54 protein-coding genes (1 of these 54 cut by a window edge) are annotated in these 56,111 nt (G+C 71.0%); 13 read left to right on the top strand and 41 right to left on the bottom strand.

The genetic code is table 11. The annotated features are described in order from the left end of the window. From ACV7NM_RS34240 to ACV7NM_RS34190, 11 genes are all read right to left on the bottom strand, one after another. Positions 1-120 carry the start of an SDR family oxidoreductase gene (locus tag ACV7NM_RS34240; protein ID WP_463414305.1) on the bottom strand. 2,247 nt of this gene lie to the left of the window's left edge, so the window shows 120 of its 2,367 coding nt (coding positions 1-120); its start codon is at positions 118-120; its stop codon lies off the left edge, out of view. A 2-nt stretch (positions 121-122) separates the two neighbouring features. Further along, positions 123-1,139 (bottom strand): aromatase/cyclase, encoded by a 1,017-nt coding sequence (locus ACV7NM_RS34235; protein ID WP_463414304.1) that lies wholly within the window; start codon positions 1,137-1,139, stop codon positions 123-125. 50 nt (positions 1,140-1,189) lie between these two features. Beyond that, positions 1,190-1,975, bottom strand: a complete 786-nt coding sequence (fabG, locus tag ACV7NM_RS34230) for a 3-oxoacyl-ACP reductase FabG (RefSeq protein ID WP_463414303.1) — start codon at positions 1,973-1,975, stop codon at positions 1,190-1,192. Between the two features lie 91 nt (positions 1,976-2,066). Further along, positions 2,067-2,342, bottom strand: coding sequence for an acyl carrier protein (locus ACV7NM_RS34225; protein WP_463414302.1), 276 nt, complete (start codon positions 2,340-2,342; stop codon positions 2,067-2,069). Positions 2,343-2,495: 153 nt separating this feature from the next. Next, a complete protein-coding gene (locus ACV7NM_RS34220) occupies positions 2,496-3,713 on the bottom strand; it encodes a ketosynthase chain-length factor (protein WP_463414301.1) in 1,218 nt (405 codons plus the stop codon). Next, the gene (locus tag ACV7NM_RS34215; protein WP_463414300.1) at positions 3,710-4,978 is read right to left on the bottom strand and encodes a beta-ketoacyl-[acyl-carrier-protein] synthase family protein; all 1,269 of its coding nucleotides are present in this window, start codon (positions 4,976-4,978) and stop codon (positions 3,710-3,712) included. Before ACV7NM_RS34215 ends, ACV7NM_RS34220 begins: the two co-directional genes overlap by 4 nt. A 37-nt stretch (positions 4,979-5,015) precedes the next feature. Then, positions 5,016-5,348 (bottom strand): TcmI family type II polyketide cyclase, encoded by a 333-nt coding sequence (locus ACV7NM_RS34210; protein ID WP_463414299.1) that lies wholly within the window; start codon positions 5,346-5,348, stop codon positions 5,016-5,018. A gap of 33 nt (positions 5,349-5,381) precedes the next feature. Beyond that, positions 5,382-6,038 (bottom strand): TetR/AcrR family transcriptional regulator C-terminal domain-containing protein, encoded by a 657-nt coding sequence (locus ACV7NM_RS34205; RefSeq protein WP_463414298.1) that lies wholly within the window; start codon positions 6,036-6,038, stop codon positions 5,382-5,384. 69 nt (positions 6,039-6,107) lie between these two features. Next, entirely contained in the window at positions 6,108-7,577 is a 1,470-nt protein-coding gene (locus ACV7NM_RS34200; protein ID WP_463414297.1) for an FAD-dependent monooxygenase, read from the bottom strand. A 153-nt stretch (positions 7,578-7,730) separates the two neighbouring features. Continuing rightward, positions 7,731-8,591, bottom strand: a complete 861-nt coding sequence (locus tag ACV7NM_RS34195) for a hypothetical protein (RefSeq protein ID WP_463414296.1) — start codon at positions 8,589-8,591, stop codon at positions 7,731-7,733. 51 nt (positions 8,592-8,642) lie between these two features. After that, a complete protein-coding gene (locus tag ACV7NM_RS34190; RefSeq protein WP_463414295.1) occupies positions 8,643-9,413 on the bottom strand; it encodes a response regulator transcription factor in 771 nt (256 codons plus the stop codon). Positions 9,414-9,663: 250 nt separating this feature from the next. On the opposite strand from ACV7NM_RS34190, the gene ACV7NM_RS34185 reads away from it, so the two are divergent. Further along, positions 9,664-10,263: a ScbR family autoregulator-binding transcription factor gene (locus ACV7NM_RS34185; RefSeq protein WP_463414294.1), complete on the top strand. Its 600-nt coding sequence runs from the start codon at positions 9,664-9,666 to the stop codon at positions 10,261-10,263. Between the two features lie 54 nt (positions 10,264-10,317). Here ACV7NM_RS34185 and ACV7NM_RS34180 read toward each other — a convergent pair whose 3' ends face one another. The 6 genes from ACV7NM_RS34180 to ACV7NM_RS34155 form a co-directional block, all read right to left on the bottom strand. Beyond that, positions 10,318-11,289, bottom strand: coding sequence for an SRPBCC family protein (locus ACV7NM_RS34180; protein WP_463414293.1), 972 nt, complete (start codon positions 11,287-11,289; stop codon positions 10,318-10,320). 95 nt (positions 11,290-11,384) lie between these two features. Continuing rightward, positions 11,385-11,648 (bottom strand): acyl carrier protein, encoded by a 264-nt coding sequence (locus tag ACV7NM_RS34175; RefSeq protein WP_463414292.1) that lies wholly within the window; start codon positions 11,646-11,648, stop codon positions 11,385-11,387. 214 nt (positions 11,649-11,862) lie between these two features. After that, positions 11,863-12,684 (bottom strand): AfsR/SARP family transcriptional regulator, encoded by an 822-nt coding sequence (locus tag ACV7NM_RS34170; RefSeq protein ID WP_463414291.1) that lies wholly within the window; start codon positions 12,682-12,684, stop codon positions 11,863-11,865. 222 nt (positions 12,685-12,906) lie between these two features. After that, positions 12,907-13,743 (bottom strand): AfsR/SARP family transcriptional regulator, encoded by an 837-nt coding sequence (locus ACV7NM_RS34165; protein ID WP_463414290.1) that lies wholly within the window; start codon positions 13,741-13,743, stop codon positions 12,907-12,909. A gap of 341 nt (positions 13,744-14,084) precedes the next feature. Then, entirely contained in the window at positions 14,085-14,777 is a 693-nt protein-coding gene (locus ACV7NM_RS34160) for a ScbR family autoregulator-binding transcription factor (protein WP_463414289.1), read from the bottom strand. A 101-nt stretch (positions 14,778-14,878) separates the two neighbouring features. Further along, on the bottom strand, positions 14,879-15,580 hold the full coding sequence (locus ACV7NM_RS34155; protein WP_463414288.1) for a ScbR family autoregulator-binding transcription factor: 702 nt from the start codon (positions 15,578-15,580) through the stop codon (positions 14,879-14,881). A 606-nt stretch (positions 15,581-16,186) separates the two neighbouring features. Here ACV7NM_RS34155 and ACV7NM_RS34150 point away from each other — a divergent pair. Then, a complete protein-coding gene (locus tag ACV7NM_RS34150; RefSeq protein ID WP_463414287.1) occupies positions 16,187-17,203 on the top strand; it encodes a ScbA/BarX family gamma-butyrolactone biosynthesis protein in 1,017 nt (338 codons plus the stop codon). On the opposite strand, the gene ACV7NM_RS34145 is transcribed toward ACV7NM_RS34150, so the two are convergent. Beyond that, positions 17,107-18,141, bottom strand: coding sequence for an NAD-dependent epimerase/dehydratase family protein (locus tag ACV7NM_RS34145; RefSeq protein WP_463414286.1), 1,035 nt, complete (start codon positions 18,139-18,141; stop codon positions 17,107-17,109). The genes ACV7NM_RS34150 and ACV7NM_RS34145 overlap by 97 nt on opposite strands. Positions 18,142-18,323: 182 nt before the next feature. Between ACV7NM_RS34145 and ACV7NM_RS34140 the strand changes: the two genes are divergently transcribed. Continuing rightward, entirely contained in the window at positions 18,324-18,800 is a 477-nt protein-coding gene (locus ACV7NM_RS34140) for a GNAT family N-acetyltransferase (protein ID WP_463414285.1), read from the top strand. Positions 18,801-18,859: 59 nt separating this feature from the next. Here ACV7NM_RS34140 and ACV7NM_RS34135 read toward each other — a convergent pair whose 3' ends face one another. Next, complete coding sequence (locus ACV7NM_RS34135) at positions 18,860-19,327, bottom strand: dihydrofolate reductase family protein (protein WP_463414284.1); 468 nt, start codon at positions 19,325-19,327, stop codon at positions 18,860-18,862. Positions 19,328-19,505: 178 nt separating this feature from the next. Here ACV7NM_RS34135 and ACV7NM_RS34130 point away from each other — a divergent pair, with 178 nt between their 5' ends. Then, complete coding sequence (locus tag ACV7NM_RS34130) at positions 19,506-20,054, top strand: flavoprotein (RefSeq protein ID WP_463414283.1); 549 nt, start codon at positions 19,506-19,508, stop codon at positions 20,052-20,054. A gap of 27 nt (positions 20,055-20,081) precedes the next feature. On the opposite strand, the gene ACV7NM_RS34125 is transcribed toward ACV7NM_RS34130, so the two are convergent. The 4 genes from ACV7NM_RS34125 to ACV7NM_RS34110 form a co-directional block, all read right to left on the bottom strand. Then, the gene (locus ACV7NM_RS34125; protein WP_463414282.1) at positions 20,082-20,600 is read right to left on the bottom strand and encodes a DinB family protein; all 519 of its coding nucleotides are present in this window, start codon (positions 20,598-20,600) and stop codon (positions 20,082-20,084) included. 71 nt (positions 20,601-20,671) lie between these two features. Then, the gene (locus ACV7NM_RS34120) at positions 20,672-21,403 is read right to left on the bottom strand and encodes a ScbR family autoregulator-binding transcription factor (protein WP_463414281.1); all 732 of its coding nucleotides are present in this window, start codon (positions 21,401-21,403) and stop codon (positions 20,672-20,674) included. An 84-nt stretch (positions 21,404-21,487) separates the two neighbouring features. Next, on the bottom strand, positions 21,488-22,354 hold the full coding sequence (locus tag ACV7NM_RS34115; RefSeq protein WP_463414280.1) for an AfsR/SARP family transcriptional regulator: 867 nt from the start codon (positions 22,352-22,354) through the stop codon (positions 21,488-21,490). 221 nt (positions 22,355-22,575) lie between these two features. Next, positions 22,576-23,163, bottom strand: coding sequence for a ScbR family autoregulator-binding transcription factor (locus ACV7NM_RS34110; protein ID WP_463414279.1), 588 nt, complete (start codon positions 23,161-23,163; stop codon positions 22,576-22,578). Positions 23,164-23,483: 320 nt separating this feature from the next. Between ACV7NM_RS34110 and ACV7NM_RS34105 the strand changes: the two genes are divergently transcribed. Continuing rightward, positions 23,484-24,254, top strand: coding sequence for a glucose 1-dehydrogenase (locus ACV7NM_RS34105; RefSeq protein WP_463414278.1), 771 nt, complete (start codon positions 23,484-23,486; stop codon positions 24,252-24,254). Between the two features lie 22 nt (positions 24,255-24,276). Here the strand turns inward: ACV7NM_RS34105 and ACV7NM_RS34100 are convergent, their stop codons facing one another. The 3 genes from ACV7NM_RS34100 to ACV7NM_RS34090 form a co-directional block, all read right to left on the bottom strand. Next, complete coding sequence (locus ACV7NM_RS34100; protein ID WP_463414277.1) at positions 24,277-25,578, bottom strand: cation:proton antiporter domain-containing protein; 1,302 nt, start codon at positions 25,576-25,578, stop codon at positions 24,277-24,279. Positions 25,579-25,836: 258 nt separating this feature from the next. Then, positions 25,837-27,282 carry an argininosuccinate synthase gene (gene argG, locus ACV7NM_RS34095; RefSeq protein ID WP_463414276.1) on the bottom strand — a complete coding sequence of 482 codons (1,446 nt, stop codon included), beginning with the start codon at positions 27,280-27,282 and terminating at the stop codon, positions 25,837-25,839. Between the two features lie 85 nt (positions 27,283-27,367). Further along, positions 27,368-28,129 (bottom strand): GNAT family N-acetyltransferase, encoded by a 762-nt coding sequence (locus tag ACV7NM_RS34090; protein WP_463414275.1) that lies wholly within the window; start codon positions 28,127-28,129, stop codon positions 27,368-27,370. Positions 28,130-28,299: 170 nt separating this feature from the next. Between ACV7NM_RS34090 and ACV7NM_RS34085 the strand changes: the two genes are divergently transcribed. The 4 genes from ACV7NM_RS34085 to tpg all read left to right on the top strand — a co-directional run bounded on the left by ACV7NM_RS34085 (position 28,300) and on the right by tpg (position 33,418). Next, complete coding sequence (locus tag ACV7NM_RS34085; protein ID WP_463414274.1) at positions 28,300-29,607, top strand: ParA family protein; 1,308 nt, start codon at positions 28,300-28,302, stop codon at positions 29,605-29,607. Continuing rightward, positions 29,604-30,539, top strand: a complete 936-nt coding sequence (locus ACV7NM_RS34080) for a ParB/RepB/Spo0J family partition protein (RefSeq protein ID WP_463414273.1) — start codon at positions 29,604-29,606, stop codon at positions 30,537-30,539. Before ACV7NM_RS34085 ends, ACV7NM_RS34080 begins: the two co-directional genes overlap by 4 nt. Positions 30,540-30,682: 143 nt before the next feature. After that, positions 30,683-32,851, top strand: a complete 2,169-nt coding sequence (gene tap / locus ACV7NM_RS34075) for a telomere-associated protein Tap (protein ID WP_463414272.1) — start codon at positions 30,683-30,685, stop codon at positions 32,849-32,851. 6 nt (positions 32,852-32,857) lie between these two features. Next, positions 32,858-33,418: a telomere-protecting terminal protein Tpg gene (tpg, locus tag ACV7NM_RS34070; RefSeq protein ID WP_463414271.1), complete on the top strand. Its 561-nt coding sequence runs from the start codon at positions 32,858-32,860 to the stop codon at positions 33,416-33,418. A gap of 75 nt (positions 33,419-33,493) precedes the next feature. On the opposite strand, the gene ACV7NM_RS34065 is transcribed toward tpg, so the two are convergent. The 7 genes from ACV7NM_RS34065 to ACV7NM_RS34035 all read right to left on the bottom strand — a co-directional run bounded on the left by ACV7NM_RS34065 (position 33,494) and on the right by ACV7NM_RS34035 (position 42,472). Next, a complete protein-coding gene (locus ACV7NM_RS34065) occupies positions 33,494-33,871 on the bottom strand; it encodes a DUF6009 family protein (protein WP_136214053.1) in 378 nt (125 codons plus the stop codon). 180 nt (positions 33,872-34,051) lie between these two features. After that, complete coding sequence (locus ACV7NM_RS34060; protein ID WP_463414270.1) at positions 34,052-35,629, bottom strand: DNA primase family protein; 1,578 nt, start codon at positions 35,627-35,629, stop codon at positions 34,052-34,054. After that, positions 35,626-36,657, bottom strand: a complete 1,032-nt coding sequence (locus tag ACV7NM_RS34055) for a bifunctional DNA primase/polymerase (RefSeq protein WP_463414480.1) — start codon at positions 36,655-36,657, stop codon at positions 35,626-35,628. Before ACV7NM_RS34055 ends, ACV7NM_RS34060 begins: the two co-directional genes overlap by 4 nt. A gap of 981 nt (positions 36,658-37,638) precedes the next feature. Beyond that, positions 37,639-38,094: a GNAT family N-acetyltransferase gene (locus ACV7NM_RS34050; protein ID WP_463414479.1), complete on the bottom strand. Its 456-nt coding sequence runs from the start codon at positions 38,092-38,094 to the stop codon at positions 37,639-37,641. Between the two features lie 324 nt (positions 38,095-38,418). After that, entirely contained in the window at positions 38,419-39,252 is an 834-nt protein-coding gene (locus ACV7NM_RS34045; protein ID WP_463414269.1) for a PIG-L family deacetylase, read from the bottom strand. Positions 39,253-39,953: 701 nt separating this feature from the next. Further along, a complete protein-coding gene (locus ACV7NM_RS34040) occupies positions 39,954-41,315 on the bottom strand; it encodes a ParB/RepB/Spo0J family partition protein (protein ID WP_463414268.1) in 1,362 nt (453 codons plus the stop codon). Next, the gene (locus ACV7NM_RS34035) at positions 41,312-42,472 is read right to left on the bottom strand and encodes a ParA family protein (protein ID WP_463414267.1); all 1,161 of its coding nucleotides are present in this window, start codon (positions 42,470-42,472) and stop codon (positions 41,312-41,314) included. Before ACV7NM_RS34035 ends, ACV7NM_RS34040 begins: the two co-directional genes overlap by 4 nt. A 1,448-nt stretch (positions 42,473-43,920) precedes the next feature. Between ACV7NM_RS34035 and ACV7NM_RS34030 the strand changes: the two genes are divergently transcribed. Both ACV7NM_RS34030 and ACV7NM_RS34025 read left to right on the top strand, forming a co-directional pair. Next, the gene (locus ACV7NM_RS34030; protein ID WP_463414266.1) at positions 43,921-44,625 is read left to right on the top strand and encodes a hypothetical protein; all 705 of its coding nucleotides are present in this window, start codon (positions 43,921-43,923) and stop codon (positions 44,623-44,625) included. A gap of 51 nt (positions 44,626-44,676) precedes the next feature. Then, entirely contained in the window at positions 44,677-45,093 is a 417-nt protein-coding gene (locus ACV7NM_RS34025) for a hypothetical protein (RefSeq protein ID WP_136214044.1), read from the top strand. A 243-nt stretch (positions 45,094-45,336) separates the two neighbouring features. On the opposite strand, the gene ACV7NM_RS34020 is transcribed toward ACV7NM_RS34025, so the two are convergent. The 8 genes from ACV7NM_RS34020 to ACV7NM_RS33985 all read right to left on the bottom strand — a co-directional run bounded on the left by ACV7NM_RS34020 (position 45,337) and on the right by ACV7NM_RS33985 (position 54,230). Beyond that, the gene (locus tag ACV7NM_RS34020; RefSeq protein ID WP_463414265.1) at positions 45,337-46,599 is read right to left on the bottom strand and encodes an oxidoreductase; all 1,263 of its coding nucleotides are present in this window, start codon (positions 46,597-46,599) and stop codon (positions 45,337-45,339) included. Between the two features lie 225 nt (positions 46,600-46,824). Next, positions 46,825-48,006, bottom strand: coding sequence for an MAB_1171c family putative transporter (locus ACV7NM_RS34015; RefSeq protein WP_463414264.1), 1,182 nt, complete (start codon positions 48,004-48,006; stop codon positions 46,825-46,827). A 97-nt stretch (positions 48,007-48,103) separates the two neighbouring features. Further along, positions 48,104-49,321 carry an MAB_1171c family putative transporter gene (locus ACV7NM_RS34010; RefSeq protein WP_463414263.1) on the bottom strand — a complete coding sequence of 406 codons (1,218 nt, stop codon included), beginning with the start codon at positions 49,319-49,321 and terminating at the stop codon, positions 48,104-48,106. Positions 49,322-49,323: 2 nt separating this feature from the next. Then, positions 49,324-49,884, bottom strand: a complete 561-nt coding sequence (locus ACV7NM_RS34005) for a toxin-antitoxin system, toxin component (protein ID WP_463414262.1) — start codon at positions 49,882-49,884, stop codon at positions 49,324-49,326. Between the two features lie 27 nt (positions 49,885-49,911). Further along, the gene (locus tag ACV7NM_RS34000; protein ID WP_463414261.1) at positions 49,912-50,607 is read right to left on the bottom strand and encodes a hypothetical protein; all 696 of its coding nucleotides are present in this window, start codon (positions 50,605-50,607) and stop codon (positions 49,912-49,914) included. Positions 50,608-50,771: 164 nt separating this feature from the next. Then, complete coding sequence (locus ACV7NM_RS33995) at positions 50,772-52,202, bottom strand: FAD-dependent monooxygenase (RefSeq protein WP_463414260.1); 1,431 nt, start codon at positions 52,200-52,202, stop codon at positions 50,772-50,774. Further along, positions 52,199-53,401: an MAB_1171c family putative transporter gene (locus ACV7NM_RS33990; RefSeq protein ID WP_463414259.1), complete on the bottom strand. Its 1,203-nt coding sequence runs from the start codon at positions 53,399-53,401 to the stop codon at positions 52,199-52,201. The genes ACV7NM_RS33995 and ACV7NM_RS33990 overlap by 4 nt, the downstream gene beginning before the upstream one ends. A gap of 256 nt (positions 53,402-53,657) precedes the next feature. Continuing rightward, positions 53,658-54,230, bottom strand: coding sequence for a toxin-antitoxin system, toxin component (locus ACV7NM_RS33985; RefSeq protein ID WP_463414258.1), 573 nt, complete (start codon positions 54,228-54,230; stop codon positions 53,658-53,660). A 347-nt stretch (positions 54,231-54,577) separates the two neighbouring features. Between ACV7NM_RS33985 and ACV7NM_RS33980 the strand changes: the two genes are divergently transcribed. Next, on the top strand, positions 54,578-55,243 hold the full coding sequence (locus ACV7NM_RS33980; RefSeq protein WP_463414257.1) for a class I SAM-dependent methyltransferase: 666 nt from the start codon (positions 54,578-54,580) through the stop codon (positions 55,241-55,243). Positions 55,244-55,345: 102 nt separating this feature from the next. Next, positions 55,346-55,726 carry a hypothetical protein gene (locus tag ACV7NM_RS33975; RefSeq protein WP_463414256.1) on the top strand — a complete coding sequence of 127 codons (381 nt, stop codon included), beginning with the start codon at positions 55,346-55,348 and terminating at the stop codon, positions 55,724-55,726. Positions 55,727-56,111: the final 385 nt, after the last annotated feature.

Below are 56,111 nucleotides of genomic sequence, written 5' to 3'. Positions count from 1 at the left end.
GGTGAGCTTTTCGAGGACCACCACGTCCGCGCCGGCCAGCCGCAGCTCCCCGGCGAGCAGCAGTCCCACCGGTCCCGCGCCCACCACGATCACCTGGGTGTCGGTGTAGTCCCCAGCCATGATCAGTCCTTGGTCTCGGTGTGTTCGGTGTGTTCGGTGTGTTCGGCTCGTGCGGTGCCGTTGCCGCTGCCGTTCCCGGCGCGGTTCTCGGCGTGGGCCTTCGCGTGGCCGAGCGTGGCCAGGCTGTTGGTGCCGAGGGCGGTGCGCACGTACTGCCGGGCGTCTTCGACGCTCGCCCCCTCGCCGAGCACCGCGGCGATGTTCGCGGTGTTCAGGGTCACCGTGTGCTGCGAGGACGCGGTCACGCCCCCGTCGTCCTCGGTGAAGGTCCAGTACCCGGTGTGCAGGGTCATCAGGGCCGGGAGGGTGGTCTGCTTGTAGGCGATCCGGGTGTGCGGGAACGTGACCCGGTACGACTTGGTGGTGTGGAGCGAACCGTCCTTGGCGCGGGTGTCCATCTCCAGTTCCTGGAGTCCGGGGGTGTCCTCGGTCAGCCGTACGGTCGCCACGTGCGGCAGCCTCTCGGGCCACAGCCCGGCCTCGTTGACGAAGTCGTAGACGTCCTTGGCGGAGCCGTCGACCCGGACGCTGTCCTCGAAGGAGAACGTCAGGTCCTCGGCGGCGTGTGCCAGCTCCAGGTTGGTCTTCAGCGCGGCCAGTTCGGAGCGGGAGTTGCGGTCGACGGCCTTGTCGATCCACGCGAGACCCGCCGGATCGTCGTCCACGGCACGGTAGTCGTGCAACAGCCTGACCCGCGAGGTGTCGGCGGAGAGCGCCTCGACGACCCATGCCCCGCCCATCGCGGCGACCGGTGGGGCCGGGAGTTCCTGGCGGAAGGTGACGCGCAGGGCCTGCGGGTCCAGGGTGCGGCGGGAGGTCCAGTTCTTGGCCTCGCCGTTGGCGGTGGCCCAGATGCGGATGTGCTCCTCCCCGGCGCCTTCGGCGATGTGGTCGACGTAGATGGTGGGAGGGAAGATCCGGGGCCAGTTCCGGACCTCGGCGATCAACCGGTAGACGGCGGTGGCCGGGGCCGAGACGGTGATCTCGTGCTCGACTTCGCGCAGGCCGGGCTGCGACATGCTGATGGCTCCTTGAGGCTGGGGCTCGGGAGGGTCGGGGCGGTTCGGAGTCAGAAGTTGCCGAGGCCGCCGCAGACGTTGAGGGCCTGGGAGGTGATGGAGGCGGCGCTGTCGGAGGCCAGGTAGCCGACGAGGCCGGCGACCTCCTCGGGGGTGGAGTACCGGCCGAGGGGGATCTTGGCCTGGAACTTCTCCAGGATGGCGTCCTCGCTGGAGTTGTAGGCGGCGGCGTACCCCTGGCGCACGCGCTGGGCCATGGGCGTCTCCACGTACCCCGGGCACACGGCGTTGACGGTGATCCCGGTGGGGGCGAGTTCGTTGCCGAGCGCCTTGGTGAAGCCGACCACGCCGTGTTTGGAGGCGGAGTAGGGGGCGCCGAGGACGACGCCCTGCTTGCCGGCGGTGGAGGCGATGTTGATGATCCGGCCGCGCTTCTTCTCGCGCAGGCCGCCGGTGGTCAGCGCCTCGCGGGTGACGCGGAAGACGCTGTTGAGGTTGGTGTCGATGACGTCGTGCCACAGCTCGTCGTCGATGTCGGCGGTGACCCCGCCGCCGGAGCGGCCCGCGTTGTTGACGACGACGTCGATGGGGCCGAAGCGGTCGACGGCGGCCTGGATCCAGGCGCGGACCTCGTCGGTGGAGCGGACGTCGACCACGGCCCCGGAGACTTCGAGGCCCTCGTCCTGGAGCAGCTTTACGGTCGCGGCGACGTTGTCGGCGCTGCGGGCACCGATGAACACCCGGTGGTCCTGGGCGCCCAGCAGTCGGGCGACGGCCAGGCCGATCCCACTGGTGGCACCGGTGACGACGGCGACCTTCCGGTCCTGATCCGACATGTGTGTGTTCTCCAAGGGAAGCTGGGGGAATCCGGGGGGGGCGGCGGCCGCCGCCCCGACGGGTGCGGTCGGCCGCCGTGGAAGAGGCGCCCTACGCGTCGACGAGGGCGGCGGCCCGCAGGGTCGCGTTGACGGCCGCGATCAGCGCGCGGGGCGTGCAGTTGTCGGCGAAGATGTCGTCGTCCAGGGTGATCGCGAACTCGCGCTCGATCCGGCCGCCGGTCTCCAGCAGCGCCAGCGACTCGTAGCCCAGGGACTCGAAGTCGGTGTCGAGGATGTCTCCGTCGAGGTCGACCTCCTCGTCGGCGCCGGCGCCGTCCAGGAGGATGCGCTTGAGGTCGTCGAAGGTGAATTCGGTGGTGGACAAGGTGGGTCCCTTCGTGGGTGGCCGCGCCCGGGAGGACACGGCGGGGGGCGTTGTCGGGGTGGCGGTTCAGGGGCCCGCTGGCGGGGTCCGGGCGGGTCCGGGCAGCGGGTGACTACGGCGGTCGGCCGTCAGCGAGCGGCGGTCGGCGGCCCGTCAGTCGACGGCGCGGAGGATCACCGCGGAGTTGAAACCGCCGCGGCCTCGGGCGAGGACCACGGCGGTGCGCACCGAGGCGGTCCTCGGGCGCACGGCGACCAGGTCGAGGTCGTAGGCGGGCGACAGTTCCACGTTGGTGGTCGGCGGGATGAGGCCCTCGTGCATGGAGAGCACCGCCGAGACGACGTCCACGGGAGCCGCGCCCGCGCCCAGCCGTCCGGTCGTCGTCTTGGGGGCGGTGACGGGAACCCCGCGCGGACCGAACACGCTGGTGATGGCCTCGGCCTCCTCGCGGTCGAGCCGTTTGGTCCCCGCGGCGTCGGCGAAGACCACGTCGACCTCGGCGGGATGACAACCCGCGTCGGCGAGCGCCGTGTCGATGGCGCGGCGCAGGCCCGGCTCGCGCCCGCTGCCGGGCCGGGGGTCGAAGGTCGCCCCGTATCCGGCGAGTTCGCCGTAGACGGTGCGGGCGCCGCGGGCCAGGGCACTGTCCTCGTCCTCCAGGACGAGCAGGGCGCCGCCCTCCCCCGGTACGTAGCCGGACGCGTCCTCGTCGAAGGGCAGGTATGCGCGCTCGGGTTCGGTGCGGGTCGACATCAGGCCGCCGGCGAGCTGGGCCGCCCAGCCCCAGGAGGAGATCGGGGCGTCGAAGCCGCCGGTGGCGGCCAGTTTGCCGCCGGCGCGGATCTGGCGCCGGGCCTGCGCGAGGGCGTCGAGGCCGCCGGCGTGGTCGCTGACGACGACCCCGGAGGGCCCGTACAGGCCGTGGCGGATGGAGACCTGCCCGCTGTTGACGGCGTAGAACCAGGCGAAGGACTGGTAGGCGCTGACGTGGTTGGCGCCCCGGCCCCAGAGCTTGCGCAGCTCGTTCCCGCCGAACTCGACGCCGCCGGACCCGGCCGCGGTGACCACGCCCATGCGGTACGGGTCGATGTCCCCCGGCGCCACGCCCGCGTCGGCGAAGGCGTGGTCGGCGGCGGCCAGCGCGAGCTGGGTGACCCGGTCGGTCTGCGGTACGAGCCGTCCCGGCAGTTGTTCCTTGGCGTCGAAGCCGTGGATCTCGCCCGCCAGGCGGGAGGGGTAGGAGGAGGCGTCGAAGCGGGTGACCGGGCCGATCGCGTTCTTGCCGATCCGGGTCGCCGCCCAGAAGTCCTCCACGCCGAGCCCGCTGGGGGCGGCCACCCCGATGCCGGTGACCAGGGTCCTGGCACTCATGCGGTCCTCCTGTCGGGGCGGGTCAGCACCATCGCGCTGTGGAACCCGCCGAATCCGCTGCCCACGGTGAGGACGGCGTCGGTGCGGTGTTCCCGCGCGCGCAGCGGTACGTAGTCGAGGTCGCACTCGGGGTCGGGAGTGCGCAGGTTGGCGGTGGGCGGCACCACGTGGTGCCGCATCGCCAGGACGGAGGCGGCGATCTCCATCGAGCCGACCGACCCGAGCGAGTGCCCGATCATCGACTTGATGGAGCTCATCGGGATCCGGTAGGCGTGGTCGCCGAGGGCCAGCTTGTACGCGGCCGTCTCGTGCAGGTCGTTCTGCCGGGTGCCCGAGCCGTGCGCGCTGACGTAGTCGACGTCCGCGGGGCGCAGGTGCGCCGCGTCCAGGGCGACCGTGACGGCCTCCGCCAGTTCGCGCCCGTCGGGGCGCAGGCCGGTCATGTGGAAGGCGCTGGAGCGCGCCGCGTGTCCGGCGATCTCCGCGTAGACGTGCGCGCCGCGCCGGCGTGCGGCCGCCAGCTCCTCCAGGACGAACACCGCGGCGCCCTCGCCCAGGACGAAGCCCTTGCGGGAGGCGTCGAAGGGGCGGGAGGCGGTGCCCGGCGCGTCGTTGTACGGGGTCGTCGCCTTGATGGCGTCGAAGCAGGCCAGGGTGATCGGCGTGATCGGGGCGTCGGTGGCTCCGGTGACCATGACGTCGGCGCTGCCGTCGCGGATCAGGTCCGCGGCGTGCGCTACCGAGTCGATCCCCGAGGTGCAGCCAGTGGAGACCGTGGTGACGGGGCCCTCCGCGCCGACGGCCCAGGCCACCTCGGCGGCGAACGAGCTGGGCACGAAGTGGTCGTAGAGGTCGGGCGAGGCGTAGGTGTGGTCGACCACGGCGAGCCGGCCGTCGTGGCTGACGGCGCGGTACTCGCGGTCGAGCGCGCCCACGGCGCCGACGCCGGTGCCGAGGCTGACACCGGTGCGGTGGGGGTCGAGGCCGGTGAGGGCGAGCCCGCTGTCGGCGAACGCCTCGCGGGCCGACACCACGGCGAACTGGGCCGCGCGGTCCATGCGGCAGATCTCCCGCGGGGTCAGCCCGTGCGCCCGCGGGTCGAAGTCGATCTCGGCCGCCACCCGGGAGCGGAACGCGGAGGCGTCGAAGAGGCTGATCTCCCGCGTCGCCGTGCGCCCTTGGCTCAGCAGGCGCCAGAAGGCCCCGGTGCCGGTGCCTCCCGGCGCCAACACTCCGACCCCCGTGATCACTACCCGGCGAACCACCGGTACGGCCCTCCCCTCGTGTCGGCGTGGCGGCGACTCACTCGGACGCCTTCCAGTCGTAGAAGCGCGTGGCCATGGCGTCGGCGGGGGTGCGCCAGGTCGCCGGGTCGTACGGCTGGATGAACGGCAGCAGGTCGTGGCTGATCTTCATGAAGCGGGGGTCGTTGCGCGATTCCTGGATGCGCCGGCCGCCGTCGTCCTCGGCGAAGTCCTGGAGGTGGAAGTAGAGGCCCTTGTACATGAACAGCCGACGGCGCAGGGTGCCCATCCGCTCGGGCATGTCGGTCTTGTCGAACTCGGCGAAGAGTTGGGCCACTTGATCGCTGGACATGCTGTCCATCCGGGCCACGATCAGGTTGCTGTGCGTCATCGGGTCTCTCTCTTCCGTGCGTCGGGGAGTGGTTCAGGGGTGGTACAGCCGGATGAAGTCCGCCACGCCGTCCGCGATGAGCGCGTCGGCCTCGGCGCGCGGCACGGGCAGCGCCCCGAGGAAGGACCGCTGGACGACGCCGGAGGGAACCAGCAGGATGAACCGTTCCGCCGCCTGGTCGGCGTCGGGGATGTCGAGCAGTCCGCGGGCGGCGACGCCCCGGAGTCTGCGGGCCAGTTCGCGGCGGGCCTGGCGGGGGCCGGCCGCCTGCCACTTCTCGACGGCGCCGGCCGGCAGCCGGGTCACCTCGGCGCTGACGTGGCGGACGATGGCGAAGTGTTCGCGGAACGCCTCCAGCGGCGCCAGCCAGGCCCGGCCCAGCGCGATGAGGTCCTGCTCCAGGTCGGTGATCTCCGCCAGGCAGCTCTCGGCGACGGCCGCGAGGGCGGCCGCCACGGAGACGGAGCTGTCGAGCAGCACGCGCTCCAGCAGGTGTTCGTGGTCGGGGAAGCACCGCCGCACGGTGTCCGTCGGTACGCCCGCCTCGACGGCCGTGGCCTCGGCGGTGCAGTGTCTCCAGCCCTCGCGGGCCAGTACGGTGCGGGCCGCCCGGACGATGGCGCGGCGCTCTTCGGCCGCACCGTCCGGCGGCCGGGGGGTGCGCTCAAGGGTGGCCGGCGGCAGGGCCATGTTCGGGGTCCTCCTCGTGACGTGCTCGGCCGGCCGGCGGGTCCGCCGGCCGGCAAGTGGTGCGGGGCGTCAGGGAGTGCCGAACCAGCGTTCCAGCGTCATGGGCAGGTCGTGGTGGCTGCCGGGCGCCGCCCAGGCCACGTAGCCGTCGGGACGGATCAGCAGTGCCGTGGTGTCGCGCAGTTCCCCGTCCGCCGGGTCCCCGAGCGGTTTCGCGGTGACGATGTCGACCCGATCCGCCCAGGCCGCGGCCCGCTGCCGCAGCCGCGGGTTGTCCGCGAGGTCGAGGAGCACGCCTCGGGCGGGGTGCAGCAGCTCCGTGCTGGAGGTCGCGCCGCCCGGGCCGACCAGTTCCAGGCGCGGCATGCGCCGGCCCAGCAGCGGATGGGTGCCCGTGCCCACGTCGTAGGCGATCTCCAGGCCGCTGACCATGGCGGCGAGGTGGCGGGCCACGCCCTCGTACGCCATGAGTGCCCCGAGCGTGTCGCGCAGCGGCTGCACTTCGGCGCCGCTGAGGAACAGCAGCCCCTGGGCGCGGGTGTTCATCAGCAGTCGGCGGCCGACCGGGTGCCGCTCGTCGTGGTAGCTGTCGAGCAGGGCCGGCGGAGCGTGGCCCCGTACCTCCGCGGCGAGTTTCCAGCCCAGGTTGACGGCGTCCTGGATGCCGGTGTTCATGCCCTGGCCGCCCGCGGGGAGGTGGATGTGGGCCGCGTCGCCGGCCAGCAGCACCCGGCCGCGCCGGTACTCGCCGGCCTGCCGGGCCGCGTCGCCGAAGGCGCTCACCCACACCGGCTCGGCGGCCGATATGTCGTCGCCGGTCAGCCGCTGCCAGGCGGCGGTGACCTCCTCGAAGGGCGGCGGGCCCTCGCGCCGGCGCGGCGGTGTGCCACGTTCGCAGACGATGATCCGGGTGATGCCGCCGGGCAGCGGCCCCACCATCACCATGCCGCCGGGCAGCGTCTCGCCGATCATGCGGGGCTTGAGGTCGACGCCCTTGACGTCGGCGAGGTACATCTCCATCGTGGCGGCCGTGCCGGGGAAGTCGAACCCGGCCGCCTTCCGCACGGTGCTGCGCCCGCCGTCGCATCCGACGAGGTAGCCGGCGCGCAGGGTGTGCGTCCCGGCGGGGCCGCGCACCTCCACCTCGACGCCGTCGCCGTCGTCGCGCACGGAGAGCACCTCGTGGCCGCGCCGGACGTCGGCCCCGAGACCGGTGGCCCATTCCTCCAGTCGGGTCTCGGTGACGGACTGCGGCACCGCCTTGGCGGCGCGGCAGGTCGTCTCCCCGAGCACCCCGAAGTCGAGCGGGAGGCCGCCGAAGTGGCCGAGCGTGCTGGTCTCGATCTCGCCGAAGCGGGACAGGAGGCCGCGCTGGTCGAAGGTCTCCAGGGTGCGCGCGGTGAAGCCGAGTCCGCGCGATTCCCCCGTACGCCGTTCCAGCCGCTCCAGAACGACGACGTGGACCCCCGCGAGCCGCAGTTCGCCGGCGAGCGTCATTCCCGTGGGTCCGGCGCCGACGACGATGACCGGTGCGTCCATCACGTCTCCTTGAATTCACCTCCGGAGACAGTGCACCGGATCTTGACTACAAGGTTCTTCGGATGCGAACGGGCATTCAATGGCGGTGGATTCAGGACTCGGTCAGGTTCCACAAGAGCCGGTCCGCAGCCTCGGGGGACGGCCAAGAGCATGTCAAGGGCAGGTCAGGGGCCGGGTTTTGGACCCCTTTTCGGCGCGCCGGTTGAAGCAGGTTCGGACGTCGTTCTCGTTGTAGTACGTGCGCCCCGCCCGGTTGCGGCGGCGCCACCGCTCCTCGCTCGCCAGCCGATAGACGGTGCCCATCGGCACCTGCCACAGCCGCGCGATGTCGGCCCCGGCCAGCCAGCGCTCGGTGGCCGGCGCGCCGGCGGTGCCCGTCGGCCGCGCCGAGTCCATGGAGTCGCTCAGCTCGCTCCACCGGTCGCTGGTCCAGCGGTGGGCCGGATCGGCGTCGCACACGATCACGGGGCCGCCGGCCCGCTCCCCCGCCCGGACGGCGAAGTCGAGGGTTCCGGCGCAGTCCGGCCGGGGGCAGCCGCCCAGCCGGATGTTGCGGGCGGGGTCGGGGAAGGCCGCGCGGCGCCCGGCCCGTACCAGGCGGGCCACCTCCTCGCTCGCCTCGGCCGCCGCCGAGTGCGCAGCGAGCCAGTCCGTGTGGCGCAGCAGGAAGGAGGTGAGGGCGCCGGCGGTACGGGGCGGCGCGGCGAGCCCGCGCTGCTGGGCGACGAGTCCGCTCCACGAACCGAGTACGGAGACGATGCGCGCCCGTACGTCGGCGGCGACGGCGTTGAACGGCAGGCCCGGCAGATCGCCCCCGGTGGTGCGCTCGCGCAGGCTGCCGGGTGCGCCGCCGCCCAGCATCCGGCCGCACTCCTCGTGGAGGTGCGCCAGCTCGGCGATCCCGGCGGCGAGGTGGTCCCGGCACTGGCGGCACAGCCGTGTGCCCGCGGACGCGCGCCGCCGGGCGTGGCCGCTGCGGCAGCCCTCGCCGTGACACAGGGCCGTCACCGTCATGTCGTTCCCCCTTCTGCTCGCGCGCCGGTCCGAATCGTGTCGCGGACCGGGTCAGCCCTGGCCGAACCGGAAGCCGACGCCGCGGACCGTGATGATCCAGCCGGCGCCGATCTTGTTGCGCAACGTGCTGACGTGCGTGTCGACGGTCCGGCGCGACCAGGAGTCGCCCCAGACCTGCTCCATCAGGAGCTTGCGCGGAATGACGGTGCCGGGGTGGGAGGCCAGGAGGTAGAGCATGTCGAACTCCTTGCGGGTGGTCTCGACGGGCTCCCCGTCCAAGGTGACCTCCCGGGTCCCCGCGTCGATCCGCAGCGGTCCGGCGGTGATGGCGGCGGCCACGGGACGCGGCGGGCGCGCCCGGCGCATGACCGCTTCCATCCGCGCCATCAGCTCGCGGAAGCCGTAGGGCTTGACCAGGTAGTCGTCCGCGCCGGCCTGGAGGCCGAGTACCCGGTCCAGTTCGCTGCCCCGGGCGGTCACCGCGATCACGGCGATCTCGTGGGCGGCACGGATGCCCCGGCAGACCTCCAGCCCGTCGAGGTCCGGGAGTTCCAGGTCGAGCAGGACGAGATCGGCGTCGGTGTAACTGCGCAACGCCTCGCTGCCGGTGGCGACGATGTCGACCTCGTGCCCGTGGCGGCGCAGGCCGCGCGCCAGGGTCTCGGCCTCGACCGCGTTGCTCTCGACGATGAGAATGCGCCAAAGCGCCGACTGGGCGGGTCCGCTCGCTTGCGTTCTCAGACCCTCCGCGAGGGAGTGCCCTCCGTTCACTCCCGCAGCGACCGTGTGAGGTTCCAGCACAGCCATGGAACGCTGGTTCATCTGCCCCCCGTCCTCAAGCTCAGTTGAGACAACGTCAACGAACATACAAACCGCTTCGTCGGTTTGTCAAAGATCTGATTACCCCTCAAGCCCCGGCTAGACGCGCCACAAAGGGGTGAAACGGGGTGGGAGGACAGGCAGACTGTCGCTCGTCGTTCCGACGACCCACCCACCTTGCCGCAGCATGAGGCGCTGGACAATACCAACGAGACGGTTTAATAAGGGTGTAACTGCCCTAGGAGCGAGCGTGATGAAACAGGAGCGCGCCCTCCGGACCCGTCAGGCGCTGATCAAGTCAGCCGCCGCGGTGTTCGGACGGCGCGGATACGCGGAGGCGACGCTGAACATGATCAGCGCGGGAGCGGGAGTGTCCCCGGGCGCCTTGCACTTCCACTTCGAGAACAAGGCGGCCGTCGCGGCGGCCGTGGAGTCCGCGGCGGCCGGTTGCCTGCGCACGGTGGCCCACGAGGTGTACACGCGCCGGACCTCGGCCCTCCAGGCGCTGGCCGACAGCTCGCTGGCCCTCGCCCACGCCCTGCTCTCCGACGTGGTGACCCGCGCCGGCTTCCAACTCGGCCACGAGGTCCTGTACCCGACGGTGCACGACCTGCGCGAGGAATGGCACACCTACGTCCGCCGGCTGCTCAAGGAGGCGGACGCCGAGGACACGTTGCTGCCCGGCCTGTGCCGGCGGCACGCCGCCGCGATGGTGGTGGCGGCCACCATCGGCTTCGAGGTGCTGGGCCGTGACGACCCCCAGTGGCTCTCGCGGCGCACCCTGACCGGCTTCTGGCAGGTGGTCCTGCCGTGCCTGGCGGAACCGGAGGCCCTGCGCGCACTGGACCTCTGAGAGCGCTCCGAAACGGCCCCCGAAGGGCCCGCCCCGGGGGCCGGCGGCCCGCCGTCACACCGCGCGCAGGGCGCGGCCGTCCTCGCCCGCGGACGGCCGCGTCTGCCCCAGGACGGCCTCGCCCTCGCGCCGGAGCACCTCGCGCACGCGGCGGCGCGCCGACCGCGGGTCCGCGCCCGGCCCCAACACCCGCTGGAGCGCGCGCCCGTCCAGCAGGACGGCGTGTCGGGACACCACCGTGCACCCGGCCACCGGCTCGGGCAGCACCGACCACTCGCCGCGGTGCGCGGCGAGCAGGGGGTGCGGCCGGATCTGGCGGTGGACGATGCGTCCGGCCGCCGGGAAGCACACCCGTACCGACTCGGTGGTGTACGCGGAGCCGTCGCCGTTCACCCGGACCAGGGCGGCCCGCTGTACGCCGGGCCGCTCCTCGGTGACGTCGGCGCGGACGACGTGCGGGACGCGGCCGGGCCAGGCCCCCACGCGGTAGAGGGACTCCAGGATTTGTTCGCCCGTCCCGGGCACGCGCACGCGGTCCTCGAAGGTCATCAGCAGCCCGTCGAGGTCCTTCCAGTGCTCGGCCGCCACCCTGAGGCCGTTCAGCGCGGCGCGCGCGTCCCGCTCGGCCGCCGCGAGCGCCTGCCGCGTCCGCGCCGTCCACGGCCCGCAGACGGTGGTCTCCTGCTCCAGCGTCAGCCTCGACCAGCCGGGCGCCAGTCGCGTCACGCTCAGGGAGCCGGCCACCGAGGTGAAGGGGGCCCGTGGGTCCTCCTGGTGGAAGTCGGCCCGCAGGGCGCCCGCGTCGAGGTTCCGGCGCCACCGCGACGACGACACGGCGGCCTCCTCGGGGGCGGACCACAGGCAGAACCCGTCCCCGTCGCCGTCCGCGTCCAGCGGCTCCACGTGCAGGACGCGGGGCAGGAACAGCGGCCAGTGGGTCGTGTCGGCGACCAGTGCGTACAGGACGCCGGCCGGGGCTGCGGCGTCGACCGCGCACGACATCCGGTGTGCTCGCCCGACGGACATCGGACACCTCCTCCAACGCTTGACCAGACCTTGTCCCAAGCCGATGGAATCCCGCCGGAGCCTCGGCGGAGGCCCCGCGGAGGACCTGCGGCGTTTCAGACGGCGGCGCGTGCGCCCAGCACGCTGTTGACGAGGGCGAGGTAGCGGCGCGGGGTGTCGGCGGCTTCGAGCAGCTCACTGTCGAGGAGGATGTCGAACTTCCGCTCGATGTAGCCGGTGGTCTGCAGGACGGAGAGACAGTCGTAGCCGAGTTCCATCCAGTAGAGGTCGAGGGTGTCCTCGTTCAGTTCGACACCCTCGTCCTGCCCTCCCCAGAACCGCAGGACGCGGGTCAGGTCGGTGAGTTCCAACCGGTCCATGGCCTACCTTTCTCCTCCCACCGGGAGCGGGCTGCCCCGCCCGGGGCCCCGACGCGCGTGCCGGGCCGAGCAGAGTCTGGCCGCGCCCGGTCGAGCCCGCCTTGAGCGCGCGTGCGGCGGCGCTGGAGCACCGCCGTCCGGTGGGGCGCCCGCCGGTCCGGGCCGCCCGGTCCAGGCCGTCCTGTGCCGCGACCGCCGGTGCAGGCCGCCCGGTTCAGGCCGCGTACAGGTCGAAGGTCGAGCTGCGGCGCGGGCCCGCCACCACGTCCAGAGCCGGGTCCACACGCAGCATCGCCTGGTGCAGACGCTGGAGCTGGTGCGAGGGCTCCACCCCCAGGTCGTCGATGAGCCGGGTGCGCAGCCTGCGGTAGACGTCCAGCGCGGTCGCCTGCCGGCCCGAGCGGTACAGCGCCACCATGGCCTGGGAGTGCAGCCCCTCGTGCTGCGGATGTCTCGCCATCAGTTCGGCCAGCTCCGCGAGCAGTTCGGTGTGCCGTCCCAGCCGAAGGTCCACGTCGATGCGCCGCTCGGTGGTCACCAAGCGGCTCTCCGCCAGCCGCAGCACCTCGATCTCCAGGACCGGTCCGACCCGTACGTCGACCAGCGCCGGACCCTCCCAGAGCGCGAGCGCCTTGCGCAGCAGGTCGGCCGCGCGCTCGTCGTCCCCGGCCTCGAAGGCGCTCTGGCCGCCGGCGACGAGGCGTTCGTACTCGTGGACGTCCACGCTCTCCGGCGGGATCTGGAGCAGGTAGCCGCCGTGCCGGGTGGTGAGCACGTCCTTGGCCGAGCCGGGGGCGCCGGGGCCCATCGCCGTGCCCAGACGCCGGCGCAGTTGGAGGATGTACGTCTGCAAGGTGGTGAGCGCGCTCTGCGGCGGTTCGGTGCCCCAGATCTCTTCCATCAGGGTGGGGATCGGCGCCACCCGTCCGGGGTGGAGCGCGAGGAGCGCCAGGATCTGGCGCGGCTTGCCCGCCGTAGGAACGATCGATCCCCCGTTGACTTCGGCATTCAACGGTCCCAGAACCTGAATCTTCACGGTCTCCCGTCTCCCCTCCGGAATGGGTCGAGATGCTCACGGGTGTCAGCATTCGACGCGAGCACGGTAGCGGCGCGGTGTGCGATGTCCCCGAAATCTCGAGCCGCTGTCGAGCGGCCCTCCGAGGGTGGTGGGCCGAGGGTGGTGAACGAGCTCGGTGAACGAGCTCGGTGAACGAGCTCGGTGAGCCGAGGGTTGGGCCGCAGGCCGTGCGCCGGGCCGTCAGCTCGCCGGGACCAGCCGCTTGCGCGCCGGTCGCGCCGTCTCCTCCCGCGCGTCGGCCGCGCCCTCGGGGTCGGCCAGCAGGATCGAGCGCTGGAGTGCGCGCAGGGCGGTCGACGGTTCGATGCCCAGTTCCTCGACCAGGTTGGTGCGCAGCCGCTGGTAGGCGGTCAGCGCCTCGCCGCGGCGGCCGGAGCGGTGCAGGGCGAGCATGAACTGGCCGTGCAGGTTCTCGTGGGTGCGGTAGCGGCTGGCCAGGACGGTGAGTTCGGCGAGCAGCTCGCGGTGTCGGCCCAGCCGCAGGTCCGCCTCGATGCGCCGGTCGAGGGCGCACAGCCGGGTCTCCTCCAGCCGCCAGGTCTCCATGTCCAGTTGCACGCCGCCCGCCACGTCGGCGAAGGCGGGCCCGGACCACAGGGCCAGCGCCTCGCGCAGCAGACGGGCCGCGTCGCGGTGGTCGCCGGAGTCCATGGCGCGGTAGCCGAGGCCCGCGAGCCGGTCGAACTCGCGGACGTCGCTGGTGCCGCCGGCGCTGTTCAGTTGGTAGCCGCCGGGCAGGGTGACGAGGACGTCCTTCGCTGTCCGGTTCTCTTCGCCGCCCTGTTCCAGTGCCGCGGTGATGAGGGTGCGCAGTTGGAGCACGTAGGTCTGCAGTGTGGTGCGGGCGCTGCGCGGCGGCTCGCCGCCCCACAACTCCTCGATGAGCGCGGTCACCGGCACCACCCGGTCGGCGTGCAGCGCGAGCAGCGCCAGGACCTGCCGGGGCTTCGCGGCCGTCGGCGTGATGGAGATACCGCTCTCCCGTACCGCCAGTGCGCCCAGTACTCGGATGTCCACGACGTGCTCCCCCTGCTTGATCCTGGATGCTTCCTTGAGTCCTGCTGGAATGAGGAAAAAACAGCATCGCCGGTTTGTCAATACCAAACCGTTCGTACTGTTTCGTTCAAGACACTGTCCTGAAGCCCCGCATGGTGCTTCCGACCTGCCCCTTTACCCCTCCGAGGCACCATGGAGGGCCTGCCGTGGCATATGAAAGCTCCCCTCGGGATCCATCCCGAGGGGAGCTTGCAGCGGCCGAGAACCGACCGCACGGTCCGATCGGACGGCGCGGTCGAGCGGTCCGGGACACCGGCGACGCGGCGACCCGCGCCCGGCCACGGCGACTCCGGTGAGCGGTCTCAGGAGGCCCGGGCGGGCCGGTCGCCGGACCGGGCCGCCCGGGCGGAGCGGGCGGCGGTCGCCGGACCCGAACCGTCGGCCAGTACGTCGCCGAGCCGGTGCCGGGCGACCAACTGGGGCAGCATCAGCCCCCAGTACCGGGTGAGCGAGGAACGCGAGGACCACTCGCGCCGGTCGGTCCCGAGCACCTCGAAGCCGACGATCGCCGCCACGACGGCCGCGGCCGCGTCCTGCGGGGACACCCCCTCGGCCAACAGCCCCTCGGCCTCCGCCTCGTGGAACTTCGCCTCGACCCAGCGCTGCCACTGACGCCGCACCGCCCAGCCGCGCTCGCGACCCACCGCCGAGCGGGCACCGTTGCCCGCCACCAGCCCGAACGCGGCGCTGACGACGGCATCCCGGGCCAGCAGTGCCACCAGGTCGTGGGTCGAGTCGACGAGCGACTGGAGGGGGTTGCCCCCGGCGAGCCGGGAGACGGTGATCGTCCGCAAGGACTCCGCCGCCCGGTCGACCACCGCTTCCGCCAGGGCGCTCTTGCTTCCGAAGTGGAAGTGCAGACCGCCCGTACTGACACCCGCCCGCCTGCTGATGGTGGCGATGGAGGCGGTCTCGTACCCCTCCTCGGCGAACACCTCCGCGGCGGCGCGGACCAGACTTTCGCGCGTACGGACCGCGCGCTCCTGCTTCACCATGACATCTCCACAAACCGTATCAGCGGTTTGCCCCAGGGAACGTGTGGATCGTGATGGTCGGCCGGGCCGATCGAATCGGCCCGGAGTCCCCCTCGACCCCCTCAGGGAAGCACCGGCTCCTTGACCGCGGCCCGTGCCGCCTCCGCCTCTTCCCCGAGGGACAGTTCCAATTCGCGGATCTCGTCCACGACCCGCTCCCCGCGGTCCGCCGCCATGTCGAGGCGCGCGAGCACCGCGGGAGTCGCGATGCTGGGGTAGATGTGCTGGTAGAGCGAGGCCACCCGTTGTTCGAGGTCAGCCCGGCCGGTCAACGTCTGCGAGTAGAGCTGTACGCCGGCCCAACCGGCGGAGAGGATCCAGGCGGCCTCGGCGGGTTCCACGTGCGGGAGCAGTTCGCCCTGGGCCTTGGCCTGGGCCAGCCGCTGTTCGGTGATGTCGATCCAGGCGGGAACCGATCCCCCGCCGAAGATCTCCCGCATGTCGGGCCCCAGGGACAGCCGCGCGCCGGCGCTCAGCATGGGATGGCGCCGCATCCGGTGCCCGAGCACCATGCCGACGTCGAAGAGTTCTTGGAGCTTGCTCTCGCGCGGTGGGACACCGCCTTCGGCCATCTGCTCGTCGAGGACGCCCTGCGCCAACTCCTGCTTCGAGGAGAAGTGGAAGTACAGCGCACCCTTGGTGACGCCCGCCCGGGCGAGGATGTCCGCGATCGTCGCCGCTTCGTAGCCTCGCTCGTCGAAGACGGCGGCCGCCGCCTCCAAGATTGCGCGCCGCGTGCGGACCGCACGCTCTTGCCGTGCCACGATGCCTCCGATGGTGTGTGGGAAAACCGACCAGGGGGCTCTCTTCGGAGATCCCCCTCTCCCCCACCTCAAAAAGAACCAGAAGGTCCGTATTTTATCAAGTCCAGGAAGATAACAACCTGGAGTTCGAGGCGCTTTCATCGGGGCGCCTCCTCCCGTCGCCCCGCTTCACACGGGAGCGAACCACCCTCTTCCGGGCGACCCCCCGACCCCCCGTGCCGAAATCAATACTAAACCGCTTGATCGGTTTGTTGCAGGTTTCAACCGCGTGTCCGCGGGCTGGCGCCCCATGCGCCGGACCCACTCTCCGCAGGCGGCAGGGGGTACGGACATTTGAGGCGGCGCCCCCTCGCGGGGGCCGCCGAGGAACGGAATAGCACCTCCCACTTGGGACGGGACCTCCCGGTGCCACGCAGTGCGATCAATTCGTAACGTGCCTGGTAGGGGTCGGGATGGGGGGCCCGCGGACCCTTGTCGACGCCCACTCGCGACATGGGCCGTGTCACAACTGCCCTTCGAACCACCTTGCAAACAAAACCGGAGAGTACGTATCTTGCGGGATCAGGAGTGCACCCCAACCGTCGTTACGACTCTGTGGAGAGGTCAATGACCCTGCTGACGTTCCAAACCGACGCCCAGGTGCAGCCCCTGACCGGGACAGGGGCGCCTTGGACGCGCTGCAACGACCTTCCAGAGCTCACGAGCACGGTACCGAGGGAATACGTCCACCGGAGTTCCGTCGCAGAGGTGTTCCTGACCGGTTACCAGCGCATCGGTGACGACCTCTTCATGCTCAACGGCCAGTGGCCCCGCGCCCACACCTTCTTCACCACCGCCGACGGCACCAGTCACGACCCCGTTCAGGCCGGCGAGACCATCCGCCAGGCCGGGCTCCTGCTGTGCCACGCCGAGTACGGCGTACCGCTCGGACACAACGCGCTGCTGTGGAGCCTCGGCTTCAAGGCGGACCCCGCACAGCTCTTCATAGGCACCAGACCCACCGACCTCGAACTCGTCGCCTCCTGCCGGGACTTCGCCTGGAAGGGCAACCGGTTCTCCGGCTTCCTCGAAGTGAGCGTCCGCCGTGACGGCCGGGTCGCCGCCACCGGCACCGCGTTCTTCAGCTTCGTCCCTCCGGCGGTCTACAGACGGCTACGCGGCGAATGCACCAGCAGCGCCGCCGCACCCGCGGCCCGGGCGACTCCGATCCGCCCGGTCGAGGCCGGCCGGCTCCTGCCGATCGACGTCGTCCTCGCCCCCACCGGGGAAGCGGGCCGCTGGCTGCTCAACCCCGACCTGAACCACCCGATCCTGTTCGAGCACGCCAACGACCACCACCCCGCGATGGTCCTGGTCGAGGCGGCCCGCCAGGCCGCGTACAGCTCCTTCGCCACCGACTCGTTCAGCGTCACCGGCATCGAGTCGTCCTTCCTCAACTACGCCGAACTCGACGCTCCGTGTTGGATCGAGACGGAGCCGGCCCCTTCCCCGGACCCCTCCGTGCGCACGGTGCGGGTGGTCGGCCGTCAGGGCGACGTGAAGGTCTTCGAGGCCACGGTCACCGGCACGGTTCCCGTCGCCGCATCCGGGCCCGTCACCACCCCGGCGCTCGCCGCCCTCTGATCCCGGTACCAGGAGGCGTACCGCTCGAACGTCTCCGCCGGCCGCGGGCCCGGCTCCGCCCCCACCAGCTTCCACAGCCGGCTGCTGTCGTACCAGTGGTCGACCGTGAGCAGGGAGAGCCTGCGGCGTACCAAGGGATCGTCCGCGCCGCCCAACAGCGCCAGCGCCTCGTCCAGGGTGATCTCACCCTGCGGCAACGGCACGTCCAGCGCCCGGCCCACGGCGGTGATCAGCTCACGGCAGGTCACCGGCTCCGGGTGGGAGGCGTGCAGCACCTGCCCGGCGGGCAACCCGGGCAGCCGGGCGAGGTCCGCCAACGCCCCCGCCAGCGCGTCCGCCGAGATCATCGAGATCCGCGCCCGGCCGCCGTCCACCCAGTGCGGGAGCCGGCCCATCAGGTCCGCGATCGCGGGGACTACCCACGTGTCCCCGCGGCCGTAGATCAGGTGCGGCCGCAGTACGGTACCGCCGGCCGCGAGGACCAACCGTTCGGCGGCCAACCGCGTGACGCTGGTCGAGGAGGACGGCTCCTCGACCAGTACCCCCTCCGCCGCGCCCCGGTGCGGCTCGTCCCGGTACACGGCCGCGGTGCCCAGGTGCACGAAGCGCCCTACGCCGGCGCGCTCCGCCTCCGCCAGCAGGGCGCGGGTGCCTTCGGTGTTGACCGCCCGGCACTGTTCCTCGGTGCCACCGATCCGCGCCGCCAGGTGGACGACGGTGGTGACGCCGTCGCAGATCCCGCGCAGCGAGCCCGGGTCGGTGAGGTCGCCGGTCACGGTCTCGACGACCCGAGCGTCGGCGTCGTCCCCGGGGGTGGGGCGGCGGTGGGTGAACAGCCGCAGCACGGGGGCGTCCGGACCGGTGGTCCGCAGCCGTCGTGTCACGTGGGAGCCGACGAAGCCGGTGCCGCCCGTCACGAGGATCCGCTCGGGTATCAACGACAGCCTTTCGCCGGAGAGCCGAAGGCTCTGGTGGGGGCACTGCTGGAGCTCCGCAGGAAGTCTCGTAGGGCGCTCTCCGCCGAAGGTGCCTTGACGGCCGCTCCCCGCCGGGGTCCTCACCTGTCATACCCCATACGCGGCTCGGTGATCACCCACCCACGGGAAAGTAGGCTGAGAATATGATCAGCTCAACTCCCCGTCTGACGCCGGTGACCAGTGACAACTTCGACGCCGTGTGCGCGATCCGGCTCCACCCGCACCAGGAGCACTTCGTCTCTCCTGTCTTGAAATCGCTTGCCGAGGCGTACGTCCACGGGCCGCTCGCCTGGCCCCGGGCCATCGTCGACGGCACCGAAGTGGTGGGGTTCGTCATGGCGTTCCTCGACTACCCCTGGGACGGCGACCCGGCGGACCGGCGCTCGGGCCTGTGGCGCCTGAACATCTCCGCCGACCACCAGGGCAAGGGGTACGGCAGCTTCGCGGTCCGGGCCGTCGCGGAGGAGGTCCGCCGCTCCGGCGGCTCGCGCCTCTACGTCACCTGGCACGCCGGGGAGCGCGGCCCCGAGCCCTTCTACCTCGGGCTGGGCTTTCGCACCACGGGGGAACTCAGCGGCGGCCAGCGGGTGGGCGTCCTCGACCTGGCGCCCTCGAAGTAGCGCCGGCCGGGTACGGGCCGCCGCTCACCCTTCGCTCGCGGGTCCCTTCACCGGGGCGCTCACGCCGTCACCGGCCGGTAGGTGCAGACGTTCACGCCCGTGGAACCGGTGACCACGGAAACCAGCTCCAGCGTCCGCAGGCCGCCGTCCTGCGGGAAGATCGACTTTCCGCCGCCGAGCAACACCGGCATGTCGATGAGGCGGAGTTCGTCGACCAGGCCCTCGCTCAGCAGGCCGCGGACGAGCGTGGGGCTGGCCATGACGATCACGTCGCCCCCGTCGGTCGCGCGCAGCTCCGCGATCCGGGCGGTGGCGTCGGCGGCGGGGACGAGCCGGGTGTGTTCCCAGGTCGGCTCGTCTTCGCCCAGCGTGCCGGACACCACGTACTTGGGCAGGGAGTCCATCCGGTCGGCGAAGGGATCAGCGGCCCTCTCGGGCCACGCCGCCGCCATCGTCTGCCATGTACGGCGCCCGAAGAGCAGCGCTTCGGCGCCCGCCAAGGTGTCGGTGAAGGCGCCGCCGACCACCTCGGGGTCGAAGAACGGGTGGGACCAACCACCGTGGCCGAAGCCTCCGTCTCGGTCCTCGTCGGGGCCGCCCGGAACTCATCGGCCCCCCACGTCCGCCGCGCAAAATCGCCGTCCATGTCGATCATCCTGCACCCTCAAGCATGATTGAGGTCGGAGAATATGATCACATGGCGGTATGACGAGGACTCTGTACCTGCTCTGCTCGGCCGCCCCGCCCGTCTTCGACGTGGCTCATGTCATCGAGGACGCCCAGTCGCGCGGCTGGAACGTCTGCCTCGGTCTCACCCCGACCGCCGCGCTCTGGGTGTCCGCCAGCCTCGACGGACTGGCCGCGCTCACCGGGAATCCCGTGCTGTGGCAGTACCCGTTGCCCGGCGACCCCGACGCCTGGCCGCCCGCGGACGCGGTGCTCTTCGCCCCCGCCACCTTCAACTCGCTCAACGCCTGGGCCCTCGGGCTCACCGACCGGTTCGTCGCCGGGGTCGCCGCGGAGGCCATCGGCCGGGGCACCCCGACCGTGGCCGTCCCCTGCCTGAGCACCGCCCTGGCGGCGCACCCGCGCTTCGAGCTGTCGCTGACCGTGCTGCGGGGCGCGGGCGTTGAGCTGCTGTACGGCGAGAGCGGCTTCACCCCCGCCCCGCCCGGCGAGGTCGCCCCGGCGCCCTTCCCCTGGACACCGGCCCTCGACGCGGTGGACCGGGCGACGGCCCGCCCGACCCCGTGACCGGCCGCACGGCTGACCGGCTGCCGGCTACTCCCCGGTGACCCCGTCGATGACCTCGCGCAACAGGTCCGCGTGGCCGTTGTGCCGGGCGTACTCCTCGATCATGTGGGCGAGGACGTAGCGCAGCGAGTACTTCTCCTCCCCGAAGTGCCCCTGTACGTCCAGCGACCCGGCGGCGTCCACGATGGCCCGCGACCGCGCGCAGGTCTCCTCCCAGATCCGCAGCGATTCGGCCGGGTCCGCGTCCTCGACGTGGAACTCCGTCCACTCCCCGGCCGCGTTCTTCGGGAAGTATCCCCGTACGTCCTCGTCGTTCATGACGTTGCGGAACCAGCCCCGCTCGACCTCGGCGAGGTGCCGTACCAACCCGAGCAGGCTCAGCCCCGATGGGGGTACGGCCCTGCGCCGCAGTTGCTCGTCCGTCAGGCCGGCGCACTTGGTCATCAGGGTTTCACGTTGCCATTGCAGCACGCTGGTCAGCGTGGCCCGTTCGTCGCCGTCCTGTACGGGCGGCGTCCTCTTCGCTTCCTTCGTCACTTCGTTCACCTGGGCATGATCACACCGGCCCGCGGGCGAAGGCGTCCGAAAATCCGGCGCGGCCGGGCGCCGGGCTGGCGCTAGCCGGCGCCGGCCGTCCGGTACTCGCCCACCCGGGCCGCACCCACCAGGCTCGGGAGCAACAACCCCCACAACGCCGCGACCTTCCGGCGCAGCTCCGCGTACGACAAGCCGGTCCCGGACAGCACCTCGATCCCCGACAGCGCCGCGGCGACCAACGCCTCCGCCTCCTCCCAGCGCTCCGAACCGAGCTCCGAACCGAGCTCCGGGCCGAGTTCCGGGCCGAGTTCCGGGCCCAGCTCCCCGGCCCCGGCGAGCTCCGCGTCGCCGCCGAACCGCCCGCCGCCGCCGAACCCGGCCCCCGCCAACTCCCCTGCGTCCCGCGCCATCCGCAGCAACCCGCACACCGACGCCAGCCACGCCTCGTGGAAGTCCAGCACCGCCGGCTCCTGCCCCGCGCACTCCTTGGTGATCCGGAAGCTCGCCGGGATCGCCGCGTCCTCGTGCAGCGTCCGCGCCAGCCAGTGCGTCGTGTCGATCAGCGCCTGCAACGGCGAGGCCCCGCCCTCCCGAAGCCCTCGCACCGCCTCCTGCAACAGCCGACACCCCTTCCGCTGCACAGCGTCGGCCAGGTCGTCCTTCGATGCGAAGTGGAAGTACAGCGCTCCCTTGGTGACCCCCGCCGCACGCGCGATGTCCCCCAGTGTCGCGTTGGCGTAACCGTGTCGGTGGAACAACTCGGCCCCGGCGAAGACCAACCGCCTACGTGTCCGCTCCGACCTCTCCTGCACCGCTCGTCTCCTCTCGCCCGCGCCGCCACGCACGCACCGCACCGCACCGACCCGTACACCAGGCCCGCACATCAAGCCCGTACATCAGGCCCGTACGAGCCGCTCCCGCACATCCGTCGCGCCTGCCCCGACACCGACACCGGCAGTCGCCCCGGCACCGAGCACCCGCCCCGCGGCCACCCCGTCCGGGCCGGCCATGAGGATCGACCGCTGCAGCCGCCGCAACGCGGCCGACGGCTCCAGCCCCAAGTCCCGCACCAGCGTGGTCCGCAGCCGCTGGTACACGTCCAGCGCTTCCCCGCGCCGTCCCGACCGGTGCAGCGCGAGCATGAACTGCCCGTGCAGGTTCTCGTGCGTGCGGTACCGACTCACCAGCACGGTCAGCTCGGCCACCAGCTCCCGGTGCCGCCCCAACCGCAGGTCGGCCTCTATCCGCTGGTCCAGGGCGCACAGCCTGGTCTCCTCCAGCCGCCGCGCCTCCATGTCCAACTGCACACCGCCGTGAACGTCGGCGAACGCCGGTCCCGACCACAGTGCCAGCGCTTCGCGCAACAGCCGCGCCGCCCCCGGGTGGTCGCCGGCGTCCATCGCCCGGTAGCCCATCGACGACAGCCGGTCGAACTCCCGCACGTCGCTCGTCCCGCCCCCGCTGTTCAGCAGGTAGCCGCCCGGCAGCGTGACCAGCACGTCCTTCGCCGTCCGGGACCCGTCGCCGCCCTCCAGGGCGGCCGCGATCAGCGACCTCAGCTGAAGTACGTACGTCTGCAGCGTCGTGCGGGCGCTGCGCGGCGGCAGACCTCCCCACAGCTCCTCGATCAGCGCCGAGACGGGTACCACCTGATCGGCGTGCAGGGCCAGAAGGGCCAGGACCTGCCGGGGCTTGGGGGCGGTCGGCGTGATGGAGATCCCGTTCTCCCGCACGGCCAGTGCGCCCAGTACATCGATGTCCACGTCGTACTCCCCTGTCCTTGGATGAGTCGCAGGAGCCAGTAAAAAACGGGACAGACGGTTTGTCAACCGCGCTCACACCACGCCTTCGTCACTCCAACCCATCCCTCCTACCACCTTCCCCTTCGCCCCACCTGCGATGATTCCGCCTTTCCGTAGGCATTCGCCCGCGCCGGGCACCAACCCGGCCACCTCCGATCACCAAACCAAACAGTCTCTTTCTGCTACTCCGGCGCCTGCCCACCCAGCATCAGCGTCCAGATCCGCGCCACCATCTCCGGCGCGGCCCACCCCGGCTCGGCGGCGCCCAGCAACTCCAGCCCGACCGTCGAGGCCACCACCGCCCGCGCCGCGTCCCGCCGGGACACCCCTTCGGCGAGGGCCCCGCCCCGTTCGGCGGCCTCCAGCAACTCGTCCACCCACGACCGCCACTCGCCCCACACGTCGATCCGGCCCCCTCGCGAGAGGTCGGCGGACAGCCCGAAGCCGGCCCGCACCACGACGTCTTCGGCGAGCAGCGCCATCAGCGCGGACGTCGAGTCCGACAGGACCCGCAACGGGTCCGCCGTCAGCTCCCCGGCCGCCCTGGCCCTGTCGATGATGCGCCGCACCGCATCCACGGACCGGTCCTCGACGGCCTGGGCGAGCGCGGCCTTCCCGGCGAAGTGGAAGTGGAACCCTCCGGTGGTCACTCCGGCCCGGTGGCTGATCGTGGCGACGGACGCGGCGGCGAACCCCTCCTCCACGAACACCTCGGCCGCCGCGCGCACGAGTGACTCCCGCGTGCGCGCGGCACGCTCCTGCTTATCCATGGGGGCTCCACAAACCGCATGCGCCGCATGCGCGGTACACCTGAGGTGGTGTGAGGGGATCAGGCGGCCACAGTCGGTGCCCACAGCCGAGTCCGGGCGGACTCCCACTGGAGCCCCGTCCGCCCCTCCCCGCCGGCCACTGCCCGTACTCCCCACGCAGCCTCGCCATGACCCGTCTCCCCACCGATCCCCCACATCCGCCTCCCCGTCCCTCCCCACACTCGCGTCCAAGCCGTCTCGGCCCCGGCCCGATCGGCCGAAATACGCTCGCCGTGACGACCTGGGTGCAACCCGCCTACCCGCTGCTACTGTCAGCCTTCATGAGTGGTGACATCGGTGTTCTCGTAGGCAAGTCCGCCCTGATCACAGGTGCCAGCGCCGGCATCGGGGCTGCCGCGGCCCGGGTGTTCTGCCGCGAAGGCGCCGCAGTGACGCTGGTCGCCCGCCGGGAGGCGCAACTCGCCGACCTCACCGAGGAACTGCGCGCCGCCGGACACCGGGCCCAGTACGTGGTCGCCGACGTCGCCAAGTCCGAGGACGTCGCCCGCGCCGTCGCAGCCGCCGTGAACACGTACGGCCGGCTGGACGCGGCTTTCAACAACGCCGGCATCGGCATCGAACCGAAACCCATGCACCTCCTCGACGAGGACGCCTACGACACCGCCATGGACACCAACGTCCGCGGCGTGTGGAACTGCATGCGTCACCAGATCCGCGCGATGCTGCTCACCGGCGGCGGCGCGATCGTCAACAACAGCAGCACCGCCGGCCTCGTGGCCACCCCGGTGGGGGCCACGTACATCGCCTCTAAGCACGCGGTCATCGGTCTGACCAAGGCCGCCGCGACCGAGTACGCGCCCCACGGCATCCGCGTCAACGCCGTGGCCCCCGGCTCCACGCGCAGCGAGATGATCGACGACTGGCTCAAGAACAACCCGGAGATGGAGGACGTCCTCCTCCAAGCCGCTCCGCTGCCCCGGATCGCCGATCCGGCCGAGATCGCCGAGGCGGCCGTCTGGCTGTGCAGCGACCGCGCCTCCTTCGTCGTCGGCACCACCCTTTCCGTGGACGGCGGTTGGACCACCCGCTGATCCGCCTCGGACAGCCACGCCGTCAACGATCCGCCGGGGGGCTCGCGTCCCGAGCGGCGTCGTCGGTGCCGGCGGCCTGAACGCCGTTAACGCCGTTAACGCCGCTGACGGTGCCCCACCCCACCATCCGCCGGACCACCGGCCCCGTCAGCGCCGTGGTCACCACGGCCATCAACACGAGCACCGTGAACAGTTCCGGCCCGATCACCCCGAGCCCGAGCCCCACGTTAAGCACCACCAGCTCCGTCACGCCCCGGCAGTTCAGCAGCGCCCCCAGCACCACCGCCTCCCGCACCGGCTGCCCCGCCGCCCACGCGGCACCCGCACCCCCACCCCACTTCGCGGCGACCGCCACCAGCAACACCGCCCCCGCCCACAGCCACGCGCCGGGGTCGCCGCCCAGCAGCCCGATGTCCGTCCGCAGGCCGCTCCCGACGAAGAACAGCGGCAGCAGCACCGGCACCACGACCTCGCGCATCCGCCGCGCCGCCCGCTCCACCGGCGCCCGGTCCCGCGGCACCACCGCGCCGAAGACGAACGCCCCGAACAGCGCGTGCACTCCGATGGCGTCCGTCGCGTACGCCGCCAGGCACAGCCCGGCGAACAACCCGACGACCCCGCCGCCGCCCCACCGCTCGGCACACCGGGCCAGGACCGGCCGTACCCCCCACCACATCCCGGCGAGGTACCCCACGGCCAGGACCCCGGTGACCACGGCCCCGGCGACGCCGCGCCCGTTACCGCCCGCCACCGCCACGACCGCCGCCAGCAGGCACCACGCCACCACGTCCGCGACTGCCGCGCACGCCATCGCCACCACCCCGACCGGCGTACCGTGCAGCCCCTGCTCCGTGAGGATGCGCGCCAGTACGGGGAACGCCGTCACACTCATCGCCACGGCCACGAACAGGACGAACGCGCCCCGCCCCACCCCGTCCGGCGCGAACGACCCGTACATCGCCGTAGCCAACAACCCGCCCAGCACCAGGGGTACGACAACGCTCGCCTGGCCCACCACCACCACGGCCCGCCCGCGCCCGCGCAACAGCCCGTGGTCCAGCTCCAACCCCACCAGGAACATGAAGACGACCAGACCCAGGTTCCCCAGCACCCCCAGGTACGGGAGCACCTCCGCCGGCAGCAACCAGCCCTGCGCCGCGGGCCACACCCACCCCAACAGCGAGGGCCCCAGCGCGATCCCCACGGCGATCTCCCCGATCACCGCCGTCTGCCCGCACCTGCGCATCACCACCGCGCCGGCGCCGCACAGGAACAGCACCACCGGCATCGCGACCAGCACCCCCGGCAGTGGATCACCCGCCACATGCCCTCCCCCACGACGGCGTCGCCCGGCCCTTCCCCCCGACGCCCCACACGGGAAACGGCTCCGCGCCGCGGCGAGGGGACTTCCGAAGGTCGCCCCGCAGGCACGTCCCCCGCACCGGACGTCCCCCGCACCGAACGACACCGAACCGGACGGCACCGCACCGGACGGCACCGGACCGCCGAACGGCGAAGAGGCCGACCCCGCGCCCCGGGCGCTGAGCCGACCTCTCCGTGTCGTGCTTCGACCGACCGTCGGTCAGTCGGTGCCGAACTCCATCGCCGCGCGGTCCAGCATCTCCTCCTCGCCGGAGACCTCGCCCCGGGAGGCGATGGCCTCGGCGCCGCCTTCCGGCATGCTGCCGATCAGCCCGGTCGCAGCCGCCTGCGCCGCGCCGATCGCGGGGTTGGCAGTGCCGATCAGGCCGAGGGCCGCGTACTGCTCCAGCTTCGCCCGCGAGTCGGCGATGTCCAGGTTGCGCATCGTGAGCTGGCCGATCCGGTCCACCGGGCCGAAGGCCGAGTCCTCGGTGCGCTCCATGGACAGCTTGTCCGGGTGGTAGCTGAACGCGGGGCCCGAGGTGTCGAGGATCGAGTAGTCCTCGCCGCGCCGCAGCCGCAGCGTCACCTCGCCGGTGACGGCCGCGCCGACCCAGCGCTGCAACGACTCCCGCACCATCAGCGCCTGCGGGTCCAGCCAGCGGCCCTCGTACATCAGCCGGCCGAGGCGCCGTCCCTCGTTGTGGTACTGGGCGACGGTGTCCTCGTTGTGGATCGCGTTGACCAGGCGCTCGTACGCGGCGTGCAGCAGCGCCATGCCGGGCGCCTCGTAGATGCCGCGGCTCTTGGCCTCGATGATCCGGTTCTCGATCTGGTCCGACATGCCCATGCCGTGGCGTCCGCCGATGGCGTTCGCCTCCATCACCAGGTCGACGGGCGAGGCGAACTGCTCTCCGTTGATCGTCACGGGACGGCCCTGGTCGAAGCCGATCGTCACGTCCTCGGGGGCGATGTCCACCGAGGGGTCCCAGAACCGCGCGCCCATGATCGGCTCGACGGTCTCCACACCGGTGTCCAGGTGCTCCAGCGTCTTGGCCTCGTGGGTGGCGCCCCAGATGTTGGCGTCGGTGGAGTACGCCTTCTCCGTGCTGTCCCGGTAGGGCAGGTCGTGGGCGAGGAGCCACTCCGACATTTCCTTGCGGCCGCCCAGCTCGGTCACGAAGTCCGCGTCGAGCCAGGGCTTGTAGATCCGCAGGTGCGGATTGGCGAGCAGCCCGTACCGGTAGAACCGCTCGATGTCGTTGCCCTTGAAGGTCGACCCGTCGCCCCAGATCTGTACGTCGTCCTCCAGCATCGCCCGCACCAGGAGCGTGCCCGTCACGGCGCGGCCGAGCGGCGTGGTGTTGAAGTAGGCCCGGCCGCCCGAGCGGATGTGGAACGCGCCGCACGTGAGCGCGGCCAGCCCCTCCTCGACCAGCGCGGCGCGGCAGTCGACCAGACGCGCGATCTCGGCCCCGTAGGTCTTCGCCCGACCGGGCACGGAGCCGATGTCGGGCTCGTCGTACTGGCCGATGTCGGCGGTGTAGGTGCAGGGGATCGCGCCCTTGTCGCGCATCCACGCGACCGCGACAGATGTGTCGAGACCGCCGGAGAAGGCGATGCCGACGCGCTCGCCGGCGGGAAGGGAGGTGAGGACCTTAGACATGGGAAGAGTATGCACTCCCTCGCATGATCATGCAAAGTCCGACCCCCGCGTTTTCGGAACGCGGGCGCGCGGGGCGGCCCGGAGATCAGACCCGCCTGAAGCAATGGGTGCGGCCGATGACGGAGAAGCCGCGCCGCTCGTACCACTGCCGCGGCCAGTCCGCCGCGTCGGCGGTCAGGAACCGGGTGCCGCAGTCCTCGTCGGCGGCAAGACGCAGGGCGGTGGCGAGGACGGCATCCCCGTAACCGCGTTTGAGGTGGGCCTCCGAGGTGAGCAGCTCCTCGATTCGGGCCGTACCCGATGCCGGGTCCGCGTAGAGGTCGGCCCACGAGGCGACCTCACCCTCCCGCGTGCGGGCGCCGACGAAGCGGACGACCTCCGCCCCGCGGCGGCGGGCCTCGCGTCGCTCGACGAGGTGGCGCAGCGCCTCCTCATCGGCGTCGGGGAGGAAACCCCGCCACCGCCGGGCGAGCGGGACGCGCAGGGCGTCGAGATCCACCTCCTCCGCACCGCCCGCAGCAGGCACCGGTCCGGTGTGGAGCATGACGAGATGGACGGAGTGGGTGTATCCGGCCCGGACAAGAGGTTCCGCGCACGCCGTCGCGACCTCGTCGTCAAGGACGGAGATCAGTCGGTGGGGCAGGTGTCCCAGTGCATCGTCCACGATGGCCGGCAACGCCTCGGGGTCGACGGCCCCGTCGATGACGACCTGGTTGTCCGAGTGGGAATGCGCGAAGGCGTCGTCGAACACGGCGAAGCCGCCCGGGAGGTCGACGCTGCGCGCGGCCTGACGGCGGGCGAAGGCGGCCATGAAGGAGTTGATCCGCTGGAGCTGCGAGTTCGGCACGGATCGAGCGTAGGCGGCTGTGGACCACGGTCGCCTGCGCATTTTTGTCCCCGTGGGGACGTGGACTCCTCCGGCTCAGGCTCCTCCTGTCGCCCACCCCTGCCACCCCGTTAGCAAAGCCCAGGCGCGGCACCCCGATTCACCCCGGAACGTTAGTAAAGTCCCTTTTCGTGACGTCACCCTCCGCCCCCGGCGACCGAGAGAAGGTCGTCTCCAAGCTGCCCCCGCGGCTCCGCCAGGAATTGAAGGTCCGCACCGCGCAACTGCGCGTCGACATCCAGGACGCCGTCCACCAGGGCATCGCCCAGTGGAGCGCCCTCGCCTGCGCCCCCTCCCCCGTCGACGCCTCCGGCGCCGAGTCCTTCTCCACCTGGTTGCCCGTCGGCCAGTGGGAGGCCTTCCGCGCCGACGCCAAGGACCGCCGAGTCTCCCTCATCCAGGGCCTCGCCCAAGCCGTGCGCCTCTGGCTGGAGACGCACCCGGCCCCGACACCCCGGCGTCCCTCCGTCGTACGCCGCATCGTCGTGTGCAACCAGAAGGGCGGCGTCGGCAAGACCGCCGTCACCGCCGGTACCGCCGAGGCCCTCGCCGAGGACCCCTCGGCCCTCCACCCGGTCCGCGTCGCCCGGCAACTGGCGCGCACCTCCCACCCGTCCGAGGCGTCGGACCCCGCCTTCCCCCACTCCCGGGCGACGCCCCCGCCCTCCACGGTGCCCACGTCCCCCACCGCGCCCCCCGTCGACCTGGAAGACCTGCCCGGCCTCGGCATGCGCGTCCTCCTGGTCGACTTCGACCCCCAGGGGCACCTCACCAAACAACTGGGCCAACAGCCCCTCCCCCTCGGCGGCGACAGCCTCACCCGCCACATGGCGGGCGAGGCCAAGGGCCCCCTCACCGACCTGATCGTCCCCGTCCCGGACGACCGCTTCGGCGACCGCCTGCACCTCCTGCCCGCCTGCACGGACGCCTTCCTCCTCGATGTCCGCCTCTCCACCGTCCGCGCCCGCGAAGCCGCCCTCGAACGCGCCCTCGGCCCCGTCGAGTCCGACTACGACGTCATCCTCATCGACTGCCCCCCGAGCCTGGGGCTCAGCATGGACGCGGCCATCTACTACGGCCGCCGCCGCGACACCGAACAGCAGGGGACGTCGGGCGCGCTGATCGTCGTACAGGCCGAGGACTCCTCCGCCGACGCCTACGACCTCCTCACCTCCCAGATCAACGATCTGCGCGACGACCTCGGCCTCGACATCGACTACCTCGGCCTCGTCGTGAACCTCTACGACGGCCGCCGCGGCTACATCGCCACCTCCTCCCTCCAGGCCTGGATGGACATGAAGGACCCGCGGGTGGTGGCGATCGTCCCCGACCTCAAGGAACAGCGCGAAGCCGTCCGCGTGAAGCAGCCCCTCTTCGTCTACGCGCCCAAGGGCGACCAAGCCGTGGCCCTACGCGCCCTCGCCCGGGAGATCTCATGAGCAGCAAGGCCGACAAACTCGGAGCCTCGGCCTCCTTCGACCGGGCCCAACCGGTCGGCGTCAGCTCCCGCCGAGCCGCGATCGCCGAGGCCACCGGCGCGCCCACCACCGGCGTCGCACCACCCTCCGAGGTCCCGATCGAGGCCCTCGCCCACAACCCCTTCAACCTCCGCGAGGACCTCACCGAACTCGACGAGCTCGGGCAGTCCCTCCTCTCCCGGGGCCAGCTCCAGCCCCTCGCGGTCGCCACCCGCATGGCCTTCATGGAGGCGCACCCGGGCCAGACCGACGGCTTGGGCCGCGCCCCCTACGTCGTCATCGACGGCAACCGGCGCCTCGCGGCAGCCCGGCTGGCCGGTCTGAAGACCCTGCACATCCACGTCAACGACGCGCTGTCCGCGTCCGCCGCGGACGTCCTCGAAGCAGCCCTGATCGCGAACGTCCACCGTGTCGACGTCGCGCCCATGGACCAGGCCCGCGCCCTACGGGAACTCGTCGACGTGCACGGCTCCCAGGCCCAGGTCGCCAAGCGCCTCGGCAAGACGGCGGCCTGGGTCTCCCAGCGCCTGGCCCTCCTCAACCTGACCCCCGCCCTCCAGGAGAAGGTCGAAACGGGCGAACTGAAGGTGGAGCCGGCGCGCCGCATCGGCCGGCTTCCCCAGGAGGCACAGGCGGCAGCGGCAGAGGAGACCGTCAACGCGGCCAATCCCCCTCGTCAACGCACGCGCGCTGACGGCGTCGACACCGTTAACGCCGTTAACGCCGTTAACGCCGTCAACGCCTCAGTGACCCAACCCCCCTCCCCGGTACCTCCCGCACCCCGCATCACCATCTCCACCGACTCGCCGGAAACCATCGCGGACGCCCTCACCGCCCACCTCACCCCCGACGACCTCAGGGCCGTCACCGAGGTGCTGATCAGCCGCATCTGAGGGCAGCACGCCGAAAGGGCGTCGACGCCGTCAACGGCATCGACGCCCTGCGTGCGTTTCGTGTGCGTTCAAACGTGCGCTTCGCATAGCCTTGCCGCGGAGACGTTGATGAACGAGCCCGACGAGAGACCCGACGAGACGCCATGAGCCAGGATCCCGAACAGACCACCCTCTTCGCAGCGGTCGACGCCCTGCTCGAAGAGGCCGCCGCACAGGACGGTCTGCCCCACCCCGACGAACGCAAGCGCCTGCGCGAAGCCGCGGGCCTGAGCCAGGACCAGATCGCCAAGGCCCTCTCCGTCCGCCGGGAAACGGTCACTTCCTGGGAAACCGGCCGCACCGCCCCCCGCCCACCGAAGCGCGCGGCCTACGCCCGCCTCCTCGAAGGACTCTCGACCCTCCACCCCGCCCCCGGGACCTTGCCGTCCGCGCCTCCCTCCCCCGCAGAACCGACAGAACCCGCCGAGACCGCCGAGACCGCCCCCGCGCCTATCCCCACCCCCGCGCCCCAACCCCGCCCCCAGCCCCCGACCGCCCCCGCCGCCCCCTCCCCCGTCCGCCACACCAGCGCCCCGCAGTCCCCGATCCCCCGCAGCACCCCCCACGCACCTCCCCGCAGCACCCCCCACGCACCTCCCCACACCACCCCCCTCGCCGTCCTCACCGGCACCTCCCACGCCCATACCGGCGGCGGCCTCCTCCTCGACCTCCCCCCCAAGGCCGCCACCCATCTCCCCACCCTCATCACCTGGGCCCTCGGCCCCGACGCCAACCTCCGCTCCCCCCGCCTCCACCGCAACGGCAAGGACGGCGACCCCCTCCTCGTCCTCACCGCGGCCGCCACCGAGGCCCTCGGCCTGCCCCTCGTCCTCGAAGACCGCCGCGCCCTGCGCCTCCCGGACAACCACCCCACCCTGAGGCTCCTCGCGCAGCACAAGTGGCAGCTCACCCGCCGCGGTTTCGGCCCCTGGGCCCGCGTCTACCGTCCCGCGACCCCCACCGCCGGCCGCCAGTGCGTCCAGCTCGCGATCCTCCCCTGGGGCGCCCTCGACCCCCGCGCCTGGGGCGAGGACACCGCCGACCTCCCCGCCCCCGAACTCGCCGAACTGCTCACCACCTACGCCACCCGCGTCCTCACCCCCCGCGGCTCCACGGCCGTCACCGGCCTAGAACTCATGACGGCCCTGCGCCCGCCCACCCGCGCCGCCCGCAACCCCGTCACGGGCGCCTGGGAGTCCGCCCCGGTCGCCGGCTCCCTGACCCGCGCCGTCGACCCGGCGCCCCCGGAGGCCCCCGACGAACACCCGGTCGTCGCCGCCCTCTACCCCCGGGCCCACCAGCGCACCCCGGACCAGGTCCTCGACGAAGAGGCGTACGACTGGTTCCGTGACCCCCAACTCCTCACCGACGACGAGTGCGCCCGTACCCACGCCGTCGGCATCGACGTGAACATGGCCTTCGCCGCGGCCGCCAACCGTCTCGTCGTCGGGCTGGGCCCCGCGACCCACACCACGGCGCCCCGCTTCGACCCCAAGACCCCGGGCTGCTGGCTGGCGGACCTCTCCTCCCTGCCCCACGACCCCCGCCTTCCCAGCCCCTTCACGCCCCACGGCCGGCCCCCGACCGGCCCGGCCTGGTACGCGACCCCGACCCTCGCCTACGCCCAGGAACTCGGCCACGCCGTACGCCCCACCGAGGCCTGGCTCCGCCCCGAGAGCGGTGCCTACCTCGACGCCTGGTACACCCGCCTCCGCGACGCCTACATGGCCACGATGGCCGACCTCGGCATCACCCCCGCCCTCACGGAGAGCGAGTTCCTGGAGGCGATGACGACGTACAAGCAGCACGACCCGATCGCCGGCTCGGTCCTCTCGGCGATCAAATCCACCGTCAAGGGCGGCATCGGCAAACTCCGCGAACGCCCCCAGGGCGCCGGCTACCGCCCCGGCGAAGTGTGGGCGGCCCTCGAACGCCCCACCTGGCGCCCCGACATCCGCGCCGCGGTCATCTCCACGGCCCGCGTCAACATGCACCGCAAGATGCGCAAACTCGCCACCGCCGCCGGGGAGTACCCCATCGCGGTCCTCTCCGACTGCGCCGTGTACCTTTCCCCCGGACCCGGCCCCCTGGACTTCCTCCCCCGCACCCCGGAAGGCAAGCCGCTCCCCGGCGGCTTCCGTATCGGGGTCAGCCCGGGCATGGTCAAGCACGAGGGCACCCAACCCCTCCTCTGGGCCGTCGAGATGCTCGACTCGCAGCTCAACCCCGCACGCCACATCAAGGGCCACGACGCAGCGGCCGACGGAGAGTAAGAACCCATGCCCCCCTCCGAGATCGACGAAAGCCTCGTCCGCGCCGACGAGCAGAACTTCACCCGCCCGATCCCCAGGTCCGCGGGCGCCCAGATGCGCTTCCTCGTGAAGCAGCTCAGGTCCACCCGGGAAACCGCGCGCCTGCTCGGCATCTCCCAGCGCACGGTCGAGCGCTACGTCAAGAACCAGATCAAGAGCCCCAAACCGGCCCTGGCCACCCGCCTGGCCGACGAGGTACGCCGCCGTTGGCAGCCACTGGTCCGCAGGCGCGCCCGCGACCGGGCCGCCCGCACCACCGGCCTCGTCATCGAGACCCGCGCCCGCTTCGGCTTCACCGCCGCCCCCGGCACCACCGACGACGGCCGTATCCGGCGCATCACCCAGCACCTGCCACCGGAGTACGCGAGCCGCCTCTTCACCGCCCAGGAGGCCGGCGCCACCGAAGCCGAACTGCGCTCCATCGCGGCGGAGGGCCTCCAGGAGATCTACTTCAAGGACAACGGCGCGCGCGCCGCCGGACTCCTCGTCGAGTTCACCGACATCGACTACGTCGACTTCGCCTTCTGAGGTCCCGGGCACCGCGAAGGTCCCTCAGAGCGCGCGGGGCACTGAGGGACCGGGGATGGGTACGGGGCGGAAGGATCAGGCGACCGTGGGCGCGGAGAGCCCTCGCTGCGACCGCTCCGTCTTCCGCCCGACCTGCCGGGGCTGGATCGTACGCGGGTCCACCGCCTCGCCGGGCGCCCCTTCCCGGTACAGCCCGTCGGGCTCGGCGTCCCGATCGTGCGGCAACAGGTAGAACACGCGGCGCTTTTGGAGCCCGCTGTCGGGATCGGCCTCCGCCGTCTCACCGAGTTCGGTGAAACCGATCATGCGCCCGTCGCGGTGGTAGCGGGGCTTGCCCCTCCGACGGGGCGTCTTGTCGAGGGCCTGGCGGACGTAGTCGAGCTGCTCGGGGTTCTCCAGCCACACCACTTTGACCTCGTGGGCGAGATCGCTTGCCGACAGTAGCGAGCTCATGGCGTGGGTCCCTCCTCATGCGTGTCGCCCCGGCGGGGCCCCTGGTTCCGCCGCGCCGCGAGCGACGCCCGTGCCGTTATGCAGCCGCCGCCTGTGCGGCGCGACCGGGTGGTGGATGTGTTCATGTTCCTCGTCCATCGTAGGCATGCCCGTCCCGGGGCGGCGGCACGCATGGGCCGATCACGTCGTGGTTGCCCTGTTCGCCTCGCGCGGTAACTGGTCCTCGTCCGCGAGAAGCGCCAGCCCGGGATAGAACTTCTGCCCGTTCGAGCGCAGCATCTCACTCGGTGAGGCGACACCGACCTCGGCCCTGATCCGCGTGGCGAACGCGCGCGTGGTCGCGGGCCGCAGGCCCTCCCCGTCGCTGCACCAGGCACTGTAGGCGCGGTAGAGGGCGCCCTGTTCCACTTTCAGGTCGCGGGGCTCGGCGAAGTCGCTCCCGGTGGTGCAGCACTCCGCCAGGAACCGCCCGATGTGGTCCTCGGTGGTGGCGTATGCCTGCGTGGCCGTACGGACCACGCTGGGGCCCACCAGAGCCGGTTTGGCGGCCAGGTAGGCCTTGGCGCCCTGGATCATCCAGTGGAGGATGCCTGGGCCCTCCTCCTGGACGAGCGTCTCGGCGAGGTTGTCGATCTTACGGTGGTCGGGAACGACCTTCTCGAAGGGGATGAGCCGGATACGCCGCCAGAAGGCATGGCCGCCCGTCCCCACCTCCGGTCGGTGGTTGCCCAGCAGCCACAGCTTGTGCGTGGGTTCGAAGCTGAAGAAGTCCTGCCGCATCCGGCGCGCCTTGAGCCGGTCGCCGCCGGTGAGCAGTTTGACCCGGGCCTCGTCGAACTTGTCATGGGGCTTGAGCTCGCTGCAGACGAAGAGGCGCCGGCCGTGCAGCTCCGTCAGCTCGGTCGAATGTTCGTTGAACTTGCCGCGCTCCATCAGGAAACCGGGGGGCGCCACGTCCGCGTAGTCCCCGAGGATCTTGATCACCACGTCGAGCAGCGCCGACTTCCCGTTCGCGCCCACTCCGTAGAGGAACGGCAGCACCTGTCCGCCCACGTCGCCGGTGATGCTGTAGCCGAGCAGGAGATGCAGGAAGTGGATCATCTCCTTGCCCTTGTCGTCCTCGCCGAAGGTCTCGTCCAGGAACCGGTGGAAGCGCGGCGTGGGCACGGCCTCGGGCGCCAGGTGCGTGGCCCGCGAGTGGAGGTCCTGGGTGGGATTGGGCTTGTGCAGGTCACCCGTGCGCAGGTCCACGACGCCCGCCGGGGTGCACAGGGCGTACTTGTCCCCGTCCAGGGTGTCGGGGTCGAGTGCGAGCTCCGGCGAGGCCTTGGCCTGCGTGAGCATGGCCTTCACGCCCGAGGTGGACATCGCGCGCTTGCGGTGCTGGGCCAGCTCCCGGTCGCTGAACACCCCGCGCGGGTCGTGGACGGGCAACTCCTCGGCCATGTCCCCGGCGGCCCAGATCGCGGCCTTCTCGCCGCCGGTGCGCTTCCACCGGTACTCGTCCCACACGTACCAGCCCAGGCCCTCGACGTGTCGGAACCGGTCGTGGTGCAGGTGCGCGAACAGCTTCGCGTTCCCCCGGTCGGTCAGGTTGTGCAACAGACCGGCCTGGACGAAGTCGGCGGCGCCCGCGACGGCCTGCGCCCCTCCCTGCTGAGCGGGCAGGCGCGGGCCGGCCGACGCGGCCTCCGCGGTGAACGCCGCGAGCTGCTCCGCCGCGGCCTGGGCGTCGAACCCCGTGCTTCCGGCGCTCATGTGCGTTCCTTGGGCTGGATCGGTCGATCTCTTCCGGCGCGCAACCCCGCGTCGACGATGAGGACGTTGCGCCGCGTCTGGTGCGGGCGAGCCCGGTCCGCCGCCTCCAGGAGCAGCCGGCGGCCTTCCCCTTCCGCGAGGTGCCCCGCGGCGGCGAGCCCGCCGGCGGTGAACGCGGCCCGGTTGAGCTTCTCGCTGAACCCCGTCCCGGAGGGACTGAGTCCGCAGGCGCGCACTTCCTCAAGCAGCGACGCCAGCACCCGCTCCCCCTGTCCCTGTCGTCCCCTGCCGCGTGAAGCCCGCTTCGCCCTGGCTGGTACCGGCGCCGACGCCGACGCGACGGGCTGCCCGTCGTGCCCCGTACGCACCAACTCGGCGGCCAGCCACAGCGGGAGGGCCGCGGGAACCCGCGCACCGGGCAGCGCCTCGTAGACCCCTGCGGAGGTGCGGGTCGAAGGCGCCACGATGTACCCGCCGATCGCCCGCACGTCGACCTGCCAGGCCAGTGCGACCCGGGAACTCGACCCGCTGGAGCACCGGAACCGCGGCCCGTCCTTGGGCGCCCGGTACCAGATGTGCATGCCGCCGGAGGGCGTGCGTACGCGCAGGGTGGAGGCGTCCTCGCACGGGTTGAGCCGGGACCTGTAAGCGGCCAGGAGCGCCAAGGTGTCGAATCCGCTCCGCAGGCCGGTCAGGTCGACCCGGTCGTCGATGGCGATGCCGGGAAGCAGTCGCCGGCGGTCGGGCAGCGGTACCGAGTGCGCGTCCACGTCGATGACCACGAGCCCGGCGGCCCCACAGGCCACACCGATCCCGAAGCCCGGCTCGGTCTCCCACCATTCCCGCACCGTGCGGAGGTCGGTGGTCGCGGCGTGGAACCCGTGGCACCAACGACGCTCGGCACGGCAGGGGCAGGCCTCCGGTGCGTGCTCGCTCTCCCGGCAGTCACGACAGTTGGCGGCGGGCGTCTTGCCACCCGGAGCCAGCGGATGGACGGGGTACCCCCGCCCCGCCAGCCAGACGGCCACATCCATCGGCCCCCCGCCGCGCACAGCCTGTGACGGCCTCTCGGGATGGACAAGCACTGGCTCTTCCTTGACGCGGTGTCGGAGACGGCTGCTCTGTCCCCGGACCTTGCTGCGGAGGGACCAGAGGGACTGAAGATTCACTATCGCGGAGATTACCCCAGCGAAACCCTCACGTCCGGTGTGGATCACTCCTCTATTCGGATTTGAGTCCCTTCAGTCCCTCCGTCCCTGAGGCCCCACGCTCCTTCGCCCCGCGGGGTTCCCGGCGATTTCCGGCCCGCCCCGGGCGTGTCGCCCGCTCTTCGCTCCCGGCCGGACGCCGCCCCGCCTCCACCGGGCCTCAAGGTGACCACGACGACCGTCCCAGAAGAGCGGCCGCCCGCCCCGCCGGTGGACCGACACCACAGGTACTGAGGGGCTGGAAAGGGCCTTCGGTCCCTGACCCTTCAGTCCCTGGACAAAGATGCAGGTCAGAGCGGTGTGCAGGGACTGACAGGGACTAAAGGGACTCAAAGTGACTACTTCCGGCCTTTACGTGCGTGTGTGTATGCGCGGGCGCGTAAAGGATCTAGGTAATGCATATCTGGCTTATAACTAGAGATTTGAGTCCCTTCGGTCCCTGTAGAGCGGCGGCCGGTCCGTTGACCTGCAGGTTTATGCAGTGACTGAAGGACCAGGGACCGAAGCTGTGAGAGCGACCTTCAGTACCTGTCGGGGGACAGGGGGACAGGGGATGGGGGGCTCGACCCCCGAACCGGGTCCCCCCGCTCAACAAGAGGGCCTGAACGCGATCCGCCCCAGGGACCCTGGGACAGGAGCCCGCCGGAACAGTTCGGAGGAGGCAACCGATCGCCGTCCACCACCTCGGGCTCCCACGGCGAAACCATCTCGCCGCAGGCGCACCCTCCCCCGGCGGATGTACTTCTCGGCCGGCGCGGCGTCCCGTTCCCCGTGGCCGGCTCACCCGTCGGCGAGAGTCCCTCAGAGCTCCCTCGTCATGAAGGTGGTGTTCGGGTCGGGCCGGTAGTCCGCGAACGGCGCACACTTCCGGAAGCCGAACTTCTCGTAGAGCCTGCGCGCCGGCAGGAAGAACGGGGAGGAGCCCGTCTCCAGGCTCAGACGGGTGAAGCCCATGCCCCGCGCCTCGGCGACGATGTGCTCCAGCAGCCGGGACGCGACCCCGCTCCTCGTCCGTGACGGTCGCGTGCGCATCGACTTCAGCTCCGCGTGTTCCGCGTCCAGCCGCTTGATCGCGCCGCAGCCCACCAACGTTCCCCCGTCGGAGACCGACCAGACCGTCATGGCCGGGCTCCGCAAGCCGTCGAGATCGAGGGCGTGCTTGCTGCCCGCAGGCGTGATGGCCTGCATCTGCCTGACATGAGCTTGGAGGAACAGGACGATCTCAGGGCCCGACAGATCGTCCACCACGATGTCCAACATGTTCATCCTCTCCTGGAGTCCGACCGGGCCCCACGGACGACTCGGATCTGCCACCGGCGGCCGGCCCTGCCGAGACTTTGCCTCAGGACGGAAGCACCCGACGAGGGGGGCGACGAGGCCGCGACAGGGGGCCGACTTTTGTCCGCGGACAAAAGTCGGCCCCCTGTCGCGGCGGTGCTCGACGGAGGCGTTCCGCGTGCTCGACGTACACGGCGGTGCCATGGCCGTGCCGGCCCTCCGCTTCCCCTCGGGAGAGGGGACAGATGCCCGGCGGAGGAAGGCCAGGTGCGCCGCCCGACGGGGCCCGGCCGGACGGTCGGGTCAGCGCAGGCCGGTGAAGAGATCGTTCTCGGGCACGGCCGCGCCGGTGGCGTCCTGGATCCGCACGAAGGTCTCCGTGCCCATCAGCTCGCCGAACCTTTCCTTGCCCATCCTGAGGAAGAAGATGTTCTCGCCCTGACTGGCGTGTGCGGCCAGCGCGTCGAACTTCTGACCGCTGAATGCGGTGGTGTCCACCCACGTGGTGATCTCATCATCGGGGAGGCCGATCTCGGCCAGCGCGGCGGCCTCGGCAGGATCCGGCTCCGGCATGTCCTCTTGGAACTCGCGCATGATCTGGCCGAACCGCGCCATCGCCGAGCGCGGCATCGTGATCCAGTACACCTTCGGTGTCAGCCCGGTCATCTCGAGCGCCGCCATCGTGATCCGGTGGGCCTGGATGTGGTCGGGGTGGCCGTAGAAGCCGTTCTCGTCATAAGTGACGACCACATCGGGCCTGTAGTGCCGCATGAGGGTCGCGAGTCGGGCAGCGCCCTCCTCCACGGGGGTCTTCCAGAAGGATCCAGGGGCGTCGTTGCTCGGCCAGCCCATCATCCCGGAGTCGGCATAGTCCAGCATCTCCAGATCACTGACCTTCAGGACGTCACAGCTCGCCTGAAGTTCTTGTCGGCGCATCGAGGCGACGGCCGTCGGGTCGTGCCCGGGATCACCCGGCTTGACACCCCCCGGCCCGTCACCGCAACCGCCGTCGGTACACGTCACGAGAACCGTGCGGATGCCCTCCGCCGCGTACCGAGCGAGGATTCCCCCGGTTCCGGTGGCCTCGTCGTCGGGATGGGCGTGCACTGCCATGAGCGTCAAGGGCCGGTCAGTCATGAAGGAGTCCTCCTGCGGGAACGTGTGTGGGTCCGAGTACGCGGTGGGCGTTTCGCGACCCGGGAGCCGGGACCCTGCCGGGTGGATGACACCGTTCCCACCCGTGCGGCGCCAGACCACCCGTCGGTGCAACGATGCCAGCCGGACCGGCTGTTCCCGGCGCGGCTGCTCGACCGTCGACCAGCTCCCCCCGGAGGTGTCCCGCAGACCACCTCCTGCTGCGCAGGGAAGCCGGTCGGCGGCTCACCGTGAGTCCGCGCTGGGCGGCCGTCGTGGCGGTGCGCGTCGCCGAGCTCTACTCGGTGGCCTCCTCCACCGTCACCGAGGCCATCGGCGAGACCCGCCTCCTGCTCCCCGACTGGGGCTTCGCCGTCCCCGATCGGCGCGTTCTGCGTCTGCGGACCCTGGCGGATGTGCCGCCGACTTTTGTCCGCGGACAAAAGTCGGCACGAGGACAGGGTGGGCCTGCGCCGCCCGCAGGCGGAGCGATCTTTGTCCGCGGACAAAAGTCGGCAGCCCGAGAGGGTGGGCTCCGGGCGGGACCGACCCGCGTTGTCCGCTCCCCCGGTGCTCGCGACGGGCGGCGCTTGGGCGTCCGACGCAGGCATCCGCCCCACCTCCCGGTGCTCCGACTTTTGTCCGCGGACAAAAGTCGAGGCCCACCGCGATCCGCGGTAGGCCTCGACCGGCTCGGCGGGAGCTCAGCTTCGCCGGTTGTTCTCGATCAGGAGCACCGTCAGCTCGGCGCGATGCTTGGCCGACATGTTGGTCCGGATCGCCTCGTACATGGCCTTCGGGTCCTGCCACGGAGCCGACGTACCGTCCGCCGTCCGGGTCTGCGACGGGATCACGTTCTCCGGCTCCCGGCCGCCCGCCGGCTGGGAAACGGAGGGTGCGCGGACAGGCTCGGCGACCGGGGCAGCCGGCTGTACCGATGCCGGGGGGACGTTCCGCGCCACCCGACTTTTGTCCGCGGACAAAAGTCGGTCCCCCTCCGGGTCCGTGGCGGAGCCCTCCCCGCGCTCCCCGCCCTCCCCCGGACTTTTGTCCGCGGACAAAAGTCGGGCGGCTTCCGGAGCCGACTCGGAGCCGTGCCCACCCCCGCGCCGATCTTTGTCCGCGGACAGAAGTCGGCCCGCTCGGGTCTCCGGCTCCGAGTCCTCCCCACCCTCCTGCGGACTTTTGTCCGCGGACAAAAGTCGAGGCGGCTGCGCGACCGGCTCGGAGCCCACCGGCACTCCCCCGGCCAGGCTCGCCCCCGGCTCCTGCACGCTGCGCAGGATCTCCCGCTGGGCCGCCTTCACCTCCGCTTCCTGCTGCTTGTTCTGCTGAAGCAGAGCCAATAGGTCGGCCGCTCCGATGCCCGGCTGTTCCTTCGCCTTACGGGCCAGCAGGCGACCGTCACGCTCCGGCAGTTCGCCCGAGCTGAGCAGGGTCTGGATCTCCTCGGGCAGCTCCAGCAGCACCAGCTGGTTCGTGACCCACGACGGGGAACGCCCCAGCCGCTCGGCGGCCCGGGACTTGGCCCCGTGTTCGCGCCCCTCGTCATCGGCGCAGGTGTCGACCAACTGCTGCACGCCGCGGGCGCGCTCGATGACGTCGAAGTCCTCGCGTTCGAGGTTCTCGGCGAGGAGGTGGTCGATGAAGTCGGCGCGCGAGACGGCGAGGTCGTCGCGCACGACGAAGTCCAAGGCCTCCAGCCCCACGTGGAGGGCGCTGCGGAAGCGGCGCTCACCGTTGATGAGGATGTGGGTCGCGGCGCCGATACGGGACTCGTGGTCCGGCCACAGTGCGAGATAGGCGGCGCGGCTGACGACGACGCACGCCGACAGCTGCGCCTGACGCAGCTCCTCACCGAAGCGGGTCTTCTCCTCGTCCGTGCCGAAGTTGCGGCGCGGGTTGAGGGGCGTGGGGGAGACCTGGTCGAGAGGAACGCGGATGAGTTCGTACGCCGGCACATCCCCCTGCGCGATGGCTTTGGCTCGCCCCCGCTCGCTGCGGCCACTGCTCCGGCGGGCGTTGCTGAAGGCGGCGCCGGTGCCGAGGAGGTCGCTCTTGCTCATGCCGCGATCACCCGGGCGATCTCACGCATGGCCTCGGACTGCTCGCACTCGGGCGCATAGTGCAGGAGGGGCAGCTTCACGCGCACGGCCTCGCGCTGTTCCTTCAAGTCGGCGATGACCGTGATGACGGGCGGGTCCCCGAACTCTTTCCAACTGTTGAGGGAGGAGGTGACGACGTACCCCTTGCGGCTGTCGTACAGGTTGACGACGAAGCCGAGCTGCGCGATCTCGATGCCGAGGTCGTCGATCAGGTCCTCCAACTGCTCGCTGAGCATGTCGTAGGCGTCCGCGGAGGTGTCCTCCGCCTGTACGGGGACGATGATCCCGGAGGTCTTCTCGGGCTCTCCGTCACGGGTGCGCGCGTAGTAGAGGGCCGTGTCCATGGTGTAGCCGAGGCTGGGCGGACAGTCGACGACGATGTAGTCGAACTCCTTCTCCAGCTCCTCCAGCGCCTTCTCCAGGGCCGTTTCCTTGGTCCGCACGTGACGGGTGGTGGCCAGCCGCGCGTCCAGGAGGAAGGCGTCCTTGCAGGACGGGAGGAGGAAGAGGCGCCCGGCGAACACCCCGTGCTCGATGGGGACGAGAAGGTCGCGGACGCGGCCTTCGATCTCGCCCAGCATGTGCTTGGCGAGGCTGGGCTCCTTGATGGAGAGCATCTCGGCGCCGAGATGGCGGGTGAGGTGGCCCTGGGGGTCGAAGTCGATGACGCAGACACGCGCGCCGGTCTCGGCGAGGGCCTGGGAGACGCCGTTGCTGATGGCGCTCTTGCCGACACCGCCCTTCTGGTTGCAGACCACGATCCGGCGGGCCCCCTCGTGGGCGGGACGGCGCCGGCCCATGGGGGAGGGATGGGTGTCGAGCCACAGCCGGATCGACTGGGCCACGCCCTGGTTGTACGGGATCTCCCGTGTCCGACAGTCCTCCTTGAACTCCCCGTACAGGCCCGTGGGGAGGTAGGTGGAGAACGAGGAGGCGCCGGAGGTGTCCACGGTGGTCGCCGCTGAAGCGTCGGCGCGCCATGCGTGGATGCCCTCGGTGACGGCGTCCTGGATGTCCACACCCAACTGGGCGGCGCGGACCTTGAGTTCCTGCCGCAGGGACCCAGGCAGCTTGGCGACTACCTTTTCCCTGACTTCCGGATCATATGGAGCGGTCATGCGGGTACCTTACTAACCTTCTTGGCGGAAGGCGAAGAGGCTCACCGAAAACACGCCGCCCACCGCCCGCGCCCTGCCCCGCCGTTGGTGGCCCGCTTACCGGCGTTCCGAACCATTTGTCCTGACGCCGGTCGGGCCGCCCCGGGCTCGCCCTTGCCTGCGACAGGGGCCGCCGTCGAGAACCCACGAGCCCCGGCGAGCCGGCTCCAACCGACCACCACTCCCTCGCCGCCGCGCACTGGGCCGGTATCACCCCGGGCCGCCTCCGTCGGCTCGTCGAAACCCCAGACCTCCTCGAAGCCACCTCCATTGCGCCGTTGAGGCGATGCCGAGACCTGCTCGCAGCGATCAGCAGAGGCGAAAAAGCCCTGTAGCGCCTTCTGACGGCCCGGAGGGCACCCAAAGGTCTCATCGCACCGGGCCCTACGCGAACGGCCCTCTGAGGCCCCATTCTGTGGGTCACTTTTGACCGTTGTGGGCAGATTTCCCGCAGGGTCGGCCGAGAAGGGAACGAACTCTCCGGAGTGAGGGCTCTTGTCCCTCGTCGACTGCGGACCGTGAATCCCAGGGGCCAGCCCCTGGACCCCGCCAGCGCCTGGCCGCGCTGGACCGGCCTTGGCATGGGGGGCTGCTCGCCCCCCAGACCCCCTCGCCAGGCGCTCGGGCGCCCTGGACCCGCTCACCCCCGCGTCCTGCCCCGCCTCCCTGACGGTCGCCGGTGCACCCCTCGGGCGCCGGGCGCCCTCGGTGGACACGGGGGCCTGAGACAAACCCGGTGGCTGCTCGAAGAGTCGGCTGGGGCGGGGGACCTCGGCCAGTGGGCGGGCGAAAGCAAGCAGCGGCTCAAGGTGTGCCGGCTGGTGTATCGACGGGGGAGTGAGGGTCGGTCGATCGATGTGTGCCGGCAGTGGTGTCGCCAGGTCAGCTCACATGCGCCACGCATGAGCTGACGGACCCTCGGAACAAGAGGGGTTGCGCCCTTGCGAGAGGCCGGTCGTCGGTTGCTCTTGTAGTAAGAGAGCCGCGCGCGTACAAGCCTCTGACCTGCCGTTTCTCCCGAGGTGATGTGTCCCTCAGGACACATTTGACTCTTCGAAATGTGTACCTGGCGAGCACATTTCGCGGAAAACTCAAGCAGGAGTGTACTTTTTCCGCGCGCTGCCCCGCTCCGGATCGTCGCAGGTCAGAGAGGTGCGCAAGAGCGAGCCGGTGAGCCTCCCGATGCCGGCCGCTCGAACAACGTGTGACGTCATCACGACAACCGAAATCAAGGAGCCGTGGACTTTCGGGGCTCCGGGGCCAAATAACTACAGGTGTCGTGTACTTTTGGCGCTTGCCGTGCACAAGGCTCGTCTCAGACTTGAGATTCGGCGCGCCGACGCACCAAAAGACAAGCCCCCGTTGATTTTTTGGATAGTCTCGGACCGCCTGAGTAACAAGGAGGTCCTGTGACATCTGATCCGCCCGCCCGTCGTCGACAGCGCGGGCCCCGTCCTGTTCCCCTCCCCGCCGCCGCTGGAAGCGACGCCGAGTACGGGGACATCCTGGCCGTCCTCGGTCAGCAGCTCGGCGAGCAGGTGGCCAACGCCGCCGATCCCACCGGCCGTCGCCGGCTCAAGGGCGTCCACCTCGAATACGCGGCGGACCCGAAGTCCGTTCACGACATGGCCGGAGGCGCCGGTTACAGCCTGGCCAGCAACTGGTTCACCCAGCTCCTGGCCCAACTGGCGGTCGCGAACAGCATCACCAAGTCCCAGCTGTGCGTCTTCCTCTTCGTGGCGGGCGGTCAGGTGCCGGGCACCGGCATCACCCAGTACACGCAGCAGGAGATCACGGACGGGTTGAACAAGATCGCCGCGCAGAAGGGCGGCAAGATGATCACGCGTTCCACGGTCAACCGTGCCGTCCAGGCGCTTTGCGGCTACAACTGGGTGGAGAAGGCCGGCAACGGCCGCATCCAGATCAACGTTCGCCTGTGGTTCCAGGGCAACAGCACCGCTCAGCAGGAGGTTCTCGCGGAGATCGCCGAGAAGCACGGCAACGACCCGGAGTCCTTCCCGTACGCGGTGGGACCCGAGGGCGCACACCAGGAGCAGCTGCACCTCGACTTCGGTGCCGAGGTTCCCGCTCCCAAGAGAAGGCGCACTGGGTGATAGTGCTGTCAGGCCCGCGCACGGGCGACCGTTCACGAGGAAGGCCATCCCATGGCTAACGTCATGTCTCCGATCGTCGCGGAGCGCATCTGGGCCCTGCCGCTGTCGGGGTCCGCCGTCAAGTTCCTGCAGTACCTCGTCTCCCGCAGCGACTTCGGGGGGACCCTGCCGGTACGTCAGAAGGACATGGCGGCCGAGTACGGGGTCACCCCCCAGGCCATCAGCGGGTTGATGGCGCCGCTGTGCGACCTGAACATCGTCCTGAGGCCGCGCAGTGAGGAGCGCAACGGCAACTCCTACCGACTGCACCCGCTCGCGGCGAAGTACGAGAGCCCGGAAGCGATGGAGGCGGCCTTCCGGGCGTCCCTCGCACGAATCCAGGCGGGCGACCTTCCCAACCTGAAGCTGCCCACCTACCACCAGGCCCCGCCCGCTCCGACGGGCAGGCCCAAGCTCCAGGTCGCCTGACCTCGATCGATGCCCGAACAAGACGGAAGGCCCTCCACTGGGTGGAGGGCCTTCCGCGCCTGAGTAACAGATGGTGTGTCCAGTCTAACCGGCGCCGGCCCCGACGGCACAGTGGGCGTAGTCCGTACACATCACCGTGTCCCCACCCTTGCGATACCACCCCCGCCGGCCACAGGCTCCGGATCACCGCCCACGGGACCAGCCGGCGGCGGTGATCCGGACGGCGTGGATTCGGATGAGGCCTCAGCCTTGGAGCGCGGTCGTCGCCTCCGGTGCCGGATTCTCGGCCAACCAAGCCCCGTAGGCCCGCACACTGAACCGGCTGCGCAGCATGTCCAGAGCCAGAAGGAGGGACGAGGGAATCCTCGGCCCGTTCCTGCCGCCGCGAACGAGGCGGCTCATGTGGGCCCGGACAATGGCCAGGACGGCGGCGCTGGCGAGGTCCTGGTCCTTCCAACCAAGCCGAGGCGGCGGGACATGCGTGTCCTCGCCCGCCTGCCAACGGGTCGGCAGGTCGGGGCACAGGGCCAGGGCGGTCGCCACGCCGACCACCGCGAAGCCACGCTCCAGGACCCGCTCGGCAGTCGTGCGGCGGCAGATCCCGCCCGTCAGCATGAGCGGCACGGAGGCGACTTCGACGAGTCGTTCGGCCAGGGAGAGGAAGTACGCTTCCCTGTCGAGCGTCGTCTCATCGGTGGTACGGCCCATGGTGGCCGCGCTCTCGACGCTGCCGCCGGACAGTTCCACGAGGTCCACGCCGAGACCGTCCAGGAACCCGAGCACTCGGGCCACTTCGTCCGTGTCGAAGCCACCGCGCTGGAAGTCGGCCGTGTTTATCTTGACGCCCACGGCGAAGCTCGCGGATACCTGGGCGCGGACGGACTTCACGATCTCGATGAGCAGCCTCGCCCGGTTCTCCAGACTGCCGCCCCAACGGTCACTCCGCCGGTTGACCAGCGGGGACAGGAACTGGCTCAGCAGGTAGCCGTGTGCGGCGTGGATCTGTACGCCGTGGAAGCCGGCCTCTTCCGCGAGACGGGCGGTGGTGGCGAAGCGGGCGATGGTGGCCTCGATGTCCGTCTCGTCCATCGGCGTGGGGCGGGCGAACGCCGAGGTGTGCCTGCCCAGGCTGACCCCGACCTCGGAGGGCGCCCAGGCAACGCCGGGCAGGTCGGCGCGCACCTGCCGGCCGGGGTGGTTGATCTGCATCCAGGCGTGTGCCCCGGCTGACCCGGCGGCCGCGGCCCAGCGGCGGAACGGCTCAAGGGGGGTATCGGCGTCGAGCACGATCGTTTTCGGTGAGGTCAACGCACGTCTGTCCACCATGACGTTGCCCGTGATGATGAGGCCCGTGCCACCTCCGGCCCAGCGGCGGTAGAGATCCTCGATCTCGGTGCCAGGCAGCTGTCCGGGCTGGCGCGCCAAGCTCTCTTCCATGGCGGCCTTCGCCACCCGGTTCGGCAGGCAGGACCCGTTGGGCAGTTCAAGAGGCGCGAAAAGATGCATGGGAGTTCCTCCTGGATCTCGTCCCTGACGACTCTTGGTCGGTTTCGGTTCTGGCCCCGTCGCCTGTGCGGTGGCTATGTGAGCGGTGACTATGTGAGCGGTGATTGTGTCTGCGCTGGCTGTGTGAGCGCTGATCGTGTGAGCGGTGGTCGTGTGAGCGGTGGTCGTGCGTGCCGTGGTCGTACATACGTTGAACGCTGCCGGGGCAAGCTGCCCGGCGCCGGGTCAGACGCGGCTCTGCGCCAACGCGGCCCAGCGCCGGATCGCCTGGACCCGGGGGGAGCGGGCCAGTGCGTCGGACATCCGGACGAGATCCTCGGGGTCCTCGGTGGAGGTCAGCATCCACCTGTCCTCCGGATTGACCGCAGGCCGCGAGGCCGCCTTCGCGATGACGGCGCCGGCGATCACCGAGGCGTCGGCCTCACCGCGCGCCCGGCGGCGTTCGGCGTGTTCGGCCAGTGCCTCCGCGTAGACCCTCTTGCCGGTCGACGCGTCGAAATAGGGGCCCAGCCGAAGAACGGCGTCGTGGATGTCCCGCTCCCGCTGCATCAGGCGCAGGTCCATCGACCGCCACCAGCTCATCGGCTTCGGGCAGGTACGCGGGATCTCCGGCCGGATCTCCAGCCACAGGGGCTTGAGCTGCTGGAACTGCTGGAACATGCCCCAGCGGGAACTGGCCCCCTGCCCGACGGGGGGAATGAGGAAGCCGGCGGCGACCAGGAGGGCGGAGACGCCGGCCAGCGAGAACGCGACGTGGGTGCTCAGCCAGTCGAGGTTCCCGCCCGTCCAACGCGCCGCGACGGCCGTGTACTTCAGCAGGTCGAAGACGAACGCGAAGGACGAACCGGCGGCGATGGTGAGCAGGCCCAGACGCAGGCTGCCGGGTACCTGGCGCGACCAGCGCCAGCACAACACCGTCATGGTGACCGCCGCGACCGAGTGCGCGGCGAGGTAGAGCACGATCATCTCGCGGATGAAGGGCGTGGTGGCGTAGTACGTGTCCAGGTCGCGGAGCCGCTCGACGGGTGCGTCGCCCAGCGCGAAGAGCAGCGCGATCGCCGCCATCACCCCCAGGTAGGCGATCAGACAGAAACGGGTCTGTCGCCGGGTGCGGGCCTCGTCCTCGTTTCCCCGCCAGTGGATCAACAAGACGATGTTGATGCCGTCGAACGCCGTGAGAATGCAGTACACGATCGGTGCCGCGACATTGGGTGTGCCGAACCAGTCGTTGATCTTGGCGAGGTGTGGCGGGGCCGCGGTGACGAAGATGAGCGCCCCGAGGAACAGCGTTCCGCAAACGGCCCGAAGGATCGGGTCCTTGGGGTTCTTCCGCAGGTCCCAGAGCTTGATGAGCATGGCGATCAGAAGGCCGCCGGCCGAGCAGAGGAACGCGGTGCCCGCGCTCACCGGAGGCCACCGGGTTCGGAGTGACCGAAAACGGTGGTGGGGGGCGTGGCGGTGTGGACAGCACTGACCTGGGCGCCGCGGGGAGGACTGGTCACGATCAGTTGCTTTCCGAGTGGGCCGCGTCGACCAGGAGGTCCGTGGGGTGGATCCGCGAGAAATGGCGACTGAGTTCCGCGAGCCCGTTCGTTCCGGAGATCCGGATCGGCAGCGGACCCGGGGTGTTCGTGTTCGTGGTGTCGTCCGCCTGCGGGAGCTCGGGGTCCGGCGGGCAGGCGACGGGAGCGGAGGCCAGGGCTGCCTTGATGGTGGCTGCCTCTGCCACGATCAAGGCAGCCTCGTGTTCGAGGCCCCGTGCGGTCGCGTAGCGCTCGGCTGCCGCACGATGCCCGGCGTCGAGATACGGCGCCAGGTTCAGCAGGCGATCCGCGATCTCCGTGGCTCTGAGGGTGGCTCTCATCTCCAGGGACGAGGTCCTGGCGATCCGCATGGGAGCTCCGGCACCGACCCAGGGTTCCAAGGCGCGCCACAATGGCTCCATGAGGCGGTAGGCGCGCCACGCGTCCCACATGGACTCCATCCGCGGCCCCACGACCGGAATGAGGAACCCGACGGTGGTCATGAGCGCGCCCAGGCCGGCGAGGGGAGGGGCTACCTCGGTACTGAGCACGTCCCAGGCGTCGGTCCCCGCCCAGCGGGCGCCCACGGCGACGAACTTCAGGAGCGCGAAGGACAGGCCCAGACCGAAGGCCGTCACCAGGGTGAGCAGGCCCCACCGGGTCCAGTCCGCCTTCGCCGCGCGGAGTTCGGCCGACCAGCGCCAACACTTCGTCATCACCACCGTGGCGGTGGCCGCGTGAGCGGTCAGGTACAGCACGATCATCTCGCCGATGAAGGGAGTGGTCGCGTAGAAGGTGTCGAGGTCGCGAGGCCGCTCCGCGGGTATGTCGCTGAGGGTGAACAGGACGCAGAAGGTCGAGATGACGCCGGCTGTGGCGGCGATCCACATCCTGGTCTGTCGACGGACGGTCGCTTCGGGTCCGCCGCGCCAGTGCAGCAGAAGGACCATCGACGCGCAGGACAGGCAGGAGAGGAAGCAGTAGACGATCAGGGCAGACACGTTCGAGATGCCCGTCACCCTGTTGACGCGCTCGACGGTCGGCGGCGCGGCGAAGACGAAGCCCCCACCCGAGGCGAAGATGATCACGAAGATCGCCCGGGACATCGGCGAACGTCGGCTGTGCCACAGGGAGGGGAGCTTCACCGCGAGCGCGATGGCCAGCGCGAACGCGGGTATGTAGTAGTCCGACCGTTGCATGTTCAAAATCCCCGGCCCATGCTGGACTGGATGCGGCCGGCCAGGCCGGTGTTCGGGAGCGAGGTGGCGCCCGATTCGAGGATCTCCCTGCAACTGCTTCCCAGGAGCAGCCCGAACGCCTCGGCGTCGTTCTCCTCCCGGGTGTCGAAATGGGTACGCGCGGCAAGGGCGAGGATGTCGGCCTGCTCCAACTCGCCCCCGAGGGACCGGGCGGCCGCGGAGACCGCGTCGGGCTGGGCGCCATGGGTCAGACACTTCCCCATCAGGGCGTGCCACATCTCGTGGGCGAAGATCACCAGCTGATGGAGCGTGGTCGTGTGGCGCTCGACGACGATGACCATCCGGTCGTCGAAGGTGAGCGTCAGCCCGCTTGCGGTCTCCTCGGGGAACTCACGGAAGAGAAGGTGCACCGGCCGGTACGTCCCGTTCCCGCGCACCTCGTTGAACCGTCGTTCGAGGAAAACCCTCAGCGACTCGAACAGTTCGTCGGGATTCGACGGGATCGGGCGTCCGAGGTTCGCGAGAATCTCGTTCCGGAGCCTGATCATTTTTCTCTTGCCCATGGTGAACCCCATTTTTACGGTAATAGCCTAGGAGTAGTTCGCGCCCGCAGAAACTGTTTCCGCGTCATTTGAAGAGGGGCCGTTCCGTGCATGAGGAGCGAGCCCACCAGGGCTCTCCTCCCGCGCGATCCCGTCGACGAAGAGCATCAACGCCCGCTCCACGGGCGGTTCGAGCACCACGTCGCCCAGCCGGTGCTGGATCTCCAAGGCGTAGCGGTTCCTGACGGCCGGACGGGGATTCCCGACGACGGCGTTCAGCCGGGGGAGGACCTCACTGCGCAGGACCCGGTCCAGCGCTTCCGCCGGCTCGTCGGTGAAGAAGTTGACCGGGACGTCGAAGAACCGCGCGATCCGCCCGGCGTGCTTGAGGTTCGGTGAGCTCTGCTTGCGTTGGCTGAGCAGGGTGTTGAGCCACTGCGGAGTCATGCCGATGCCGGCGGCGATCTCGGGCGTCGTGTACGGGCGCTGCCGCACGATGCCCCCCGGCCCTTCCTCCCGGCGAAGACGCGTGTCCATCAAGAACTGGATCCGCCGGGCGACCTCGCGGTGGTCGACCTCCGCGACAGCCGGCTCTTCGCCGTCCAGCAGCCTGCGGATATCAGCCTCGGACAAGGATGTGTGGAAGGAGAGTCTCTTCAGGTCGAACAGGCTCCTTCGGTCGAGTCCCGTTCTGCGGAGCAGTGTGTTGACGGTCGTGGCGAGGGCTTTGTACCCGTCGCTCATTGACCCTCCTATCAGGACGCGAAGGGAGGACGTGGTCAGAGTGGACCCCTGACCCGCAGGTCACTAGACCACGGAAACGGTAGTGGAGGCAACGAAACGATCGTTTCACCAGACGACCGGCCGACCACGGCCGACCACGGCCCACCACGACCCCCTATACGCACCTACTTACCGGCCCCGGCCGGCCGCAAGGGCGGCCGGTCCAGCACCTCCCGTTCCCTCGGCGTCAGTTCGGGCCCGTCGAGCAAGGGCATGCGGGCCCCGAGGGCCGCGGCCAGAAGGACGTCGGGGAGTCCCAGGATGTGGGCCGGCCTCCGCATCGTCATCACGTCGGTGAGTTTCCGGACGACCAGGCCCCGGCCGATGGCCGTGTGGTTGAGGCGGTGGATGTACCGGGACCCCAGACGGTCCACCAGCGTCGGCTTCCGGCCCACGGCGTCGGGATAAAAACGGTCCTGACCGACCGCCAGCATCCAGGCGGCCGAGGCCGGCCGGGCGATCGCGCGCTGCGCCTTCGACGCGAACCCCGGCGCGAGTACGGACGTACGCCGTGTCAGGTTCCGCAGGCCGACCGCACCGAGGGCCGCGACGGACATGCCGTGACCGTAGACGGGGTTGAGGCTGGTGGCCGCGTCCCCCAGGACGATGAAGCCCTCCGGCAGCTTCGCCCGCTCGAAATGGCGCCTCCTGTTCGCGGTGCGGGTGTAGAGGGCGACCTCGCTGGTGGGCTCGGCCCGCGAGAGGAGTTCGGCGACGAGGGGATGGCGGACGCGGCGGGCGAACTCCTCGAACACGTCCTCACCCGCCGAGGGCTCGCCCCCGCGGGTGCCCGAGAGACTGACGTGCCATTGACCGTTCTCGATGGAGATGATCGTCGCGACGAGGCCCGGCCGGCCTTGGCGCGGATCGGCGGGGATGTGGACCACCGGCCAGTCGGTCTCGGCCCCCTGCGGCGCCCGGTACCTGCGGCTCGCGTAGCGGACGCCCGCGTCGACGACGGTTTCCCGCACCTCGGGGCCGCCGATGTCCCGGAGCCACCGGGTGCTGCGCGAACCGCGGCCCGTCGCGTCGACCACGAGGTCCGCCGTCACGAGGTGCCGCTCGTCCCGTGCGTCGCGCAGGACCACGCCCAGTACCCGTGTCGCGTCCCCTTCCAGGCCGCAGACCTTCACCCCCGTCCGTATCCGGACGTTCGGCATCTGCAGGACGCGTCTGCGTACGACCCAGTCGATGAGGTTCCGGCTGGCCCCTATCAGGTAGTGGGTATCGGGCCACGAGCGGCGGTACCAGCCCGCCGGCGAGAAGGACACCATCCCGTTGGGGATCGGGATGCGGTGGGCGCCGGCGGCGAGCCACTCGTCCGTCACGCCCGGGAGCAGTTCCTCCATGGCGTCGGCCCCGCCCGCCCACAGCATGTGCGCGTGGGCGGCCTGGGGGAGCCTCTGCCGGGGCGCGGGCGTCTCGGGAAGCTCCGCGTCGTGCTCCAGGACGAGGACTTCCCGTACGTGGGGCCCGAGGGCCGCGGCGGCGAGGGTGCCGGCCAGGCCACCGCCGAGTACGACCACGCGGGCGGAGGACGAGGGGAGCGCTGTCATCGGGTGCTGCTTTCTGCAAGGGCGGATCGCCGGAACGAGCGGACGGTGGCCGATCCGGCCAACGCGAGCGACATCCGTACGAGACCTCGGGGGCTGTTCGGCGAGACCAAGACCATATGCGTGGCCCGTGCCGGAGCGGGTGCCGATCCCGACTGGGCCCGTTCCCACGCGACGACGGCGCTCGCCAGGGCCGCGGCATCGGCCACGGCCGTGGCTTCCTCCGGGGAACGGCCCGCCTCCAGTTCCTCGCGCAGCGCCTGGTCCCGCAGCTCGGGACGCAGGTACGGGTTGACCGCGAGGATTCCGTCGTGGATGTCCGACTCACGCTGGGTGAGCCGGACGTCGATGGGGGTCCAAGGCCCCACCGACAGGTCGATGCTGTGCTTCGTCGCCACCCGGAGTTCCTGGTGGAGAGTGCGGAGGAGGCGGTACCGGCGCAGCATCCTCCACTTGGTCGTGACGTTCTGTGAGATCAGCGGCAGGACGAAGCCGGTCGCGATCAGCAGCGCGGACACGGACGCGAAGGCCGGGGCCAGCCGGACGCCGAGCACGCTCCAGTCACGGCCCGCCCAGTGGGCCCCTATCGCGGTCAGCTTGGCGATGTCGTAGAAGAGGTTGAGCACGTAGCCGATGGCGATGAGCGACAGTCCCGCACGCAGCCCGCCGTGCACTTCGCGAGCCCACCTGCGACTCAGTACCGTCATCGTGACGGCCGCGGTCGTGTGGGCCGCGATGTAGAGCAGGATCATCTCCCTGATGTACGGCGTGCTCGCGTAGTAGGTGTCCAGGTCGCGCAGGCGCTCCACGGGGGCGTCGCCCAGGACGAACAAGGTGTTGATGGCCGCGATCACGACGACCGTGACCACGGTGCACAGACGGGACCGCCGCCGTGTCCGCCCCGAGTCCTCCGGGGCATCGCTCCAACGCAGGATGAGCACGATGTTGGCGCCCGAGAAGGCCGTGAGGAGAGAGAAGACGAGCGGCGCGGCGGCGTTCGGGATACCCGTGATCTTGTTGACGGCGATGAGGGTCGGGATGGCGGTGCATCCGAAGACGGCGGTGGCCAGGGCCAACAGCAGGCACACGGACCGCAGGAGCTCGTTGCGCGGATCGCGTGCGAGCGCGGGCAGTTTCAGCAGCGTGGCCAGGAACAGGACTGCCCCGGGTATGTAGAAGCCCAGGCCGGACGAGTCGTTCACCCGGTGGCCCGCCGAGGGACGCAGCAGGTCGCCCCGCGGACTCGGTGTCGCGGGAATCGGACCCGCGCGGCGGCCGCGGGCTCGGCCATGACGGTGGCTTCCTCACGGACGGCGCGCTGACGGGCGGCTGCGGCGGCTGCGGCGCCCGGCGACGCCGACGGGACGGCCGCCGATGGGAGGGCCGCCGATGGGAGGGCCGATGGGAGGGCCGGCGACATCAGGGCCGCCGCCGGTATGCGACAGTCCAGGTCCCGCATCAGTTCTCCGCAGCACCGAGAGAGGCCTGGATCCTCGCGGGCGCGCCTTCCAGGACGCGCTGGTCGGGATCGTGCTCGACGTGGCGCCGAAGCCGCCGGGCCAAGAGCCGGCCGAACTTCTCGGCCTCGGCCTCCTCACCCGGCAGCGCGTGGGTCCGCGCGGCAACGTGCCGGACGGCGGCCCCCAACTCCGCGTCGGAGACCCCACCGTTCAACAACCGTGCGGCGACCCGAGCCCCCAGCGCGTGCTCGCCACAGTGCCCCTGCAGCATGTGCCAGATCTCATGGCCGAGGATGACGAGGGAGTGGAAGTCGCTCGTGCTCTTCACGACGGCGATCACGTCGTCGTTCTCCCGGTCCACCCACAGGCCCGAGACCGGGCCGACCTCCACCGGGAAGTTGCGGCGGACGATCCGTACCGGGCGACCGCGACGACTCGTGAGGTACTCGGCCAGCCTGCCGAACAGCTGATCCACATCGGAGGGGACGGGCTCGCCGAGGGCGGCTTCCAACTCGGCGTACAACCGCGCCATCTGCCGGTCCACGTGCTGCCGGCGACGCCTGCTCCTCATGCCCCCGCCTCTCGACGCTCCCAAGCCCGCACGACGCCGACCGGCTGTCCCGCGTCCCACGTGCCCCGCGGGATCGCCTTCACGTCGAGAGGGGGACTGAGGACGGTCAAGGATGCTCCCGGCGGGTTGGCGGCACGGTTCTTGTGAGACGGACTGCCGGCGGAACGCTGCGCGTGGACACTAGAGCAGATCAATGATCGCTTAACAAGACGAAACGATCGTCGCCCAACGGCATGGGCGCGAACACCCGCCTCCACTGGCCGAAATCATCGACCCACCCGGGCGCGCATGCGGCGGCGTACCGCCTGCGGGCGGCCCGCCGGCAGTCGGCTGTTAGCTTCTTCTCCATGGGGGAGCACCAGAATGAGCAAGAGAACGAGCACCAGAACGAGCACCAGGACAAGACCAGGGCGGCCTACGACGGGGTCGTCGAGCTGTACGCGTCGATGTTCGCCGATCGCCTGGAGACGCGGCCGTTCGCGCGGGGCATGGTCGGCATCTTCGCCGAGTTGGTACGCGGGACGGAAAACCTTCGGGTGGCCGACGTCGGCTGCGGGCCCGGACATGTGACGGCCGTGTTGCACGATCTGGGCCTGGACGCCTTCGGACTCGACCTCTCCCCGGCCATGGTCGAGCACGCCCGGCGCGCCCATCCGACGCTGAACTTCAACGAGGCCCGCATGGAGGCCCTGCCGATCGAGGACCACGCGCTCGGCGGCGTACTGTCCCACTACTCGGTGATCCACACCCCGCCCGGGGAACTGCCCGCGCTGCTCGCCGAACAGGCGCGGGTCCTGGCGCCGGGAGGCCTCCTCCTCGTCTCGTTCTTCGGGACCGACGGCCCGGAGCCGGTCCGCTTCGACCACAAGGTCACGCCCGCCTACAGTTGGCCGGCGGACCGTTTCGCCGACCTGCTGACCGGGGCCGGCCTCGTGACGGTCGCCCGAATGCTCCACGACCCGGCCTCCGAACGCGGCTTCCTCGACGCCCACTTCCTGGCCCGCCGCCCGTAGAACAGCCACCAGGTGTGATCCCAGGTGTGATGAACTGGCGTTCGAAGGTCGTGGATTGTGGGGGATGAAGTGACAACCGATGAGACTGCTCCGGAAGCGTCCGTGCCCGCAGGTGTGGCACCGGAGCGCCCCGAGAAGGTCCGCGGGGACGCGAGCCGGATCGAGAAGTGGTCGCTGGTGTGGATGCTCCTGGCCATGGTGATCTGGGGATGGTTCGTCTTCCTGATGCTCTCCGATTACGGCCCTGACGTGCCGTCGTACCAAGGGCAGGGGACCCGCGGTCTGTGCCGGGGCCCGTTCGTCGAGCCGTCACCTCAAGAGAGGGTGTGCCGCGCCGACGAGCTGCGCCAGTGGCCCGCGCTGCTGGGCATCCTCGCGCTGGCGGCCGTGGCGACCGTCACCGCAGCGGCGACCATGGTGTACGCCAAGGTCCTCTTCCGCCTGGCTCACGGCAACAGCTCCGGCGTGCGACCACAAGACTGAGGCGGGGACCTCACCGACGCCGACCCGCTCCGGCACCACCCGATCCCACCCCCGCGCCGGCCGACCACAGCGCAGACCGCCCGCCGACCTCGCCCGGGGCACGGCCCGGCCCCCACGAGCGAGCGACGGTGCGGACGCCAGACCCGCAGTGCCTGTCGTCCGCACCGCGGCTCGTGGCCGGCGCCGGCAACGGCGGCTGCCGCGATCGCGAACTCGTCCTCGGTGCACCGGGTCAGGAAGGCCGACGGGGCAAGACGCAGATCGGCCGGGGCACCGAGAGTCTCCTCCACCACGCCCTCGGAGCGGACAAGGAGAAGACCACTGTGACCGCACCCGAACCGCTACCGTCGGACCGACGTGAGCTCGACGAGGTGATCGCGACACC

Source organism: Streptomyces sp. Tek67B01, from assembly GCF_055231995.1.
The sequence above is the reverse complement of the archived record's forward strand: the minus strand, read 5'-3'. Positions and strand labels throughout refer to the sequence as shown.

What these genes read in the sequence shown, in the direction of transcription:
- ACV7NM_RS33980 (WP_463414257.1), top strand. Translation starts at nt 54,578, where the DNA reads ATGGGGGAGCACCAGAATGAGCAAGAGAACGAGCACCAGAACGAGCAC.
- ACV7NM_RS34010 (WP_463414263.1), bottom strand. Translation starts at nt 49,321, where the DNA reads ATGCAACGGTCGGACTACTACATACCCGCGTTCGCGCTGGCCATCGCG.
- ACV7NM_RS34110 (WP_463414279.1), bottom strand. Translation starts at nt 23,163, where the DNA reads ATGGATAAGCAGGAGCGTGCCGCGCGCACGCGGGAGTCACTCGTGCGC.
- ACV7NM_RS34020 (WP_463414265.1), bottom strand. Translation starts at nt 46,599, where the DNA reads ATGCATCTTTTCGCGCCTCTTGAACTGCCCAACGGGTCCTGCCTGCCG.
- tpg (WP_463414271.1), top strand. Translation starts at nt 32,858, where the DNA reads ATGCCCCCCTCCGAGATCGACGAAAGCCTCGTCCGCGCCGACGAGCAG.
- ACV7NM_RS33995 (WP_463414260.1), bottom strand. Translation starts at nt 52,202, where the DNA reads ATGACAGCGCTCCCCTCGTCCTCCGCCCGCGTGGTCGTACTCGGCGGT.
- ACV7NM_RS34080 (WP_463414273.1), top strand. Translation starts at nt 29,604, where the DNA reads ATGAGCAGCAAGGCCGACAAACTCGGAGCCTCGGCCTCCTTCGACCGG.
- ACV7NM_RS34195 (WP_463414296.1), bottom strand. Translation starts at nt 8,591, where the DNA reads ATGACGGTGACGGCCCTGTGTCACGGCGAGGGCTGCCGCAGCGGCCAC.
- ACV7NM_RS34105 (WP_463414278.1), top strand. Translation starts at nt 23,484, where the DNA reads ATGAGTGGTGACATCGGTGTTCTCGTAGGCAAGTCCGCCCTGATCACA.
- ACV7NM_RS34130 (WP_463414283.1), top strand. Translation starts at nt 19,506, where the DNA reads ATGACGAGGACTCTGTACCTGCTCTGCTCGGCCGCCCCGCCCGTCTTC.
- fabG (WP_463414303.1), bottom strand. Translation starts at nt 1,975, where the DNA reads ATGTCGGATCAGGACCGGAAGGTCGCCGTCGTCACCGGTGCCACCAGT.
- ACV7NM_RS34035 (WP_463414267.1), bottom strand. Translation starts at nt 42,472, where the DNA reads ATGACCGCTCCATATGATCCGGAAGTCAGGGAAAAGGTAGTCGCCAAG.
- ACV7NM_RS34185 (WP_463414294.1), top strand. Translation starts at nt 9,664, where the DNA reads ATGAAACAGGAGCGCGCCCTCCGGACCCGTCAGGCGCTGATCAAGTCA.
- ACV7NM_RS34200 (WP_463414297.1), bottom strand. Translation starts at nt 7,577, where the DNA reads ATGGACGCACCGGTCATCGTCGTCGGCGCCGGACCCACGGGAATGACG.
- ACV7NM_RS33985 (WP_463414258.1), bottom strand. Translation starts at nt 54,230, where the DNA reads ATGAGGAGCAGGCGTCGCCGGCAGCACGTGGACCGGCAGATGGCGCGG.
- ACV7NM_RS34060 (WP_463414270.1), bottom strand. Translation starts at nt 35,629, where the DNA reads ATGAGCGCCGGAAGCACGGGGTTCGACGCCCAGGCCGCGGCGGAGCAG.
- ACV7NM_RS34045 (WP_463414269.1), bottom strand. Translation starts at nt 39,252, where the DNA reads ATGACTGACCGGCCCTTGACGCTCATGGCAGTGCACGCCCATCCCGAC.
- ACV7NM_RS34000 (WP_463414261.1), bottom strand. Translation starts at nt 50,607, where the DNA reads ATGAGCGACGGGTACAAAGCCCTCGCCACGACCGTCAACACACTGCTC.
- ACV7NM_RS34140 (WP_463414285.1), top strand. Translation starts at nt 18,324, where the DNA reads ATGATCAGCTCAACTCCCCGTCTGACGCCGGTGACCAGTGACAACTTC.
- ACV7NM_RS34175 (WP_463414292.1), bottom strand. Translation starts at nt 11,648, where the DNA reads ATGGACCGGTTGGAACTCACCGACCTGACCCGCGTCCTGCGGTTCTGG.
- tap (WP_463414272.1), top strand. Translation starts at nt 30,683, where the DNA reads ATGAGCCAGGATCCCGAACAGACCACCCTCTTCGCAGCGGTCGACGCC.
- ACV7NM_RS34220 (WP_463414301.1), bottom strand. Translation starts at nt 3,713, where the DNA reads ATGAGTGCCAGGACCCTGGTCACCGGCATCGGGGTGGCCGCCCCCAGC.
- ACV7NM_RS34150 (WP_463414287.1), top strand. Translation starts at nt 16,187, where the DNA reads ATGACCCTGCTGACGTTCCAAACCGACGCCCAGGTGCAGCCCCTGACC.
- argG (WP_463414276.1), bottom strand. Translation starts at nt 27,282, where the DNA reads ATGTCTAAGGTCCTCACCTCCCTTCCCGCCGGCGAGCGCGTCGGCATC.
- ACV7NM_RS34210 (WP_463414299.1), bottom strand. Translation starts at nt 5,348, where the DNA reads ATGACGCACAGCAACCTGATCGTGGCCCGGATGGACAGCATGTCCAGC.
- ACV7NM_RS34205 (WP_463414298.1), bottom strand. Translation starts at nt 6,038, where the DNA reads ATGGCCCTGCCGCCGGCCACCCTTGAGCGCACCCCCCGGCCGCCGGAC.
- ACV7NM_RS34065 (WP_136214053.1), bottom strand. Translation starts at nt 33,871, where the DNA reads ATGAGCTCGCTACTGTCGGCAAGCGATCTCGCCCACGAGGTCAAAGTG.
- ACV7NM_RS34040 (WP_463414268.1), bottom strand. Translation starts at nt 41,315, where the DNA reads ATGAGCAAGAGCGACCTCCTCGGCACCGGCGCCGCCTTCAGCAACGCC.
- ACV7NM_RS34235 (WP_463414304.1), bottom strand. Translation starts at nt 1,139, where the DNA reads ATGTCGCAGCCCGGCCTGCGCGAAGTCGAGCACGAGATCACCGTCTCG.
- ACV7NM_RS34190 (WP_463414295.1), bottom strand. Translation starts at nt 9,413, where the DNA reads ATGAACCAGCGTTCCATGGCTGTGCTGGAACCTCACACGGTCGCTGCG.
- ACV7NM_RS34005 (WP_463414262.1), bottom strand. Translation starts at nt 49,884, where the DNA reads ATGGGCAAGAGAAAAATGATCAGGCTCCGGAACGAGATTCTCGCGAAC.
- ACV7NM_RS34025 (WP_136214044.1), top strand. Translation starts at nt 44,677, where the DNA reads ATGGCTAACGTCATGTCTCCGATCGTCGCGGAGCGCATCTGGGCCCTG.
- ACV7NM_RS34160 (WP_463414289.1), bottom strand. Translation starts at nt 14,777, where the DNA reads ATGGTGAAGCAGGAGCGCGCGGTCCGTACGCGCGAAAGTCTGGTCCGC.
- ACV7NM_RS34180 (WP_463414293.1), bottom strand. Translation starts at nt 11,289, where the DNA reads ATGTCCGTCGGGCGAGCACACCGGATGTCGTGCGCGGTCGACGCCGCA.